This window comes from Paraburkholderia sp. RL17-373-BIF-A (genome assembly GCF_046030175.1).
Taxonomy (GTDB): domain Bacteria; phylum Pseudomonadota; class Gammaproteobacteria; order Burkholderiales; family Burkholderiaceae; genus Paraburkholderia.
In genome coordinates, this window is the sequence record NZ_JARESO010000020.1 from 112,979 (window position 1) to 166,120 (window position 53,142).

48 protein-coding genes, 2 pseudogenes and 1 riboswitch (1 of these 51 running past the window's edge) are annotated in these 53,142 nt (G+C 61.3%); of the genes and pseudogenes, 33 read left to right on the top strand and 17 right to left on the bottom strand.

Annotated elements, in window-relative coordinates:
* Together P0D80_RS24515 and P0D80_RS24520 are read left to right on the top strand one after the other, a co-directional pair.
* Positions 1-1,072: the 3' portion of an amino acid permease gene (locus tag P0D80_RS24515; RefSeq protein ID WP_408178554.1), read on the top strand. It extends 389 nt beyond the left edge of the window; 1,072 of the gene's 1,461 nt are visible here — the last part of the coding sequence; its start codon lies off the left edge, out of view; its stop codon occupies positions 1,070-1,072.
* A 163-nt stretch (positions 1,073-1,235) separates the two neighbouring features.
* On the top strand, positions 1,236-1,385 hold the full coding sequence (locus P0D80_RS24520) for a hypothetical protein (RefSeq protein WP_181309363.1): 150 nt from the start codon (positions 1,236-1,238) through the stop codon (positions 1,383-1,385).
* Here the strand turns inward: P0D80_RS24520 and P0D80_RS24525 are convergent.
* Positions 1,382-1,528, bottom strand: a complete 147-nt coding sequence (locus P0D80_RS24525) for a hypothetical protein (RefSeq protein WP_408178555.1) — start codon at positions 1,526-1,528, stop codon at positions 1,382-1,384. The genes P0D80_RS24520 and P0D80_RS24525 overlap by 4 nt on opposite strands.
* 281 nt (positions 1,529-1,809) lie before the next feature.
* Between P0D80_RS24525 and P0D80_RS24530 the strand changes: the two genes are divergently transcribed.
* From P0D80_RS24530 to P0D80_RS24570, 9 genes are all read left to right on the top strand, one after another.
* Complete coding sequence (locus tag P0D80_RS24530) at positions 1,810-2,931, top strand: DegT/DnrJ/EryC1/StrS family aminotransferase (RefSeq protein WP_408178556.1); 1,122 nt, start codon at positions 1,810-1,812, stop codon at positions 2,929-2,931.
* Entirely contained in the window at positions 2,928-3,680 is a 753-nt protein-coding gene (locus P0D80_RS24535) for a class I SAM-dependent methyltransferase (RefSeq protein WP_408178557.1), read from the top strand. The genes P0D80_RS24530 and P0D80_RS24535 overlap by 4 nt, the downstream gene beginning before the upstream one ends.
* An 11-nt stretch (positions 3,681-3,691) precedes the next feature.
* Positions 3,692-4,372 (top strand): acetyltransferase, encoded by a 681-nt coding sequence (locus P0D80_RS24540; protein WP_408178558.1) that lies wholly within the window; start codon positions 3,692-3,694, stop codon positions 4,370-4,372.
* Between the two features lie 2 nt (positions 4,373-4,374).
* Complete coding sequence (locus tag P0D80_RS24545) at positions 4,375-5,295, top strand: glycoside hydrolase family protein (protein ID WP_408287101.1); 921 nt, start codon at positions 4,375-4,377, stop codon at positions 5,293-5,295.
* 272 nt (positions 5,296-5,567) lie between these two features.
* Positions 5,568-6,242 (top strand): GNAT family N-acetyltransferase, encoded by a 675-nt coding sequence (locus P0D80_RS24550; RefSeq protein ID WP_408287102.1) that lies wholly within the window; start codon positions 5,568-5,570, stop codon positions 6,240-6,242.
* 25 nt (positions 6,243-6,267) lie between these two features.
* Positions 6,268-7,176, top strand: coding sequence for a glycosyltransferase family 2 protein (locus P0D80_RS24555; protein WP_408178561.1), 909 nt, complete (start codon positions 6,268-6,270; stop codon positions 7,174-7,176).
* A 2-nt stretch (positions 7,177-7,178) separates the two neighbouring features.
* Positions 7,179-7,532 (top strand): GtrA family protein, encoded by a 354-nt coding sequence (locus tag P0D80_RS24560; protein ID WP_132383866.1) that lies wholly within the window; start codon positions 7,179-7,181, stop codon positions 7,530-7,532.
* Positions 7,533-7,536: 4 nt separating this feature from the next.
* Positions 7,537-7,974 carry a sugar 3,4-ketoisomerase gene (locus P0D80_RS24565; RefSeq protein ID WP_408178562.1) on the top strand — a complete coding sequence of 146 codons (438 nt, stop codon included), beginning with the start codon at positions 7,537-7,539 and terminating at the stop codon, positions 7,972-7,974.
* A gap of 4 nt (positions 7,975-7,978) precedes the next feature.
* On the top strand, positions 7,979-9,553 hold the full coding sequence (locus P0D80_RS24570; protein ID WP_408287105.1) for a glycosyltransferase family protein: 1,575 nt from the start codon (positions 7,979-7,981) through the stop codon (positions 9,551-9,553).
* 130 nt (positions 9,554-9,683) lie between these two features.
* Here the strand turns inward: P0D80_RS24570 and P0D80_RS24575 are convergent, their stop codons facing one another.
* On the bottom strand, positions 9,684-10,787 hold the full coding sequence (locus tag P0D80_RS24575; RefSeq protein WP_408287107.1) for an acyltransferase family protein: 1,104 nt from the start codon (positions 10,785-10,787) through the stop codon (positions 9,684-9,686).
* A 237-nt stretch (positions 10,788-11,024) separates the two neighbouring features.
* Here P0D80_RS24575 and P0D80_RS24580 point away from each other — a divergent pair.
* The 3 genes and pseudogenes from P0D80_RS24580 to P0D80_RS24590 form a co-directional block, all read left to right on the top strand.
* Positions 11,025-11,301, top strand: a pseudogene (locus P0D80_RS24580) (transposase); the annotation flags it as partial.
* 97 nt (positions 11,302-11,398) lie between these two features.
* Positions 11,399-11,701, top strand: coding sequence for a tetratricopeptide repeat protein (locus tag P0D80_RS24585; protein ID WP_408287109.1), 303 nt, complete (start codon positions 11,399-11,401; stop codon positions 11,699-11,701).
* Complete coding sequence (locus tag P0D80_RS24590) at positions 11,698-12,471, top strand: hypothetical protein (RefSeq protein WP_408287111.1); 774 nt, start codon at positions 11,698-11,700, stop codon at positions 12,469-12,471. Before P0D80_RS24585 ends, P0D80_RS24590 begins: the two co-directional genes overlap by 4 nt.
* A 290-nt stretch (positions 12,472-12,761) precedes the next feature.
* On the opposite strand, the gene P0D80_RS24595 is transcribed toward P0D80_RS24590, so the two are convergent.
* Positions 12,762-14,441: an ABC-F family ATP-binding cassette domain-containing protein gene (locus P0D80_RS24595; protein WP_408287113.1), complete on the bottom strand. Its 1,680-nt coding sequence runs from the start codon at positions 14,439-14,441 to the stop codon at positions 12,762-12,764.
* 281 nt (positions 14,442-14,722) lie between these two features.
* Here P0D80_RS24595 and P0D80_RS24600 point away from each other — a divergent pair.
* Both P0D80_RS24600 and P0D80_RS24605 read left to right on the top strand, forming a co-directional pair.
* Positions 14,723-14,940: pseudogene (locus P0D80_RS24600) on the top strand (tyrosine-type recombinase/integrase); the annotation flags it as partial.
* Positions 14,941-15,302: 362 nt separating this feature from the next.
* Positions 15,303-16,082: a bestrophin-like domain gene (locus tag P0D80_RS24605; protein ID WP_408178567.1), complete on the top strand. Its 780-nt coding sequence runs from the start codon at positions 15,303-15,305 to the stop codon at positions 16,080-16,082.
* Between the two features lie 563 nt (positions 16,083-16,645).
* On the opposite strand, the gene P0D80_RS24610 is transcribed toward P0D80_RS24605, so the two are convergent.
* The 3 genes from P0D80_RS24610 to P0D80_RS24620 all read right to left on the bottom strand — a co-directional run bounded on the left by P0D80_RS24610 (position 16,646) and on the right by P0D80_RS24620 (position 19,455).
* Positions 16,646-16,948, bottom strand: coding sequence for a DUF4148 domain-containing protein (locus P0D80_RS24610; RefSeq protein ID WP_408287116.1), 303 nt, complete (start codon positions 16,946-16,948; stop codon positions 16,646-16,648).
* Positions 16,949-17,118: 170 nt separating this feature from the next.
* Positions 17,119-18,204, bottom strand: a complete 1,086-nt coding sequence (locus P0D80_RS24615; RefSeq protein WP_408287118.1) for an aldose epimerase family protein — start codon at positions 18,202-18,204, stop codon at positions 17,119-17,121.
* Positions 18,205-18,237: 33 nt separating this feature from the next.
* Positions 18,238-19,455, bottom strand: a complete 1,218-nt coding sequence (locus P0D80_RS24620; protein ID WP_408178621.1) for a XylR family transcriptional regulator — start codon at positions 19,453-19,455, stop codon at positions 18,238-18,240.
* Between the two features lie 271 nt (positions 19,456-19,726).
* Between P0D80_RS24620 and xylA the strand changes: the two genes are divergently transcribed.
* The 6 genes from xylA (at position 19,727) to P0D80_RS24650 (ending at position 28,117) form a co-directional block, all read left to right on the top strand.
* Positions 19,727-21,049, top strand: coding sequence for a xylose isomerase (gene xylA / locus P0D80_RS24625; protein ID WP_408287120.1), 1,323 nt, complete (start codon positions 19,727-19,729; stop codon positions 21,047-21,049).
* 170 nt (positions 21,050-21,219) lie between these two features.
* Positions 21,220-22,248, top strand: coding sequence for a D-xylose ABC transporter substrate-binding protein (gene xylF, locus P0D80_RS24630; protein WP_132383882.1), 1,029 nt, complete (start codon positions 21,220-21,222; stop codon positions 22,246-22,248).
* Between the two features lie 79 nt (positions 22,249-22,327).
* Positions 22,328-23,887: a D-xylose ABC transporter ATP-binding protein gene (gene xylG, locus P0D80_RS24635; RefSeq protein ID WP_408178573.1), complete on the top strand. Its 1,560-nt coding sequence runs from the start codon at positions 22,328-22,330 to the stop codon at positions 23,885-23,887.
* On the top strand, positions 23,884-25,083 hold the full coding sequence (locus tag P0D80_RS24640) for a sugar ABC transporter permease (RefSeq protein WP_132383886.1): 1,200 nt from the start codon (positions 23,884-23,886) through the stop codon (positions 25,081-25,083). Before xylG ends, P0D80_RS24640 begins: the two co-directional genes overlap by 4 nt.
* A gap of 253 nt (positions 25,084-25,336) precedes the next feature.
* Positions 25,337-27,607 (top strand): xanthine dehydrogenase family protein molybdopterin-binding subunit, encoded by a 2,271-nt coding sequence (locus P0D80_RS24645; RefSeq protein WP_408287122.1) that lies wholly within the window; start codon positions 25,337-25,339, stop codon positions 27,605-27,607.
* 48 nt (positions 27,608-27,655) lie between these two features.
* Positions 27,656-28,117 carry a (2Fe-2S)-binding protein gene (locus tag P0D80_RS24650; protein ID WP_132383888.1) on the top strand — a complete coding sequence of 154 codons (462 nt, stop codon included), beginning with the start codon at positions 27,656-27,658 and terminating at the stop codon, positions 28,115-28,117.
* 234 nt (positions 28,118-28,351) lie between these two features.
* On the opposite strand, the gene P0D80_RS24655 is transcribed toward P0D80_RS24650, so the two are convergent.
* Complete coding sequence (locus P0D80_RS24655) at positions 28,352-29,974, bottom strand: NAD(P)-binding protein (RefSeq protein WP_408287124.1); 1,623 nt, start codon at positions 29,972-29,974, stop codon at positions 28,352-28,354.
* On the bottom strand, positions 29,974-31,488 hold the full coding sequence (locus P0D80_RS24660) for a polyamine aminopropyltransferase (protein ID WP_408178622.1): 1,515 nt from the start codon (positions 31,486-31,488) through the stop codon (positions 29,974-29,976). The genes P0D80_RS24655 and P0D80_RS24660 overlap by 1 nt, the downstream gene beginning before the upstream one ends.
* A gap of 142 nt (positions 31,489-31,630) precedes the next feature.
* Here P0D80_RS24660 and P0D80_RS24665 point away from each other — a divergent pair, with 142 nt between their 5' ends.
* From P0D80_RS24665 to speD, 4 genes are all read left to right on the top strand, one after another.
* On the top strand, positions 31,631-32,017 hold the full coding sequence (locus P0D80_RS24665) for a DUF350 domain-containing protein (RefSeq protein WP_408178576.1): 387 nt from the start codon (positions 31,631-31,633) through the stop codon (positions 32,015-32,017).
* Between the two features lie 64 nt (positions 32,018-32,081).
* Positions 32,082-33,086: an SPFH domain-containing protein gene (locus P0D80_RS24670; RefSeq protein WP_408178577.1), complete on the top strand. Its 1,005-nt coding sequence runs from the start codon at positions 32,082-32,084 to the stop codon at positions 33,084-33,086.
* A gap of 9 nt (positions 33,087-33,095) precedes the next feature.
* On the top strand, positions 33,096-34,622 hold the full coding sequence (locus P0D80_RS24675; protein WP_408287126.1) for a DUF4178 domain-containing protein: 1,527 nt from the start codon (positions 33,096-33,098) through the stop codon (positions 34,620-34,622).
* A 148-nt stretch (positions 34,623-34,770) separates the two neighbouring features.
* Entirely contained in the window at positions 34,771-35,154 is a 384-nt protein-coding gene (gene speD / locus P0D80_RS24680; RefSeq protein WP_408287129.1) for an adenosylmethionine decarboxylase, read from the top strand.
* Between the two features lie 77 nt (positions 35,155-35,231).
* Here the strand turns inward: speD and P0D80_RS24685 are convergent, their stop codons facing one another.
* The 8 genes from P0D80_RS24685 to P0D80_RS24720 all read right to left on the bottom strand — a co-directional run bounded on the left by P0D80_RS24685 (position 35,232) and on the right by P0D80_RS24720 (position 45,022).
* Positions 35,232-36,758: an efflux transporter outer membrane subunit gene (locus P0D80_RS24685; RefSeq protein WP_408178580.1), complete on the bottom strand. Its 1,527-nt coding sequence runs from the start codon at positions 36,756-36,758 to the stop codon at positions 35,232-35,234.
* Positions 36,755-37,765: an efflux RND transporter periplasmic adaptor subunit gene (locus P0D80_RS24690; RefSeq protein ID WP_408178581.1), complete on the bottom strand. Its 1,011-nt coding sequence runs from the start codon at positions 37,763-37,765 to the stop codon at positions 36,755-36,757. Before P0D80_RS24690 ends, P0D80_RS24685 begins: the two co-directional genes overlap by 4 nt.
* Positions 37,762-37,971: a DUF1656 domain-containing protein gene (locus tag P0D80_RS24695; RefSeq protein WP_115778589.1), complete on the bottom strand. Its 210-nt coding sequence runs from the start codon at positions 37,969-37,971 to the stop codon at positions 37,762-37,764. The genes P0D80_RS24690 and P0D80_RS24695 overlap by 4 nt, the downstream gene beginning before the upstream one ends.
* 55 nt (positions 37,972-38,026) lie before the next feature.
* A complete protein-coding gene (locus P0D80_RS24700; protein ID WP_408287134.1) occupies positions 38,027-40,129 on the bottom strand; it encodes an FUSC family protein in 2,103 nt (700 codons plus the stop codon).
* Between the two features lie 6 nt (positions 40,130-40,135).
* Complete coding sequence (locus tag P0D80_RS24705; protein ID WP_408178583.1) at positions 40,136-40,738, bottom strand: MarR family winged helix-turn-helix transcriptional regulator; 603 nt, start codon at positions 40,736-40,738, stop codon at positions 40,136-40,138.
* Between the two features lie 117 nt (positions 40,739-40,855).
* A complete protein-coding gene (locus P0D80_RS24710; protein ID WP_408178584.1) occupies positions 40,856-42,514 on the bottom strand; it encodes a response regulator in 1,659 nt (552 codons plus the stop codon).
* 3 nt (positions 42,515-42,517) lie between these two features.
* On the bottom strand, positions 42,518-44,035 hold the full coding sequence (locus P0D80_RS24715; RefSeq protein ID WP_408287138.1) for an ATPase domain-containing protein: 1,518 nt from the start codon (positions 44,033-44,035) through the stop codon (positions 42,518-42,520).
* Positions 44,036-44,119: 84 nt separating this feature from the next.
* Positions 44,120-45,022, bottom strand: coding sequence for a LysR family transcriptional regulator (locus P0D80_RS24720; RefSeq protein WP_408178586.1), 903 nt, complete (start codon positions 45,020-45,022; stop codon positions 44,120-44,122).
* Positions 45,023-45,186: 164 nt separating this feature from the next.
* Here P0D80_RS24720 and P0D80_RS24725 point away from each other — a divergent pair, with 164 nt between their 5' ends.
* The 5 genes from P0D80_RS24725 to P0D80_RS24745 all read left to right on the top strand — a co-directional run bounded on the left by P0D80_RS24725 (position 45,187) and on the right by P0D80_RS24745 (position 50,277).
* Positions 45,187-46,239, top strand: coding sequence for a porin (locus P0D80_RS24725; protein WP_408178587.1), 1,053 nt, complete (start codon positions 45,187-45,189; stop codon positions 46,237-46,239).
* Positions 46,240-46,314: 75 nt separating this feature from the next.
* A complete protein-coding gene (locus P0D80_RS24730; protein ID WP_408287143.1) occupies positions 46,315-47,391 on the top strand; it encodes an alpha/beta hydrolase in 1,077 nt (358 codons plus the stop codon).
* On the top strand, positions 47,388-48,746 hold the full coding sequence (locus tag P0D80_RS24735) for an MFS transporter (protein WP_408287146.1): 1,359 nt from the start codon (positions 47,388-47,390) through the stop codon (positions 48,744-48,746). The genes P0D80_RS24730 and P0D80_RS24735 overlap by 4 nt, the downstream gene beginning before the upstream one ends.
* A gap of 19 nt (positions 48,747-48,765) precedes the next feature.
* A complete protein-coding gene (locus P0D80_RS24740; RefSeq protein ID WP_408287149.1) occupies positions 48,766-49,770 on the top strand; it encodes an alpha/beta hydrolase in 1,005 nt (334 codons plus the stop codon).
* A gap of 66 nt (positions 49,771-49,836) precedes the next feature.
* A complete protein-coding gene (locus P0D80_RS24745) occupies positions 49,837-50,277 on the top strand; it encodes a hypothetical protein (RefSeq protein WP_408178592.1) in 441 nt (146 codons plus the stop codon).
* Between the two features lie 18 nt (positions 50,278-50,295).
* Here P0D80_RS24745 and P0D80_RS24750 read toward each other — a convergent pair whose 3' ends face one another.
* Positions 50,296-50,883, bottom strand: coding sequence for a histidine phosphatase family protein (locus P0D80_RS24750; protein WP_408178593.1), 588 nt, complete (start codon positions 50,881-50,883; stop codon positions 50,296-50,298).
* 88 nt (positions 50,884-50,971) lie between these two features.
* A riboswitch (adenosylcobalamin (AdoCbl) riboswitch) is annotated at positions 50,972-51,125 on the top strand.
* A 2-nt stretch (positions 51,126-51,127) separates the two neighbouring features.
* Here P0D80_RS24750 and P0D80_RS24755 point away from each other — a divergent pair.
* Together P0D80_RS24755 and P0D80_RS24760 are read left to right on the top strand one after the other, a co-directional pair.
* The gene (locus tag P0D80_RS24755) at positions 51,128-51,349 is read left to right on the top strand and encodes a CbtB domain-containing protein (RefSeq protein ID WP_408178594.1); all 222 of its coding nucleotides are present in this window, start codon (positions 51,128-51,130) and stop codon (positions 51,347-51,349) included.
* An 11-nt stretch (positions 51,350-51,360) separates the two neighbouring features.
* Entirely contained in the window at positions 51,361-52,101 is a 741-nt protein-coding gene (locus P0D80_RS24760) for a CbtA family protein (RefSeq protein WP_408178595.1), read from the top strand.
* Positions 52,102-53,142: the final 1,041 nt, after the last annotated feature.

The following is a 53,142-nucleotide window of genomic DNA, read 5'->3' on the forward strand; positions in this document are numbered from 1 at the left end:
GTGGTCCGGTTATATCGTGAGCTTGCTGCATAACGTGGGGATCAATATCCCGCCCGATCTAGCCACCGCACCCGGCACCATCATCAAGCTACCCGATGGCACCACCGCGACAGGCATCATCAATTTGCCCGCGATCGTGATCATCGCCATTCTCACCACCATGCTCGTGCTCGGTACGAAGGAATCAGCACGGCTCAACAACGTCATGGTGGCGGTCAAGCTGACCGTGGTGGTGGCCTTTATCGCGCTCGGCGTGTTTTTCATCAAGCCGGCGAACTGGCATCCGTTTATTCCCGCGAATACTGGCGAGTTTGGTAACTTCGGCATGAGCGGGATTCTGCGTGGCTCGGCCGTGGTGTTCTTCGCGTTCATCGGATTCGATGCGGTCTCCACTGCAGCACAGGAAGCGAAAAAACCGCAACGGGACATGCCGATCGGCATTCTGGGGTCGCTGATCATCTGCACCATTTTGTACATCCTCGTCGCGGGTGTCCTCACTGGGCTCGTACCGTACGCTGAACTGAATGTTCCTGATCCGATCGCCAAGGGCGTGGATGCGATTGGCCTGAACTGGTTCTCGATTCTGATCAAGATCGGTGCGCTGACAGGACTGACCACTGTGATCCTCGTGCTGCTGTACGGGCAGAGCCGCATCTTCTTCACGATGTCGACGGACGGCTTGCTACCGCCTCTTTTTGCACGAGTTCATCCGCGTCTTCAGACGCCTCATTTGAGTCAGATTCTGATTGGCACGGTCGTCGCGATCGTGGCGGCGCTCACTCCGATCAGCGTGTTGGGGGAGATGGTTAGCATCGGCACTTTGTTCGCGTTCATTCTTGTGTGCGGCGCTGTGATCTATTTGCGGCGCAGTGACTCTGATGCTACACGCCCGTTCCGGGTTCCTGGTGTACCGATCGTGCCGGTTCTGGGGATCCTGTTTTGTCTGTTGCTGATGGCCGGGCTGCCGCTCGTCACGTGGGTGCGGCTTGTCGTGTGGCTTGTGATCGGGATGACCATTTATATTTCTTATGGTCGCAATCATTCGAAGTTGCGCTTTCCTGAGCGGCACTGAGAGGGCGGTGGCGCCGGGGCGGCGCTACTGCAAATATTTCTCACATATCGATGAAAAATGCTCGTTTGGTGGCTGAGGTCTGCCTTCGTAGACTGGGAGTGTGAGTGGTAGCCGCGACGATGCAGTACGGCGTGGCTACTCCTGGTTTATGAGGAGGTTTGTCGTGGATATGACCTTGTTCGAGATTCCGGCCGTGGTGGTTGTTTTGGGTATCGTTGGTGTCGTGGTGGTTAGGGCGTTTGCCTCGTCGCGCGTGGATGGCATCGACGTTTTTATGCGGCGGCATATGCCCGATGAGCGCGAGAGGAGTTAGAAGGAGTTTTTTTCCGCATCAAAGCTTGCCGCGTTCTGCCGGCACTTGATAAGTTGCTCGCGGTTGATTCGGGCGATCGTCCCCTTGTCAGTATCTGATATGCTGCGGCCTTGCTTGCCGTCGCGCTGAGTGCCGCGCAGCAATTTCCATCCGCCGTCCGACTCGGGGTTGGATCGTGATCGCGCGGCGCATCCTATCTCGCTGTCGCGTGACATCGAAATCTAAGCTCACGACCCGTCTCCCCAGCGTCTGCCCAATACCTTTCAAACGTGACATCGACATTCGCCATGAGTTATGATAGGCGTTTGCCGTCGTCACCTTCTCGGATCTGATTCGGGCACACTTCACACGGTAACAACTTAATCAAAGTCATCGCACCGCTCGCGTGTGATGGCGTAAATCACATTGCGGAGGTACGCGCGCTATGGCCGGCAAGGTCCCTCTGTTTTCCATTGAAGCCTCGAATCGCGGCATCGATTTGGCTGGTGCGTTCAACCGCGTGGCGAACAGTCACTGGTTCATCCTCGGCAATGAAGTGACAAACTTCGAGCGGGAGTTCGCCGCGTATATCGGCGTCGATACCTGCGTTGCACTTGCTAATGGAACCGACTCGCTGGAACTCGCGTTGCGGGCTCTAGATGTAACGTCCAACGATTCCGTGGCGCTCGTGGCAAACGCGGGTTTTTACGGCAGCACGGCGGTCAATGCGATTGGAGCGCGCGCCCTTTACGTCGACGTCGATGCTTCGTCGCTGAACATGTCGCCGGCCGCCCTTCGCGACCTGCTTTCGCGCGAGAAGCCCAAGGCGATTCTCGTTACGCATCTGTACGGACAACTCGCAGCTATCGAAGAACTCGTAGCGATTGCCGCACAAGCCGGCGTTCCTGTCATCGAAGATTGTGCGCAAGCTCATGGCGCAATGCGCGCGGGGCGTATTGCGGGAAGCTTTGGCGCAATTGGCTGTTTCAGTTTTTATCCGACCAAGAACCTGGGCGCACTAGGTGACGGCGGTGCAGCCGTATGTTCGGACCCGGCGATCGCAGAGAAGCTGAAGATGCTGCGTCAGTACGGCTGGAACGCCAAATACAGTGTAGAGCTGGCGGGCGGCCGAAATAGCCGTATGGACGAAGTGCAGGCGGCGATCCTGCGCGAGAAGTTGCCGCACCTGAACGACTGGAATTCGCAACGTAAAGCCGTGGCGCGGCGATACAACGCCGCCTTCAAAGATCTACCGGCCAGGATCGCTTCATCCGTGGATGCGGATTACGTTGCCCATCTCTACGTCATTCGCGTGCGCGACCGTGATTCGTTTCGCGCGTATCTTGGCGAACAGCAGATCGCAACGGAAGTGCATTATCCGATTCCCGATCATTGGCAGACCGCTTACACAAGCCGGTCCGCTTCACCCCGTCAACATTTGCCGGTGACGGAACAGAGCGCGGCCGAGATCGTCACGTTGCCGTGCTTCCCGGGAATGACCGAGGCGCAGGTGGATCGTGTCATCGAATCCGTTTGTGCTTATTTCGCACGTGAGTCCGCGCAATGAATCAACCAAAGAACCGCACATCGCAGATCGGCTTCGACGATTTCCGGCGGCTCGCGAGCGACGACTCGTTGTCGAAATACGAGCGGATCGGATTTCCGGACGACTATCGTCAAGGTTTCGAGAGTCACATTTTCGCGGACATCGTCGGCAAACTGGACAACCTGCAACTTCCGAAACAGAACGTGCTCGACATCGGCCCTGGATGCAGCGATCTTCCGGGCATGCTGATAGGTCTTTGCGAGAAGAACGGCCATTTGCTCACTTTGGTGGATAGCGAGGAAATGTTGCAGCAACTGGACGATCGGCCATTCATCACGAAGGTTGCAGCGCGCTACCCCGATTGCCCTGGCGTCATCGACGGACTCAGAGAGACGGCAAATGTCATTCTCTGCTATAGCGTTCTGCAATATATCGTGCTGGAGGCGCCGTTCTTTCGTTTCCTCGACGATTCGCTGTCCTTGTTGGCGCCGGGAGGTCAGATGTTGATTGGCGACATACCGAATGTATCCAAGCGCAAACGTTTCTTCTCCAGCGAAACGGGCGTCCGTTTCCACAAGGAGTTCATGCGCACCGCCGACGATCCGGTCGTGAGCTTCAATCAGATCGAGCATGACCAGATCGATGACTCCGTCGTCTTCTCGATTCTCGAGCGGGCGCGATCCGCTGGGTTCGATGCCTACGTGCTGCCGCAAGGGCGAGCGTTGCCCATGGCGAATCGCCGCGAAGACATCTTGATCCAACGACCGTAAAAGCGACGCAAATGGAAAAGACCCGAGACCTGGTTATCGTTGGCGACAGTGCATTCGCCGAAGTTGCGTACGAGTACTTCACGCACGACTCGGAGTACAACGTGGTCGCTTTCGCCGTCGAATCGGAATTCATGACGCGCGACCGCCTGTTCGATTTGCCGGTGGTGCCGCTGGAGCGGCTCGAAGAGCTTTATCCGCCCGAGCGGGTCGACTTCTATGCGGCAATTGTCTATTCGCAACTGAACCGGCTGCGTGCGCGCCTTTATGAAACGTGCAAGGCGAAAGGCTACAAGCCCGCAAGCTATATCAGTTCGAAAGCGTTCGTGTGGCCAAACGCGTCGATCGGCGAACATTGCTTTATCTTCGAGAACAATACCGTCCAGCCGTTTGTCCGTATTGAGGACAATGTCGTGCTCTGGAGCGGCAATCACATCGGGCATCATACGAAGGTGGACAGTCACTGCTTCATCTCATCGCAAGTCGTGATTTCCGGGTTTTGTACTATAGGGCGCCATACCTTCATGGGTGTCAACTCGACGGTCAGCAATAACGTCAACATTGGCGAAAGTAATTGGATTGGACCCGGCGTTTCGATCTCGAGTGACACGGAACCTGACAAGCTCTACGGCGGTGTCAAAAGCGAACCCGCAAGAGTAAGCGCTCGCCGCTTCTTCAAAGTACGCGCGGACTAAAAATGGAATGGAGAAAGCTGGGCGTCGTCTGGTGCCCGACCGGTGACCTTTGGTGGGCCCGATCCCATGCATCGTGTCCGACGCCGCTGTTTCTGGACGACGGCACATTGCGCATCTACGTGCAAGGGCGTGACGAAAAAGGTATTGGCCGCATTGGCTTCGTCGACGTTGACGCCGGCGATCCAACGCGCGTGCTCCGCGTATCGCCGGACCCTGTCCTCGACGTTGGCGTACCGGGTGCCTTTGACGACAATGGTGTATTCCAGACATGCGTGCTCGCGCTTCCAGACGGCACGTTGGCAATGTACTACGTCGGCTTTGAGATTTGCCATCAAATCCGCTACCGCTTGTTGACTGGACTTGCCATCAGTCACGATGGCGGCGAGACGTTCCAACGTCTTCGAGCTACGCCGGTTCTGGAAAGATCGCCGCATGAGCTGCATATTCGTGGCGGCCCATTTGTCATGGCCGAAGGCGGCGTTTACCGCATGTGGTACGTCGCAGGAAGCGAATGGGAGACGCTGGAAGGAAAAGCCATGCCGGTCTACGACCTCCATTACCTGGAGTCCCCGGATGGGGTCATATGGCCCGAGGCGGGCAGTCGCGTCTTCGAAATGAATCGCGATGTCGAACACGGGTTCGGCCGGCCTTACGTTGTCAAGAAGCATGATGGCTACCAGATGTTCTATAGCGTGAGGAAGAAGCAGCCGCTGGGTTATCGGATGGGCTACGCCGAATCGCCCGATGGCCGGCACTGGACGCGGCTGGACGAACAGATGGGACTGGACGTTTCCGCATCCGGCTGGGACAACGAGACGGTCGAATACGCCGCGGTGGTCAATGCCGGCGACAAGACTTTCTGCTTTTACAACGGCAACGACTTCGGCGTGACGGGCTTCGGTGTCGCGGAACTGATCAAGTGAACATCAATATCGTCGACTACAGCGCTGAACACGCTCAAGCATGGGATGACTGGTGTCGCGAATGCGACAATGCAACGCTGTTGCACACGCGACGCTTTCTGTCATATCACGGTGCACGCTTCGAAGACGCTTCCGTCCTGCTAATGAACGAGGGGCGTTTGGTGGGTCTGTTTCCAGCGGCGAAGGCGGCCGGCGATTCGGACATCGTCGTGAGTCATCCGGGCGCAACATACGGCGGCATTGCACACGCCGGATGGCTTCATGGTCAACGAATGATCGACGCGATCGGCGCGTTGAAGGATCACTATCGCAACCGTGGTATCCGCAAACTGGTCTACAAAGTGGTCCCGTTTATCTACGCGCGGGTTCCCTCGCAAGACGACGTGTATGCGCTTTTCCGGCATGATGCGCAGCGCGTTCGATGCGATCTGTCCTGCACGATCGATCTACAGCACCAGCGGCCCGTCAGCGAGCGTCGAAAGCGTGCGAGGCGTAAGGCGTGCAAGACCGTCTCGTTGCGCGCGGCTATCGATGACCTGCCCGCATTCTGGGCGGTTCTGACCGAAACGCTCGCGCGCCGCCACGAGGCTGTTCCGGTTCACACGGTCGACGAAATCGCTCTGCTGGCCTCGCGCTTTCCCGACGAGATTCAGCTTCGATGTGCCGTTATGGATGAAAAAGTGATCGCGGGCGTCCTTTTGTTCTGCTCGAGGAACGTGTGGCACGCTCAATACATCGCGTCCAATGAGAGCGGCAATCAGGTTAGCGCGCTCGACGCGGTGTTTGGCGCCGCCATAGAAGAAGCCCGCGCTAGTGGAGCACGGTATTTCGACTTTGGAACGAGTAATGAATCAGCAGGCCAGGTACTGAACGACGGACTGTTCCGATTCAAGTCCGAATTTGGCGGCGGCGGTGTAGCCCACGAATATTACGAATTGGCGATTTGAGATTGTGAGTCAGAAAAAAATATCCTTGATCGTTCCGGTGTACTTCAATGCCGGAAGCCTGCCGCACCTATTCCCGCAGCTTGTCGCGCTCGAACAGGGCCTGCTCGCCCGCGATATTCTGCTTGAGCTTATCTTCGTCGATGACGGCTCAAAAGATAATTCCCTGGAGCTGTTGCTGGAGTTCAAGAACACCCGGCCGGCCACCACCGTCGTCAAGCTGACTCGCAACTTCGGGGCGGTTCACTGTTCGAAGACGGGCTTCCGCTTCGTGACGGGTGACGCATTTATCGTCGTTGCTGCGGATCTGCAGGACCCGCCTGGGCTGATCAATGAGATGGTCGACCGGTGGCTGGCCGGATCCAAATTTGTTATTTGCGAGCGCGTAACCCGAGATGATCCGGTCGTGTCGAAGATCTTCTCGCGTATTCACTATAAATTGCTGCGGGCACTCGTCATTCGCGACTACCCCGACGGCGGTTACGACATGGCGCTGATGGACAAGGCGCTATTGCCCCATCTTCTGAACAGTTCGAAATCAGTTTTTACGCCGCTCCTCGCTTATTGGCTGGGCTACGAGCCGAGCGTGATCACCTATCACCGCCCGGCACGTCGCCACGGCAAGTCCGGTTGGACGTTTGCCAAGAAATTTTCAGCATTTCTCGACATCATGCTGGGTTTCTCAATCACGCCAATCCGGGTGATTTCGGGCGTCGGCGCAGTCATCTCGGTGTGCAGTTTCGTCTATGGGCTTGTCGTCGTGATCGGCGCATTCCTTCACAACATTTCCGTTCCTGGATTTGCGACGATCGTCTCTCTGATCTCTTTCATGCTGGGACTCGTGATTGTCATGCTCGGCTTGATCGGTGAGTACTTGTGGCGGATTTTCGAAGAAACGAACCGGCGCCCGGAGACGGTCATCGAGCAGGTCTGGTAAAGATGAGGTTCAAGCGATTCCTGGTTTCGGGCGTGATCAATACGCTTGCCACCTACATCCTCTACCTGCTTTTGCTGCAGTTTCTTCCTTACACGTGGGCCTACACAATCACGTACGCGGCTGGTATCGCGTTGGGTTACCTGCTAAGCGCAAAATGGGTATTCAAAAAGAATCTGAGCGTACGGACCGCAGCGTCATATCCGCTGGCTTATCTAATCAACTATGCGATCGGAATAGGTATATTGAGGTTCTGCGTACATGTGCTGCACGTTCCGACGCAGGTCGCGCCACTCATCGTCGTTTGTGTGACCGTTCCCGCGATGTTCATTCTCACCCGCGCAATCTTCCGTGAGTAGGTCCATGACTACTATGCCTGCCATTTCCGACTGCAAGCTCTACGAGCTGCCGAAGATCACTGATCCACGAGGCAACCTTACGTTTATCGAAAGCGATAAACATGTGCCATTCGCGATCCAACGTGTTTTCTACTTATACGACGTTCCCACTGAAGAAAGCCGGGGTGCGCATGCGCACCATACGCTGAATCAGTTAATCATCTGTCTCTCGGGCAGCTTCGACGTCGAGGTCGACGACGGCAAGAACCGCACGCGCATCCATTTGAATCGGCCGTGGAAGGGCCTGCACGTGCCCCCGTTGATTTGGGCGGCAGAGGTCAATTTCGATCCCGGCTCGGTCGCGCTGATTCTTGCGTCCGATATGTACAATGAAGCCGACTATATCCGAGACTACGATGACTATCTCGCCCTGATGAAAGATCTAGCGTCAAAGCAGGATTGACTGAATGTACCGCAGCGTAACATTGAGATCAGAACCAACGTCAGGCGCACACAGCCAACGCATAGGGCTAATCGCCGCCGCTTTGTTCGTCGTGCTCGTCGTTGTAGTGCTGCGACTGGCGGTAGTCGGTGGCTATCCGTCCACGGACGAAGGCATCTACGGGTACTACGCGCTGATTATTCATGACCGATTATCGCAAGACCTGCGTCTTCCGAATGACGGCATGTTGATGCTCTACCCGTTAATGACGTCTTTCGTCTACTCGCTGAACGTCAATCCCATTTTTGCCTTTCGACTGATCGACATCGTTCCGGACGCGCTGGCCGCCGTCTTGATGCTGCGAATATCAGCACGTTTGAGTGGAAGCCTGACCGCGAGCGCGCTCATCACCGCGCTGTTTTTTGCGCTGCTGAACCACCCGGCATTCATTCAATATGGGTTCAAGAACAGCTTCTTCATAGCGCTGTGTCCGTTGCTCTATGCGGTGATCCTGTTCTTGTCCGAGCAGCAAGCCAGTTCGTCCAGGTACTTAGCCATGGGCGTACTCGTCGCGCTCGGCGTACTTTTGCGGGAAACGCTACTTCTCTTCGCCGTGTTGGGGGCAGTTACCATCTTCGTGGAGCGGGGCACCCGCGGGCTGAAGCACTACGTTGCAGGCGGGCTGGCGGCTGGATCACTCATACTTATCCTGGCAATCGCCCTTCGAGGCTCCGGCGGCGTATCCAGCCTTATAGCCGGCTATGTTGACACTGGCGCTGGTTATGGAGCGTTCGGCGATTTGCGATTGAAGCTCTTCAAGTCGAGCGGGCAACTCGCTGCGCAGGCTGCTGCCGCAGGGCTGGTCATGAGTTTGGTGGCAACGGCATGCATCGTCATCGCGTCGATTCGCGGAAGAACAACGGAATATCTGAAGCCTTTCGCTTTTTGGGCCGCTGTCACCTTGATCCCCTTCGTTGAACCGCTCGCTAAGCTGGGTTTTCCTTATCATTTCTCGTGGTCGCTGATCGGCCTGTGCGGCATTACGAGCTTGGGTTGGAGCACTTGCCAGTTTGCTGGCCGGGCGCAAAAGCTCATTTGTAGCTGTTTGTGCATTGGCGTCTCTTTACTGCTCGTATGGCCTCAACTCAACTTTCAACGCAGCATCTTTTGGGGACTTACCTACCCCGCGCTCAAGGAGACGCACGGGAAATATTGGGCCGACGAGTCGATTCCGAATAGCAACTATCTGCTCTTGGCCGATGAGATCAAACGCGTTGCTCCTGCCAACGCCACGCTGAGTTCGAGCGCTGCGATGCTGATACTGTATCCCCTCACCGGTCTCCGCCCACCGTGTTACGGCGTCAGTAATCTGACCGTTACGGCTGTCACGCTGCACTTCGACGAAAAGGCCGTAAAACGAGCCATCGAGAGTTGCCCGGCCGATGTGGTCGTCGCGACCGAGAGAGACTTGCCTGGTAGTTCGGCCGTCACGCAAGCGATCCGGGAGCTCCCGCAATATCGGCCCGCTGGCAGGGTTGACGCATCGACTGCCCGAGATTACGGAAACTCCAGCGCAGAGTTGTTTTTGCGCCAGCGTTGACACGAATGAATGGGCTAGGGGAGCACGCAAGAGAACCCTGGCGTTGCAGCTTAAGCTCCCACAATGCCACCATGACGCCCGTTCGCCTGAGTCAGCACAGCATATGCAAGCGGGCGTCTATCCTGCGACTTCAGGCGGGGCGGCTCTGTACCGATGTGAAACGGTTCTTCAAAAGCAGGAAAGGACGCTCGAGAAGCCTATACGAAGCGTCCGCTAGCAAGACCGTGACCACGACGGCGACAGCGAATCTCGAGAACCGGTTATGCACTTCAAGCTGATCCAGGACTTTGGCGGTCTCTGTCAGCGCAAAAATGTGGAACACATAGATCCCGTACGAGATCTTTCCCAGATGGCGCATAGGACGGCAACCGAACGCTGCCCGCAGCTTCGATGACATCGAGACCGCGTAGACAATCAGACAGCACGCGAACGCCATGACGGGATAACCAATCACCTCGCAGACTCGCGAGATACCGGGCGGCCCCATCCATACGAGCGCCGAGAGTATCAGCAAAGCGGCAGTAGCAGAAAGCAATGACTTGTGCGTCCGCAAATCCGTCGATGCGCCGACTGAAGTGCCGAGACCCATGAATATGCCGAACAGAAACGTGTCGGCTCTCAGCGGTGAGACCCATACGAATGGATGACTACGGCCGATCAGCACGACGCCGAGACGCATCAACATAAAGCCTACCGCCGCCGCAGCGAGCGCCATTTTCAAGCCTCGCACGTGACCACGCGAAAAGTACGTTGCAGTTGCGATGGGGATCAGCAAATAAGCCTGCTCTTCGAGCGCGATCGTCCACAAATGCGACGAGAACGGAAACGGCGTATATCCGTGATACGCCGCCTCGATGTTCTGGGTAAAGGTCAGATGGGACACGTACCAGCCGAACAGCTGCACAGTGCCTTGATCGCCCCAAATCAGCCCCCAAAGCAGTGCGAGTGTGACGAATGACAGATAGAGCGGCCAGATGCGCAAGGCCCGACGAATATAGAAGTTGAGGATGCTGACGTCGCCCGTCGTTTCTCGTTCGATAAGCAGAAGGCGTGACAGAAGAAACGCACTTAGCACAAGGAACAGATCAACCCCGAACCACCCGAGGAAATTCCTGAACGCAGCTATCGACGGCTCCGCCAGAAGATCGCTGTGATGCACGACGACTGACAAAGCAGCGACTGCCCTGAGGCCGTCGATCCAGGGGAGATAGAAAGTCTTGTTGCCGTTTGCCATGGTGCTCGTTCGGATTGAGCGGCAATGGTAACAAAAATGATGGCGGACGCACTTTTCCGTGAAACGATTCGCCCGGAGACAGAACAACAATTGCCTGGCAAGCCTTATTTCCCAGATCCGAAAACTAGAGTTAGAGTTGGTTTGCTGGGCGATACGACTGCGTCGGCGGGGCCATCAGATTTTATTGTGGGCAAGCCCACGTCTTAGCGATCATCAACCAAGGACAGTTTTGCGGTGGGCGCGAAGTTCTGGCTCAAGGTGTTCAACGAACTGAAGACGCGCGGATGCCAGGACATCCTGATTGCCGTGGTCGACGGCTTGAAGGGACTGGCCGAGGCGATCGGCGCAGCTAATCCCCGCACAACCGTGCAGACCTGCATCGTGCACCTGATCGCAACAGTCTGGAGCACGCCAGCTACAAGGATCGCAAGGCTGTCGCCACGGCGTTGCGCCAGATCACGATACCCCGAGCGAGCAGGCCGCACAGCAGGCCCTGCAGGCCTTCGCTCAGGGGCTCGCTGACGTGGGCGACTATCACTGCCCAACGCAAAGATAGTGATGCAAAGCTCTCGAACGGAGACGCGTCGGGCGCCGAGTCGGCCAGCAACCAGGTGGCTGCCAAGGAGATGGTCAAGGTCGCCATTGCACAGATGTCTCAGGGAAAGCTCGATGATGCCGAGAAAGAACTGAGCGATGCCGCGGCTCGCGATCCGAAGCAGTCGCTGGTCTACTACAACATGGCGGTGCTGAGGCTGAAGCAGGGTCGTACAGACGACGCGTTCAAGGAACTGGAAGCCAGTTTTCTGAACGGGTTCTCGTACTTCGACGAAATGCAGAAGGACCCCGATCTCGACGCTATCCGGAACGACCCGCGCTTCACGGCGTTGATCAAAAAGTATCGTACGACGACGTGAACATCTCTAGTTGTCGGCGAGCCGCCGCGCTGTGCGCGGCGTTAGCGATTGTCTGCGGATGTTCGAAATCCGTTGGGCCGTCGATCATCGGCCACTGGCATGCTGAACGCGTTGCTTTCGATAGCGTGCAGTTGCCGGTTGGCCTTGATATCGTAGTGTCGAACACGCAGATCGTCAGTCCCGACACGGGGGCAAGCCTTCCGATCAAAGGTATTGAGGGAAAGAAGGATGCTGTGACGATCGATTTGTCGTACGGGGTCGGATTTACGTTTTACTTCGATGGCCCTGACCGGATGTATCTGAAGATACCTCTCGTTGGGCTCGTATACTATCGTCGCGTCGTCGAGGACGTTCACGCATCGGCGTTACCGACTAACGCTACAGAGACTTCGGCAAATGGGCTCGGCTCCGCGACGCAAGCTCCGGTGTTGAGTAAGCAGTCGGCGGACGTGGAAGTAAGGAAGAGTGAACCGAAGAACGTGAACGCCGAACCTCCTGAAGTTATACCTGCTGCTCAGCGTTATCGCGTTGGTGAGCCGACTGTTTCGCCTTCTGTGGGCATGGACAAAGTCGTGACTGGAGGCGGGGTCGCGCTGGCCAAGCTCGCGTTCGCCGCAGCACACGACGGGGACTACGATGCCGCCATTAGTCGGCTTAGCGATGCGTTCAAGTCAGGTTATCGAGGGTTTGCTTTTCTCGACAGCGCCCCGGAGTTGAGCGGCTTGAGGGATGATGTACGTTACCGTGCTTTGGTTGCTCGGTATCGCTGAAATAGGAGTAGCACGTTTCGACAATGAAGGTGGTGACTCAGGGGCTGGAGTCGCACAGATCATGACCTGTTGTCGACGCTTGATTCGAGGAACAAGTTATCGGCCTAGGCCGTCATTGGGACGGGCTCGGTTCTACGTCAGCAATGTGGCTGATTGCCGACGATGGCGGCATCGAGCAACCCGGTGGCATCATCCTGCATCAGTGAACTCACACTCCCGACCTTAAGCGGCCCTTCGACTCGATGCGAGGGCTATGGCAGCTTCCAAACTGGAACTGCCACGGGGTTAACTCAGGCGATGATCTTCTGCTCCCCGGCAGCCTGCTCGCGCATGCGACGGGCTTCGTCGCGCAGGAACTGCTGGTAATCGTCCAGATCGCCGTCGAAGGGCTCGACGCCACCCTCGGTAACGAGCCAGAACTCGTCGCATACCGCGCGCAGCAGGGACCGGTCGTGACTGACCAGCATCACCGTGCCTTCGAATTCGTTGAGTGCCATGCCTAGCGCTTCGCGTGTGGCCAGGTCGAGGTGGTTGGTAGGCTCGTCGAGCAGCAGCAGGTTGGGGCGCTGCCACACGATCATGCACAGCACGAGCCGCGCCTTTTCGCCGCCGCTCATCGTGCTCACCGCCTGATGGACCATGTCCCCACTGAAGTTGAAGGTGCCGAGGAAAGTGCGAAGCGATTGTTCGGTGCCACTCTGGCCGGGCGCACGCATGTGCGCCGGCGTGTCCTTGGCAAGGCGGATCATGTGTTCCATCGGCGTGTCGAGGGGACGCAGCACGTCGAGTTCCTGCTGTGCGAAGTAGCCGATGTTCAGGCCTTTGCCCTCGCTGATTTCGCCGGCAATCGGCGCCAGTTCGTGCGCCACCGTCTTCACCAGAGTGGACTTGCCCTGGCCGTTGGCACCGAGAATGCCGATGCGCTGCCCGGCCAGCACGGATCGGTTGATGCCCCGCACGATGACCGTCGGCGGCGTGCCCGGCGGTGCGCCGGTCGGCGCCGCGTAGCCGAAGCTCGCGTCCAGCATCGACAGCAGCGGGTTCGGGACGTTGAGCGGCTCCTTGAACTCGAAGTTGAACTCTGCGTCGGCAAGCACCGGTGCGATCTTCTCCATGCGTTCGAGCGCCTTGACCCGGCTCTGCGCCTGCTTCGCCTTCGAGGCCTTGGCCTTGAAACGGTCGATGAATTTCTGCAGGTGAGCGATCTTATCGATCTGCCTCGCCATCGCGGCCTGCTGCAACACCAGTTGCTCAGCGCGCATGTCTTCGAACTTGCTGTAGTTGCCGCCATAACGCACCAACTTGGCGTTGTCGACGTGCACCGTCACCTGCGTCACCGCGTCGAGGAATTCGCGATCGTGGCTAATCACTACCAAGGTTCCTGGATAGCGCTTGAGCCACGCTTCCAGCCAGACCAGCGCGTCGAGGTCCAGGTGATTGGTCGGCTCGTCGAGCAACAGCAAGTCGGACGGGCACATGAGCGCGCGCGCCAGCTGCAGTCGCATGCGCCAGCCGCCGGAGAAACTGTTGACCGGCTGGCTAAGCTGCGCGGCACTGAAGCCAAGGCCCAGGATCAGCGCTTGGGCACGTGCGGGGGCATCATGTGCACCGGCGTCGTGCAGGGCCATGTAGGCGTGCGCCATGCGCATGCCGTCGTCGCTGGCCTCAGCGGCGGCTACTTCGGCCTGCGCGGCCAGTAGTACGGTGTCACCCTCGATTACGAAGTCGGTCGCGCTCTGCTCGGTCTCCGGCATCTCCTGCGCGACCTGGCCCATCTTCCATGCAGCGGGAATCGAGAACTCGCCGCCGTCTTCGTGCAGCGTGCCGTTGAGAAGGCCGAAGAAGGATGACTTGCCGGCGCCATTGCGGCCGACAAGGCCAATCTTTTCGCCAGGGGTGAAGGTGACGGACGCGCGGTCGAGTACGACATTGACGCCACGGCGCAGCGTGACATTACGGACGGAAATCATAAGGAGCTACTTCGGAGAGGATAGGCATGATAGCCCACCGGACGCACAGGGCTGTCTCTTTTCTGGCCGCACGAGTGAAGAGCCGCTTGCTCTTTGCGGCGCCCACCGGCCGCAAAGCGAGGCGGGCACTGGCGCGCCGGGCGTTCCGGCTGCTGGGCCAGCGAACAAACGGTGAGTGACGGCTCCTGGCTTGTAGCAAGCATCCGACGTGCGCACAAGGCGGAGGTGATCCTCCGCGGCCAGAACAAAATCAGACTCCGGTCAATCAATTGGAGTCCGCCATGGCAACCAGGCAAACTCGGGAGCCTTGGAACAAAGGCAAGTTAATCGGCCAAAAGCCACCGCTGAAGCCGAAAGAAATCTGGACAATACGGATTCATCTCCAGAATGCCCATTCGGTTCGCGATCTGGCGCTGTTCAACGTCGCAATGATAGCAAGCTGCGCGGCTGTGATCTCGTCAATCTCCGTGTGCGCGATGTCATGCACGGTAGTCAGGTGTTGGTCATTCCAAGCTGGAAAGTACCGTGCGATACCTTGGCATAGAGGTCGACGATGCACTCGAGATCTCAGAGCAGACCGAGATCTAGCGCGCCGTAACCGGCCGCTATCTCGCCTGATGTCGTGCGAGTACTATCGGCCAGAAGCTGCCCTTCGACGGCCATAAGCAAATCGGTGACAATCTGCCAGCGGCAGAATTAAAGACAACCCAGAGCGTGACCGGAGCGGCAATTCGGCCATCACGACGCAACGTGGTCGAGCGCACAGACTACCGATGGAGCTTCGTGGTCTGGTTGAGGGGTTTGGACTCCCCGACCCACCAGGAATATCCCGTTCAGACTGCGCATTGCGCAACCACAATCATGAGTACATGGGTACACGAGCTGCCGTTATGGTTGATGGCACTGGTCACTTTCGGTGCGATATTTCTCGCGGGCGCGACCATCCATGTCGTCACCGGATGGCTTGCTGCCGGTCGATATGGGCGATCATTCAAGGCAATTTCTCCCGGTCTGCTTTCTCCACTCGGTATCATATTCGGCTTATTTATCGTCTTCACGGCCTCGCAGGTCTGGAACGATACGGCGCGCGCCAATATCGCGGTCGCCACTGAAGCGAGTGCGTTGCGATCGGTTGTTGTCATGTCTGCCGTTTTGCCAAATGAAGCCCAGACCGAACTGCGAAGGATGGTCCGAGACTACATCCAGTACACCGCGACGACTGAATGGCCGCTGGTGGCGAAGGGAGCCGTCACACTTAACGTTAGTCCTCCCACGCTGAACAACGCACTGAAGTTCACGCTATCCCTACCAGTCGTTACGCCCGGACAGCAGACGGCGCAGCGCGAGGTCGCGGCGTCCCTGCAGCATGCTCTCGAAGTGCGTCGCGAGCGTATCCTGATCAGTCGCAGCGAAGTGAATGGCATCAAATGGTTATGCTTGGCCTTTCTGGCGGTGTGCCTGCTGTTCGCCATCGCGTTCGTTCATTGCGACAACCGGCTGACGTCCGCCGTGGCAATCGGTCTGTTTTCGGCGGCACTCGCTACAACCGTTTTGCTCATCCTCTCCCACGATCGGCCCTTTACAGGAGAAATCGCGCTGACGCCCGAGCCGCTGTTGCAGGTGATACCTGAGGATCGCTGAGCGTTGTCGGCCAGGAAGGGTCACTCGTGTTTTGTGCCACTCTGACATTCAGACGGCGGCGCAGTCCGGCAAAGCGGCCATTCGATCTCGAGGCGAGCATGGTTGACGACGGCTCTTACCGCACAACATGCAGGGGCAACGAGCGCGAGCCCATTACCTGGACGGCGTATCGGATGATGCTTTGGTCTTGAACGTTTGCGACCAACTCGTCGGCACGAGATAAAAGCCGAAGGAGCAATGGATTTGTATTCGCATTGTTGTATCCCAGGGCGAGATCAATCGTCGGGGGCACGCCGTCAAGCGCCCGGGCAACAACGTTCGGTGTCAGCATATTTTGCGCATGCAGCGGGATAAGAACCCGAAGCGACGTTGAGTAGAAGTTCTCGCGATGCACATGAACGCATGCTGAGAACCATCGAACTGCCGCCCGAGGACAGCCGAGCCATTATTTTCGTCAAAGGACTTTCTGACATTGCGCTGTCATGGCCAGGCATTCGAAGCACGAATACGAGCGCATGCCTGAACCATGCGCTCGCATCGAATTGCCCAAAACAGAGTGCGTACTACTGACCTTGCAGATTCGGATTGCCGGCAGGAACGTCAGAGCCGGTTTCCGACGAGCCAGCGGTGGATGGACCATATCCCGTCGCTGCATTGTTCTGTGCGGCGACGCGAGCTTCGGCCGCCTGAATGTCAGCGGGGTAGGTGGAGTCGGTTGCGACCGCGGGGTTATAGCCGGCCTGTTCGATCTGCTTCAATTGCGCCTTGACCTCGGCGCGCGTGACCGGTTGCTCGGATTGCGCGAACGATGCCACCGGCGCTGCGAACACTACAACTAGCGCCACGGCTTTGACGAGCGATTTCATGATGCTTCCCTCCGAGAATATTTTATGGGGCGCCGCAGCAATCTTTGGCACCATCCACGGATTCTAGGAAGGTAGTCGTCTAGGGGAAACCACTGATACGGTAATTCAGTGTTGCTACAAACAATAAGTCGGCCTGATGTAATGTGGTCCGTAATATATGAAGAATCGCGCTACACGCCTTGGCGAACATCGACTCGATACGCGGTCACCTGCCGATACGTGCTGCCGGCCCGCACGATCACCTCGTCCTGCTCAGCCATATTGACCTGGTTTGGAAAGCCCCCCGCTTCGAGGCACAAACCGGCGTGCGCTTGATACGCAATGCCGCCGCGTCCTGAGTCGCCCTTTAACCAGTTGCCGCTGTAAAACTGTAAGCCGCGTTGATCGGTCGAGACGGTCAATTCGCGTCCACTGCCGGGATCGTAGGCGCAGGCAACCTGGCGCATCGGCGGGGTGGCATCGTTCGTGCCGGCGTCGGGGGCATCGCGCAGCACGTAGCAGTGGTCGAAGCCACCGGCCGTCGCCAACTGCGCGTGTGGCCAGTCGAGCCGCGCGCCGATCGGCGCGCTCCGCCGAAAATCGAAGGCATTGCCTGCCACTTCCGCCAGCTTGGACGGAATCATAGCGGCGTCGACCTCAAAGAAGCGGTCCGCATCGATCGACAACACGTGGCCGCGAATGTCGGCACCCGGCCGGCCCGTGAGATTGAAGTACGGATGGCTCGTCAGATTGAGCGGCGTCGCGGCGTCGGTGATCGCTTCATAGGCGATGGTCAGCGTGCCGTCGTCGTCGAGCGAGTAGCGCACTTGCGTGGTCACGTTGCCCGGAAAACCGGCATCGCCTTCGGGCGACTCCAGTCGCATGAGCAACGCACCGTTGTCCTCGCTCACGTCCCACAGCGCGCGATGAAACCCCACCGTGCCGCCATGCAGCAGGTTCGCGCCTTCGTTGCGGTCGAGCGTGTACTCGATGCCGTCGAGCGTGAAACGCGCATCGGCAATCCGGTTCGCCCAGCGGCCTATCAGGCCGCCCATGTAAGTGGTGGCCGCCACATATTCGGCGGGCGTGTCGTGGCCGAGCAGGATATCGCCGAGCACGCCGGCGCGATCCGGTGCATGCCACGAGACCAGCGTCGCGCCCAGATCGCTGATGGCGACTTTCATACCGTGCGCGTTGCGCAGCGTGAAGAGTCGGACGGAATCGCCGCCGCGCAATGTGCCCCACGGCTCGGAAGAAAGTTGTGCGATGCTGATCATGTCGTCAGTGAGAAGAAAAGAGAATAGGCATGCTCAGCCCGGCGCGGACGTCGAATTCGCCTGCTCCTGGTATTCGCGCGGCGTACAGCCGAGTTCACGGCGAAACACCGCGTACATGTATTGCGGCGACGTGAAGCCGCAACGGATCGCCACTTCCGCACTCGACGCATCGCGCTTCGCCAGCAGTGCTTTTGCGACATCGAGTTTATGGCGCAGGATTTCCTGATGCACGGTGCACTGCCGTTCGCGCCGAAAGTACTCTTCGAGCGATGAGCGCGACACGCCCACATAGTCGGCAACCTGTTCGGTGCGAATGCCTTGACACGCGTACTGTCGAATGAAGTGCCGCGCCCGCATCACATACGGACTCGCCAGCGGTTGGTGCTTCGTCGATTCGAGCACGTTGATACCGACCGGCGGCACCAGAATGCGCCGCCCCGGAAACCGCGCGCCATGCAGCATCTGATGCAAAAGGTGAGCAGCGGTGCGGCCCATTTCCTCAGTACCCTGAATCACCGATGAAAGCGGAATACGCGTCAACGTGCGGGTCAGCGGATCATTGTCGATGCCAATGATCGCGACTTCTTCGGGCACAGGAATGCCGGCGATCAAACACGCCTGAAGCAGATGCCGCGCACGCGCATCGGTCACTGCGATTACACCAACCGGCTTCGGCAAATCCCGCAGCCACGCAGTGAGCTGTTCGGTCGCCTGGTTCCATGACGGCGCGCTGGTCGAGAGGCCGCGATACATCTCGCTGTCGATCTGCTCCGCGCTATGTCCGTCCGCGCGGCGCAAATGAGCGAACGCGAGTTCGCGCTGTTGGGCCCAGCGGTTCTCCTGCGCTTGCGGCAGGCTGTACAACGCGAAGTGCTCGAGACCCGCGCCGATCAGATGCGTATAAGCGAGCGAAACAAGCTTGCTGTTGTCGGTGGCGATATAGGGTAAATCCGGAGGATAATGCGCCGGATCTTCGAACGACGATCCCACGGCGACCACCGGCAAAGGACAATCGCGCAGCGCTTCGCCTACAGCCGGATCGTCGAAATCCGCGATGATGCCGTCGCCGTCGAAGCGTTCTATACCCGTCAGCCGGCAGCGAAAGTCTTCTTCGAGAAACAGATCCCACGCCACGCGCGTGGACAGCAGGTAGTTGCCGATGCCGGTGATGATCTCGCGGTCGTAGACCTTGTTCGCGTTGAACAGCAGCGCGATCCGATGGGTCGTCTGTGGTGTTTGCGGACGGGTCATGGCGGTGAGCGGTGTGCGGGTCAATGACCCGTCACGCCTTTGTCTCCTGTTGGATGCTTAATTTGAACGGCAGCGGTTTTAAGCGTCTGGTTATTCTAGGCCTCGAATCGCGCGCCGGTGCGAAACAAAATCGAGGGCGGTAAGAAACATCAAGCACGCTGCGCAATTTCGCAATTGCCGATGCATCGTGCAAGCGGCAGCATGGCGTCACCTTGTCAACCGGCGCGGCGACGTCGCACGGGTTGCGGTGCACCATAAACTGGAGACGCTGATGTCTTACTTCGAACACATTCCCGAGATCCGCTACGAAGGCCCTCAATCGGATAACCCGCTTGCGTACCGCCACTACGATAAAAGCAAGAAGGTGCTCGGCAAGACACTCGAAGAACATCTGCGCATTGCCGTGTGCTACTGGCACACGTTCGTCTGGCCGGGCGTGGATATTTTCGGGCAGGGAACGTTCCGGCGTCCTTGGCAGCAAGCCGGCGACGCGATGGAGCGAGCGCAGCAAAAGGCGGATTCCGCATTCGAGTTCTTCTCGAAGCTCGGCACGCCGTACTACACGTTCCACGATACCGACGTCTCGCCCGAAGGGTCGAGCCTGAAAGAGTACAGCGAAAACTTCTTGCGCATCACCGACTATCTGGCGCGCAAGCAGGAGAGCACGGGCATCAAGCTGCTGTGGGGCACGGCCAATCTGTTCTCGCATCCCCGTTATGCGGCCGGTGCCGCGACCAGTCCCGATCCGGAAGTGTTCGCGTTTGCGGCAACCCAGGTGCGCCACGCGCTCGATGCGACGCAACGGCTCGGCGGCGATAACTATGTACTGTGGGGCGGACGCGAAGGTTACGACACCTTGCTCAATACCGACCTCGCGCGTGAACGCGATCAACTCGCCCGCTTTCTACATATGGTCGTCGACCATGCGCATAAGATCGGCTTCAAAGGCTCGCTGCTGATCGAACCCAAGCCACAGGAGCCGACCAAGCATCAATACGATTACGACGTCGCGACCGTGCATGGCTTTTTACTGCAACACGGGCTCGACAAAGAGATTCGCGTGAACATCGAGGCCAATCATGCGACGCTCGCGGGCCACTCGTTTCATCACGAGATCGCCACGGCTTACGCGCTGGGTATTTTCGGCAGCGTCGATGCGAATCGCGGCGATCCGCAAAACGGCTGGGATACGGATCAATTCCCAAATAGTGTGGAAGAACTGACGCTCGCCTTCTACGAAATCCTCAAACACGGCGGCTTTACAACCGGCGGCATGAACTTCGATTCGAAAGTGCGGCGCCAAAGTGTCGATCCGGAAGATCTGTTCTACGGCCACATCGGTGCGATCGACAACCTCGCGCTCGCCGTCGAGCGCGCGGCGGTGCTGATCGAAAACGATCGTCTCGATCAATTCAAACGTCAACGTTACGCGGGCTGGGAAGCGGAGTTCGGCCGCAAGATTCTTTCCGGCGACTATTCGCTCTCCACACTGGCGGCGGATGCACTGGCGCGCGGTCTGAACCCGCAGCACGCGAGCGGCCATCAGGAGTTGATGGAAAACATCGTGAATCAGGCGATTTACAGCGGACGTTGATCCGCGTCTCAAGAAGCAACGCATCAGAAAGTAGCCACACCACTAAAAAAATCGCGCGGCCACGCCGACCGCGCGAAATAGGAAGCTTTGGGTTGTCGCTTGTCCGGTCTGCGGCTCGCAGCGCAAACCGTCCAATCCGGTATTCCGGCTATCAGAAGAAGGAGACAGAGATGAAATTCGCAACGCGTCGTACCGTATTGAGTTCGCTCGTGTGTGGAGCGGTGCTCGCCAGCCTGTCGCTTGCCGCGCCGCTCGCGCATGCGAGCAAGGATCATCCGGAAATTGGCTTCTGTATCGACGATCTGCGCGTCGAGCGGTGGTCGCGCGATCGCGACTATTTCGTCGCCGCAGCGGAAAAACTCGGCGCGAAAGTGTCGGTGCAATCCGCCGATGCGAGCGAAGAGCGGCAGATCTCGCAGATCGAAAACCTGATCTCGCGCGGCGTGGATGTCATCGTGATCGTGCCGTTCAATTCGAAGACGCTCGGGAATGTGGTCGCCGAAGCGAAGAAAGCGGGCATCAAGGTCGTTTCATATGACCGCCTGATTCTCGATGCCGATGTAGACGCGTACATCTCGTTCGATAACGAAAAGGTCGGCGAATTGCAGGCGCAAGGCGTCTACAACGCGCAGCCGAAGGGCAACTACTTCCTGCTCGGCGGCGCACCGACCGACAACAACGCCAAGATGCTCCGCGAAGGCCAGCTCAAGATACTGAAGCCCGCCATGGATAAGGGCGACATCAAAGTGGTCGGTCAGCAGTGGGTGCCGGAATGGAGCGCTTCCACGGCGCTGCGCATTGTCGAAGATGCGCTGACGGCGAATAACAACAAGATCGACGCGATCGTCGCATCGAACGACGGCACCGCGGGTGGCGCGATCCAGGCGCTCGCCGCGCAACACATGGCGGGCAAGGTGCCAGTGTCGGGCCAGGACGCGGACCTCGCGGCCGTGAAGCGTGTGATTGCCGGCACGCAGACCATGACGGTATACAAGCCGCTGAAACTGATTGCCGGCGAAGCGGCCAAGCTCTCCGTGGCGTTGGCGAAGGGCGAGAAGCCCGCGTATAACTCGCAATACGACAACGGCAAGAAGAAAGTCGACACGGTGCTCCTGCAACCCACGTTGCTCACCAAGAGCAATGTCGATGTAGTCGTCAAGGACGGCTTCTATACTCAGGCCCAGCTCGCGAGCCAATGAGCGTAACGTGTGCGCGGCGGACCTCGATGCGTGTCATGCGTATCGGCGCCGTCGCGCGCCTTGCAGCGAGGCATAGCGAATGACGCAAGCTCTTATGACGATGCGCGGCATCGTCAAGGCGTTTTCCGGCGTGAAGGCGCTCGACGGCATCGACCTCACGGTCGCGCCCGGCGAGTGCGTGGGCCTGTGCGGCGAGAACGGCGCGGGTAAGTCGACGCTGATGAAAGTGCTCTCCGGCGTGTATCCGTGGGGCACGTGGGACGGCGAAATCATCTGGGAAGGTGAGCCGCTGAAAGCCGCCAGTGTGCGCGACACTGAACGCGCCGGCATCATCATCATTCACCAGGAGTTGATGCTGGTGCCGGAGTTGTCGGTGGCGGAGAACATCTTTCTCGGCAATGAAATCACGCTGCCCGGCGGCCGCATGAACTACGCCGCGATGTACCAGCGCGCCGACGAACTGCTGCGCGAACTCGGCATTAGCGGGATCAATGCCGCACAGCCGGTGATGAACTATGGCGGCGGCCATCAGCAGTTGATCGAGATCGCGAAGGCGCTGAACAAGCGCGCCAAGCTGCTGATTCTCGATGAACCGTCGTCTTCGCTGACTTCCTCCGAGATCCGCATTCTGCTCGACATCGTGCGCGATCTGAAGCGGCGCGGCGTGGCCTGCGTGTACATCTCGCACAAGCTCGATGAAGTGGCGGCCGTGTGCGACACGATCAGCGTGATTCGCGACGGCCGTCATGTCGCAACGGAGCCGATGCGCGCGCTCACCACCGACCGCATCATTTCGCTGATGGTGGGCCGCGAAATCAAGAACCTGTTTCCACGCGAGCCGCATCCGATCGGCGACGTGATCTTCGAAGCGCGCCACGTTACCTGTTTCGACGTGACCAATCCGCGTCGCAAGCGTGTGAACGATGTTTCGTTCGCGCTGCGGCATGGCGAGATTCTCGGCGTGGCCGGTCTGGTCGGCGCGGGGCGCACGGAGTTGATGCAGGCGATCTTCGGCGCGTATCCCGGCGTGAGCGAGGCGACCGTGGTGATGGATGGCAAGCCGCTCAAGATTCGCGCACCCGTCGATGCGATTCGCGCGGGCATCGGCATGGTGCCGGAAGATCGCAAACGGCACGGCATCGTGCCGGGGCTGAGCGTCGGCCATAACATCACGCTGGCTGTGCTGGAGCGCTTTGCATCGGGTGGGCGAATCGACTCCGCTGCCGAACTCGATACGATTCATACGGAGATGAAGCGGCTTTCGGTGCGTGCCGCGCATCCCATGTTGTCGATCGCGAGTCTGTCCGGCGGCAATCAGCAAAAGGCCGTGCTGACCCGCATGTTGCTGACCAATCCGAAGGTGCTGATTCTCGACGAACCCACCCGCGGCGTCGACGTCGGCGCGAAATACGAAATCTACAAGCTGATTTTTCAACTGGCGCAGCGCGGCATGTCGATCGTGATGGTGTCCTCCGAATTACCCGAAGTGCTCGGCATCAGCGATCGTGTGCTGGTGATCGGTGAAGGCGAGTTGCGAGGCGATTTCATCAACGACGGCCTCACGCAGGAGGACATTCTCAGCGCCGCGATCCGTCCCGTGCAGCGATCCCCGAACCCAACCGCAGCGAGTGCCGCATGACGCCCGACGTTACTTCCCAACGCGCCGACGAAGCCGTGCCGCGAGGCGCATTCGGCGGTCCGCAGCGCATTCAGCAACTGTTCGCGCGCTACAAGATTCTCGCGCTGCTGATCGCCGTGGCCGCGATCTGGATTTTCTTTTCGGTGCTCACGCACGGCGCGTTCGTCACGCCGCGCAATCTGTCGAACCTGCTGCGGCAGATGTCGATTACCGGCATGCTCGCGTGCGGCATGGTGTTCGTGATCATCGCCGGCGAGATCGACCTGTCGGTTGGGTCGTTGCTCGGTTTGCTCGGCGGCGTGGCGGCGATACTCGACGTCAACCGCCATTGGCCAATCGGCGTCACGTTGCCGGTCGTCATGCTGCTCGGCGTGCTGGTCGGCATGTTCAACGGATGGTGGTCGACCTATCGGCGCGTGCCCTCGTTCATTGTCGGGCTCGGCGGCATGCTCGCCTATCGGGGCATTCTGCTCGGCGTGACAGGCGGTTCGACGATCGCGCCGGTGTCGGACAGTTTCGTGTTCGTCGGCCAAGGTTATTTGCCGCGGCTCGCGGGCGATACGCTTGCGGTAGTGCTGTTTCTGCTGCTGGCGTTTCTGACGATACGGCAGCGCCGCAACCGCGAGCGCTATCAGTTGCGCGTGGTGCCGTTCTGGCAAGACGTGGTGAAGGTGGTCGGCGCGGGTGTGATTCTCGCCGGCTTCGTTGCGACGCTTGATCGTTACGGCGGCATTCCGGTGCCGGTCCTATTGCTGCTCGCGCTGCTGGGTATTTTCACGTGGATCGCCACGCAGACCGTGTTCGGGCGACGCATCTATGCGGTCGGCTCGAACCTCGAAGCGACTCGGCTTTCGGGCGTCAACACCAATCGAGTGAAGCTGGCGATCTTCGCGTTGATGGGGCTGATGTGCGCGTTCGGCGGCATCGTCAATACGGCGCGGCTGGCCGCGGGTTCGCCTTCGGCGGGATCGATGGGCGAGCTCGATGCGATTGCCGCGTGCTTCATCGGCGGGACGTCGATGCGCGGCGGTTCCGGCACGGTCTACGGCGCGCTGATCGGCGCACTGGTGATGGCCAGCCTCGACAACGGCATGTCGATGCTCGACGTCGACGCCTATTGGCAGATGATCGTGAAGGGCAGCATTCTCGTGCTGGCCGTGTGGATCGATGTGGTGTCGGGGTCGAACCGGCGGTGAGGTTGAAGAAGGGGAGGTGCGGCGGCGCGAGCCGGCGCATCCCATTCCCCACCCCATTTAATGAAACACCCCACGACTTCCCTCAATCTCCGCCATCCTCCTCACCCCCCGCCCCGCGCCTCTTGACCTGAACCCACGCATTTAAGTCCCACATCCACTCTCCCGTCTTATTACTATTCCGAGGAACAACGCCAGGCGCCGACCCGCGCTTTCACAGCTTCCCAGCCATCGTGCAAGCTGATCGAACCATGCCATGTTGAAACGCAGAACCTTTCTGCTCGGCGGCGCCGGCGCTGTCGGCGCGTTGCTGGTCGGCTGGTCGGTGCTGCCGCCGGGGCAGCGTTTGACCGCCTCCATGCCGCTGCCGGCACAAGGCACGCAGGTGCCGCTGAACGGCTGGGTCAAGATCGCCGCCGACAACAGCGTAACGATCATGATGTGCAAGGCGGAAATGGGGCAGGGCATCCACACCGGCCTCGCGATGTTGCTTGCCGAAGAACTGGACGCCGACTGGTCGCAGGTGCGCGTCGAAGACTCGCCCATCGACAAGATCTACAACAGCGTCCAAGCCATCATCGACGACCTGCCGTTTCGCCCCGACGACGACAGCACCGTCAAGCGCACCACCGTCTGGATGACCCGCAAGCTGGTGCGCGAAGCTGGCACGATGATGACGGGCGGTTCATCGAGCATCAACGACCTATGGACGCCGATGCGCGAAGCTGGCGCCTCGGCGCGCGCCATGCTGATCAGCGCAGCGGCCGCGCAATGGAAAGTGCCGGCCGGCGAATGCCGCGCTGAAGGCGGCCAGGTGCTGCACCCGTCGGGCCACAAGGCGAGCTTCGGCGAATTGTCGTCGATGGCCGCGCAGCAGGCGCTGCCGCGCAAGGTGGCGCTGAAAGATCCCGCCGACTTCAAGCTGATCGGCAAACCGCTACGCCGTATCGAAGCGGCATCGAAGATCAACGGCACGGCGCGCTTCGGCATCGACGTGCTGCCGGACGGCCTGCTCTACGCGAGCGTCGAGATGTGTCCAACACTGGGCGGCTCGGTGGCAAAGTTCGACGCAACGGCCGCCGGCAAAATGCCGGGCTTCATCAAGGCGTTCGCCGTCGCGCCGTACAGCGGTGGATCTGGCGGCGTCGCAGTGATCGCCGACAACCCGTTTCGCGCGACAAACGCGGTCGCCGCCATCGACGTGAGCTGGCATGATGGACCGGCAGCGAAGCTCTCGAACGCGGACGTGGACCGCCGGCTCGCGCAAGCACTCGACGACAGCGACGGCCACGCTTACTACCACCTGGGCGACGTCGATGCCGCGTTGAGTCGCGCGGCGCGCACCGTCAGCGCCGAATATCGCGCGCCGTATCTCGCGCATGGCGCGGTCGAACCGCTCAACTGCACCGTGCAGGTCGCGGACGGCGCGGCCACGGTTTGGGTCTCCACGCAAATGCCCGGCCTTGCGCGGCATCATGTGGCGAAAGTGCTGGACCTCGATGTCGACAAGGTCGACGTGCAAACGCTTCTGATCGGCGGCGCGTTCGGGCGGCGTCTGGAGCTGGATTTCATCGCTCAGGCCGCGGCGATTGCGCGCGAGGGCGGTGGCCGTCCGGTGCAGACCCTCTGGTCGCGGGCCCAGGATTTCACGCACGACTTCTATCGTCCGGCATGCCTGTCGCGGCTGAAGGCCGGTTTCGACAACGACGGCAAGCTGGTGGCGTGGCAGGCCACGTCGGCGAGTCAGGCGATCGTGCCGGAAGCGCTCGCGCGCTACTACGGCGCCCCGCGCCTCCCCATCGACAAGACCACCTGCGAAGGCGCGTTCGATCAGCCCTACGAATGGCCCGCCGCGCGTGTCGCGCACAAGATCGTCGAATTGCCGGTGCCGGTCGGGTTCTGGCGCTCGGTCGGCCACTCGCATCAGGCGTTCTTCACCGAGGGCTTCACCGACGAACTCGCCGTGGCGACCGGCAAAGACCCGATTGCGTTTCGCGCCGCGCTGCTCGAGCAGCATCCGCGGCATCTGGCGGTGTTAAAGCGCGTCGCGGCGTTGTCGGACTGGGAACGTCCGTTGACGCGTGCCGCCGACGGCGCGCCGCGCGCGCGTGGCGTCGCGTTGCACGAGGCGTTCGGTAGCGTGGTCGCGCAGGTCGCGGAAGTGTCGGTCGGTCCTGGTAAGAAGATTCGCGTGCACCGGGTGGTCTGCGTGATCGATTGCGGCATGCCGGTGAATCCGAATCTGATTCGTCAGCAGATGGAGAGCGCGATCGTCTTCGGTCTCTCCACCGCCTTGCAGGACGAGATCACGCTCGTCAACGGCCAGGTCCAGCAGAAAAACTTTACGGATTTTCCGGTGGTGCGGATCGACGATTGCCCAGTAATCGACACGGACATCATGCCCAGCCAGATGCATCCGCAAGGCGTGGGCGAAGCGGGTGTGCCGCCGGTCGCGCCGGCGGTGGCCAATGCGGTGTTCAAGCTAACCGGCCAGCGTTTGCGCTCGCTGCCGTTGAAGCTCGCGTGAAGCACCCCGGATTCAAAAACTTAGGGACTAGGACGAAGGAGACAGCCGATGGGATCGCTGAACATCAACGGCCGGGCGGTGGCGGTACAAGCCGAGCCGGACATGCCGCTTCTATGGGTGCTGCGTTGCGAACTCGGCATGACCGGCACCAAGTTCGGCTGTGGCCTGGGAATTTGCGGCGCGTGCACGATCCATGTGGATGGCGAGCCGAGCTTCGCGTGTCAGACGCTCATGTCGAGCCTGCACACGCAGAAGATCACGACCATCGAAGGCTTGCAGGGTCCTGAAGCACAGGCATTGAAGACCGCGTGGATCGATCTCGACGTGGTGCAGTGCGGCTACTGCCAGAGCGCGCAACTCATGGCGGCCTGCGCGTTGCTCAAGCACAATCCCAAACCGACCGACGCCGACATCGACACGGCGATGTCGCACATCGTATGCCGTTGCGGCACCTATCCACGGGTACGTGCGGCAATCCACCAGGCGGCGGCAAAGCGCCGCCCCGCGTAATGCCGCCGACGTGTTTCGTGTTATCGAAAGAGCCCGCCGCGCGTGCTCAACCTGCCAGCAATTCCACCACGGCGACGACCGCCGCAAAAATGCCGATGCAGCCGCCCAGCGTGGCTGCGCTTTTCATGAATTGCGACATACATGTCCCCGTATTGAGTAGTTGGTGATATGTATTTAACCCGAAATGAAAGCTAAAAGAAAGCTAATAAAAATAATTCGTAAGCTCGGTGGGCGTCATCGCAAAACACGGTTTGCCGCCAGCACGCCCCAATAAGACGCCTCCTCGAATAGCGACATGCCGGACAAATCGGCATGCGCGAACAGGATCGGGCCGTCCAGGTCGCGCAAGGCGAGCAACCCCGGACGGCTCAGGAAGCCGACATCCGGCGTAGCCATGGCGTGGCCGCGAACGGTGATTTCCAGGGCCGCGGCATGACGCCACAGATCGCGGCCGTAGGCGGGCACCAGGTCGATCGCGGCCTGCGTGCGCAGGTCGTCGGGATGCGCGGCGGCCAGCCAGCGGCGCGTGTCGTCGGGCGTCTTGAGGTCGAGCGCCTGATACGCCGAGAACACCGAGCGCTGCGGCGGCGACAGACGAATCAGTTGATGCGTCGAGACCACGTAGCCGAGACCTTCGCCGCGATACACGACGTTGTCCCACGCGAGCGGCACACCCTGCGCTTCGCGCGGCATGCCGTCCATCAGGAAGTTGGAGACGAGCCACGGCGCGCGCGGTGGCAGATCGCGCGACGCTTCGAAACCGCTAGCGGCCAGATTCGGTATCACGTGTTGCGCGACGAAAAGCGGCATCGCGCACACCACGCGGCGCGCTTTCAGTACGAACGTGCTGGGTACGTTCTGCTTGTCGATGCGCACGCACAGCACTTCAATGCCGCTGGTTTTTTCATCGACGCGTGCGGCGAAGCCCGGCAGGGACCACGTATGTTCTTTGCCCACGCGACTCGTAATCGACGCGCTCAGTTTGGTCACCATGCCGTGCAGCCCGTCGGGCCAGGTCAGCACCGCGCCATCTTCGGCATTGCGCGCATGGCCGCCACGCGACGAGAAATAATGCAAACCGGCCCACGCGGAGACGCGTTCATAGCCCGCGCCGAAATCGTCGCGGCAGGCGTAGTTCAGATACCAGTGCAACGAAGGCGCGCTGTAGCCCTCGTCGACGAGCCACTGTTTGAACGAGCGCTTGTCCAGCGCACGCCAACTCGGATCCTGCGACGACTGCGCCAGCGGAATGCAGAACACCTTGCGGCCGTCATTGCCGAGGGCGGTGCGCAACGCATCGGTATAGGCGAAAAAACGCTGCTGCTGCGCGAGTTCCGCGTGACTCACGCCGAGCGTCGGCACGAGTCCGTCCTGCCATTGGCCGTCGATCAGCAGGCGTTCGTCCGGCGCGTGGACCAGCACGCGCTCATCGAACACGGGCCGCGCGGTGAACGGATCGGCCTCGATCACGCCGAGGTCGGCGAGCATGTCGCGCAAGTGCGTCGATTCCATCGACGGCAAGGGCAGATAGTGCGCGCCCTTCGGATAACCGAGATCGCCATACTGACCACCCGCCGCATTGCCGCCGAATTCGGGCCCGGCAAGTAGGACGAAATTCTTGTGTCCCGCGCGCGCGAGTTGCCACGCGCACGACAAACCCGCCGCGCCCGCGCCGAGAATCGCGATGCCGGTTTCGATCGTGCCGGACGGCGGCGGCAAGCTGCGATGGTCGCGCAACGCGTGGCCCTCGCGCATGCCGGGGCTGTCCACCACCGGCGTCGTCTCGATCCAGCCGGTGCGGCCGCAACCGGTGAGCGTTGCCGCCGCGCCGGCCAGCAGAAAAGTGCGGCGGTCCATCAGCGGAGCACGTGCTTCCAGTCCTCGTCGAAAAGACGGACGAGCGGCTGGTCGTTCAACTGGTTCGGCGCCATCGGTAACGCGGGCATGTCGGCGGGGAAGTGAAACATTTCGACGGCGGTTTGCGCGTCGAGCCAGCGCATGGGCTCCGAGTAATGCGTCGGGATCGTATAGTCGCGGCGTTTGCCGGCGATCACGAAACCCCAGTCGCCAAACGAGGGCACATAGCAGTGATAGGGCCACGTGTTGAAGCCCGCTTCGCGCAGCGTATCGACAATGGTCCAGTACGCGTGCGGCGCGAAATACGGCGAGGTCGATTGAATCACCGCATAGCCGTTCTCCGACAGATGCCGTGCGAGCATGCGATACACCGGCACCGAGTACAGGCGCCCCAAACCGAAGTTGGTGGGATCGGGAAAGTCCACCACGATCGCGTCGAACACGTCGGCGTTGGATTCGAGCCAGCGCACGGCGTCGTCGTTGATCACATGCACGCGCGGGTTTTTCAGCGAGCCTTGATTGAGTTTGACGAGCGGCGCGGAATTCGAAAAGAGCCGCGTCATGGCCGGATCGAGATCGACCAGCGTGACGGTTTCGATGTTGCGATGCTTGAGGATTTCACGCACCGCGAGGCCATCGCCGCCGCCGAGCACCAGCACGTGCCTGGCCCACGGCAACGCTTCGAGCGTGGGATGAATCAGCGCTTCGTGATAACGATGCTCGTCGCGCGAAGAGAATTGCAGATTACCGTTCAGGTACAGACGCATGTCGTCGTGCCATTGCGTGAGCACGATGCGCTGATAAGGCGTGGTTTCGGAAAAGATCGTCTCGTCGCCGTAGAGGCCGTGTTCGGCCCAATGCGTGAGGCGTTCGGACAGCGCGAAACCGGCGCCGAGCAGACTGATCACCAGCGCGGCGCGCGCCAGCTTGGCCGGCACGTTGCTGATTTCCGCGCGAAACGTGTGCGTGGTCCACAACGCGACCAAGGCATTGAGAATGCCGAACAGAAAGCCGGTACGCAGCAGGCCGAGGCGCGGCGCGAGTACGAGCGGAAACAACAGTGAGACCGCGAGAGAACCGAGATAGTCGAAACTCAACACGTCGCTGACGGTATGGCGAAACGCCTGGCGGCGTTGCTGGAAGGCGCGCATCACCAACGGAATCTCCATGCCGATCAATGCGCCGAGCACCAGCACCACCGCGTAGAGCGCGGCGCGAAACGGCGTGGACAGCCACGCGAATACGCCGAACAGCATGGCCGCCGACAAACCGCCAATCAGCCCAACCAGCAATTCGATATCGACGAAGCGATCGAGCACGTCATCGTCGTCGATGAACTTGGCGAGCCACGAGCCGACACCCATCGCAAACAGATAACAGCCGATCACCGACGAGAATTGCAATACCGAGTCGCCGAGCAAATAGCTCGACAGCGTACTGCTGATCAGTTCATAACCCAATCCGCATGAAGCCAGAACCAGTACGGAGAGAATCAGCATGCGATTATGTTTAATCATCGCGCTGGGCACTCCGGTCCGATGTGGATATACTGGCGGCGATTTCGGCGAGCCTTCGAACGGCGCTGCCCGCATAATCATGGCCGGCAGAATCGGCATGCATGTTGGCATGCTCGGCATACACAATCCGGGGGAATAAATGGGTGATGCCTTTTCTTATGGGATTCATTTACTGTCGGCGTTTGTGCTGATCCTCGGATTCGCGGCAGTTTACCTCAAGGTCACACCGTTCGACGAACTGGCCCTGATCCGCGAAGGCAACGTTGCCGCGCTCCTTTCCTTTGCCGGCGCGCTGATCGGCTTCTGCCTGACGCTCGCCTCGAGCATTGCGCATAACTCCACGCTGATGTTGGTGCTGATCTGGGCCATCGGCGCCATGGTCGTGCAGGTCGCGACTTACGCATTGCTCACACGCCTTTTGCCCGGCATGAATGACGGCATTGAAACGCGTAATACGGCAATGGGCGGTTTGATGGGCGCGGCTTCGCTGGTGGTCGGCATTATTAACGCAGCCTGTCTGACCTGATTTGCGTTTAACACATTTCCACGTTAATGCCTGATAAGCGGGCGCCTCGCGCGAGGAGTACATGATGAGTTTCGGTTCGTTTATTCGCAAGCAATTTGTCGACGTCCTGCAATGGACGGAAGATAGCGACGGCGTATTGGCCTGGCGTTATCCAATGGAAGACCAGGAAATCCAGTACGGCGCGCAATTGACGGTGCGCGAATCGCAAATGGCGCTGTTCGTCAACGAAGGGCGCATTGCCGATGTGTTCGGCCCCGGCCTCTACACGTTGACCACGCGCACGCTGCCGGTGCTGACCAGTCTGCGCAATTGGGACAAGCTGTTCCAATCGCCCTTCAAGTCCGACGTGTACTTCTTCAGCACGCGTCTGCAACTCGGGCGGCGCTGGGGTACGCCGCAACCGGTCACGATTCGCGATAGCGAATTCGGCCTCGTGCAGGTGCGGGCGTTCGGGATCTATTCGTACCGCGTGGTGGATGTGCCGTCGCTTCATCGCGAGATCAGCGGAACGCGCGCGGTCTATACCGTCGACGATCTCGAGCAGCAGTTGCGCAACCTCGTCGTCACGGCTATGAGCGTGGCGTTCGGTTCGGCGGACGTCGCGTTCGTGGATATGGCGGCAAATCAGGAAGTGCTCTCGCAGCGGATCGGCCAGGCGCTCGCGCCGGTGTTCGCGCGTTACGGCGTGGCGCTCGATTCGTTCACGGTGCAGAGCGTGTCGTTGCCGGAGGCGCTGCAAAAGGCACTGGACGCGCGTATCAGCGTGGGCGTGAGCGGCGATCTGAACAAGTTCGCGCAGTACCAGGCCGCGCAATCGATCCCGCTCGCCGCGCAGAATCCCGGCGGCGTGGCCGGTGTGGGCGCGGGTATCGCAGCGGGCGCGGCGATCGCGCAAACCATGACGGGCGCGCTGAATCAACCTGCTCAAACGCCACCTGCGCAAGCCCCGGCCTCGAACGATTACGTCGAGCGTCTGCAGCAACTCAAGACCCTGCTGGACAAGGGCCTCGTCACCGAAGACGACTATGCGAAGGCGAAAGCCGAGATCCTCGCGAAGCTGACAAAATAAACGCACTCGATGTTCAGTACTTCGTGTCCTCAATGCGGCGCGCCGCTCGAATTCCGCTCCGCCGCGGCCGTCATGGCCGTGTGCGGATCGTGCCGCAGCACCTTGCTCAAACGCGGCGAGGCGGTCGAACGGATCGGCGAAATGGCCTCGGTATTCGAGGACTATTCGCCATTGCAACTCGGTGTGACGGGCCGCCATGAGTCACGTGTGTTCACGCTGCTCGGCCGCATTCAATTGCGTTACGACGCGGGCTACTGGACCGAGTGGTACGCCGCTTTCGACGACGGCAGGTTCGGCTGGCTTTCCGATGCCTCAGGGCAATACGCGGTCACCACGCAACAGAATCTCGACGGCAGCGCCGACGAGCCACCGCAGTTCGATTCGCTGCGCCCGGGCGTCGGCTTTCACTTCGGCGGCAGGCGTTATCTCGCGTCGGATATCCGCACGGCGCAATGCGTCGGCGGCGAGGGCGAGTTGCCGTTTCGCGTGGGCGACGGCTGGCAGGCGCGCGTCGCCGACTTCCGCTACGAAGACAAATTCATCACACTGGATTACTCCGACGCCGAACAGCAGTCGGGCACGCCGGTGGTCTATGCGGGTGCGTCGGTGGAACTGGACACGCTCGCCTGTCAGGGCTTGCGTGACGAAGCCGAGATTCGCGAGTCGGAGGGCCGTTATCGTGGCGAACTGGGTGTGTTCACGTGCCCGAGTTGCGGCGCGTCGCTCGAATGTCCGGTCGGTGTGGCGAACTATGTGATCTGCGGCTCGTGTCATGCGGGCGTCGATTGCAGCGCCGAACAGGTCACGCTGTTTTCGAAGAAGCGTGAGGTCGAGTCGATCGAAACGGCGCTGCAACTCGGCGCGAGCGCGACCTTCGACGGCGCGAAATATACGGCACTCGGCCTCATGCGCTGCCGCACGCCGGACGGCGAATCGAGTTGGGAAGAATATCTGCTGCACAACCTCGAACGCGGCTTTCTGTGGCTCGTGCATGGCGAAGGCCGATGGGAACGTGTGGACGTGCTGAACAACTGGCCGATGATTAGCAAAGACGGCCAGGTGCTCGAAGGCGGCAAGACCTATCGCGAACGCGAGCGCTACGACGCGGTGGTCGCTTACGTGGCCGGCGCATTCAACTGGCGGGTGCAAGTGGGCGATAAGACGTCGATCACCGATTTCACGTGGCGCGACTTCAAGATGACGCGCGAGACGACGGCCGATGAAATCGTCTGGTCGCGCGCCAAGCCGTTGAGCAATAGTAAGGTTGCGGAACGATTCGGTGTGCCGGCGCTGGCGGCGGAAACAGCGAGCCGGCGTGCGGCCAAATCCGCCAGCAGCGAAGCAAAACCGGCGCGAGAAGGAATCACGACGGCCGGCTTCGGTCCCTGGCCGTGGATCGCTACCTTCGCGATGGTCTTCATCAACTTCGGCAAGCTATTCGAATTCGACGGTTCGACGGTGCTGGTGATCGTCGGCATGGTGGCTTTGTGGGCGCCGGAGTGGATCTGGCGCGCCTTCCACGAAGAGTCGAGGTGAGCGTGAGGCAAATCTTATATGTGCTTTACGCGCTCGTTGTGATTGTCATGTTCAGTTGCACGTCGATGACCGGAAGCGGCGGTGGTGGTTATGGCGGGACGTCCGCGCGCAGCGGTTATTCGTCGTATGGGTCGCACAAGTGAGGGCGGTGACGGCCATGTCCGCGCCTGCGCCGCGTGATGCCTATGGCACGCATGTGTTGGCCGATCTCGGCGGTATCGCGGCGGACATGTTGCGGGATGCGGCAGCGCTCGAGACGATTCTCGTGAACGCGGCTAAGGCTGCGGGCGCTACGGTACTCTCCGCGCATTTTCATCACTTTGGCGGCGAGCATGGTGTGACGGGTGTCGTGCTGCTCGCGGAATCGCACGTCACGATTCATACGTGGCCGGAGCATCGCTTCGCCGCGCTCGATATTTTCATGTGCGGCAAGGCGCGTGCTGAAGATGCGGTCGCGCAGATCGCTCGGGAGTTAAAGGCGGAAGCGCGGAATGTGCGCACGTGTGAGCGCGGAGTGGTGCCGCCGCGGTAGATCGGTCGGCAAGCGGATTGTCTAAAGCGAACCTTGATAGGCTGGCCGCGTTAGACAATCACAAATGAAAAGCCGCTTTAAGGCGCTTTCGCTGCAGCCGTCGGCACCGGCGTTGCCTTAACCGGCACCGCAGCCGCTGGCGTCGAACTGCCGGACGCGTTCTGCGGATCAACTTCCCACCCTCCGCCAAGCGCGAGGAACAGATTGACCTGATCGATCGCCACCTGGCCATCCGCAGCCGCCGCCTGTGACTTCGTCGACGTCAGCGTGCGCGTCGCATCCAGATCCGAAATAAACGACTCACGTCCCGCGCGATACAGCCGGTGCGTTTCATCCGCCGACTCGGTGGCCGACCTCACCGCGGCACGCAGCGCGTCGGCGCGGGCGTAGTCCGACGCGTAGGTCGCGAGACTGGTTTCGGTCTCGCGCAGCGCGGTCAGGACCACGCCGTCGAACTTCGCCAACGCCACCTGGCTCGACGCCTGTGCTTCACGCACGCGGCCACGCGCGCCGTTCGCCGGGAACGTCCAGCTGATCAGCGGACCGAAGCCCCAGCGCGCCGTGGGCGACGTGCCAAGGTCTTCCAGAATGCCTGTCAAACCCGCCGACGCACCGATGCTCACCGTCGGATACAGCGCCCCGGTAGCGACGCCGATACGCGCGGTGGACGCCGCCAGTTGACGCTCTGCCTCGCGCACATCCGGTCGGCGCTTGAGCAGCGCGGCGCCGTCGCCGACTGGAATCGGCTGACGGATTTGCGGCAGCCTGTCGCAAGCGAGCACGGCCGGCGGCAGGTCGGACGGCGCGCGGGCAAGCAGCGCCGCGAGGCGGTACTGCGCGATCTTGCGGCGCGCTGTATACCGCGGAATATCGGCCGACAACGTATCGACCTGGGTCTGCCCGCGCGTCACGTCGGGCTGATTGCCGCGGCCCGCGTCGCGCAGGCGGCGCGAAACGTCCACGCGCTGTTTCTGCAAGGCCAGCGACTGTTGCGCGATCCTGAGTTCCTCGGCGGCCGAACACTGCTCGACGTAAGAGCGCACCACGTCCGCCACCACGGTGATCCGCGCGAGTTCGCCCGCGGCCTGCACGGATTCGGTGTCCGCTTGCGCCGCTTCCACGCCGCGCCGCAGCTTGCCGAACAGATCGATTTCATACGAGACGCTGATGCCGATGTCGCCTTCATTCACGACCGGCAGTTTCTCGGTGAGCAGGTATTGTTCGGCGGACTCCTGCGCGCGTTCGATCAGCGCCGACGTCTTGCCGGAAAATCCGCCTTGTGCTTGCGCGACGCCTAGCGCTTCACGCGAGCGCGCCAGATTCGCGGCAGCGACGCGCAAGTCGGTGTTCGATTGCAGCGCCTGGTCGACGAGTCCGTTCAGCACTGGATCGTCGTATAGCTTCCACCACACGGGCGGCACGTTCTGACGCGTCGTCAGGGACGTATCGGCGCCTTCGATCGGCGCATTGGCGAGCGGCGCGTTGACGAGCGCCTGTTGCGGCAACGAGTAGTTGGGACCGACGTTGATGCAGCCGTTCAGCGCGACTGCCAACGGCAATAGCGGCAGCAACGGCAATAAGGGCAGGGCGCGCGACAGCTTCATTGCGAGGCGCCCGATGATGAGACCGCCGCCGACGCCGGCTGTGCAGCCGAGCCAGCCGGAACAGCAGACGTAGCCGACGCCGACGCCGAAGCCGCTACCGCACCCGACGCCCCCGCATCCGGATGCTTCTTACCGCCAGGCGACAGATCACGCACCGACACAGTCGCCGTGCGCCCGGCAATCATGCGGAAATCCGCAGGCACTTCATCGAGCGCCACACGCACCGGAATCCGTTGCGCGAGCCGCACCCAACTGAACGCCGGGTTCACATTCGGCAGCAGATTCGAGCCTTGCGTGCGGTCGCGATCCTCGATCGCGGCGACGATGCTCTGCACGTGTCCACGCAACACGGCCGGCTCGCCCATCACCGTGATATCGACTGGCTGACCGATGTCGATGCCACCCAGCTTGGTTTCCTCGAAATAGCCATCGACACGGAACGAATGCATGTCCACCACCGAAACCACCGCCCGCCCCGCCGCGACATATTCGCCAACGCGCGGCGCGCGGTCGTTCAGATAACCGTCGACCGGACTCGCGATCGTGGCGCGCTGCAAATTCAGCTTCGCCGTATCGATAGCCACATTCGCATCAGCGAGCGCGGCCTCGCCCTGTTCGACGCGCGAACGGCTTTCTTCCGACACCTCCGCCGCGACCAGGTTGCCGAGCTTGCGGTTACGCGCGTCTTCGCGGCGCGCCTGATCGAGCGTGGCGCGGCGTTGTTGCGCGGTGGCCTGCGCCTGGCGCAGCGCGAGCGTATAGCGGGCCTGATCGATCACGAACAGCACCTGGCCTTGCTTGACCTGCTGGTTGTCCACTACCTCGACCGACGAGATCAGCCCCGAGATGTCCGGTGCGACCTGGATCACATCGGCGCGCACGTGTCCGTCGCGGGTCCAGGGCGCGAACATGTAGTAGCCGACCAGTTTCCACAGCACGAAGGCGGCGACGACGACGACGATCAAGGTCAGCAGAATTTGACCGACGGAGAACCAGGTTTTTTTCACGTTATTAGTCTGTGCGAAACGACAACGACAAGGCCCAGCACCAGCACATAGATGCCGAGATCGAAGATGGAGCGATGCCAGACGAAACGGTAAAAGCCGACGCGCGCGAGCACCGTGCGAATGGCCAGGTTGATCAGATACGCGACCAACATCAGCACGAGCACGGCCGGCACGAACACGCCGAAGATATCGATTTCACCGATCATCGCGGGAAGTGGAAAAGGGTGGAGAGGGCTGGAAAGTCGCGACGAGTTGGGCGCATCAGGCAGCGGCCTCCGGTTCGGGCGGCGTCGGTGTCGTCAGCGTGGCCGGAAACAGCGAAAGACGCAAGCCGACCAGCGCGTGCAGCGCTTCACGCAACCGGCGTGCCGAGGTTTGCGAGGTCGCGCTCGGCGCATCGGCGTTGGCGAGCCCTTGTGCCGTCACGCGCGCCACGGCGGCGTCGATCGACGACATCAGGCTGTCGGGCACCGGCTCGCGCTTGCGGCGATTGACGCAGCTTTCATAGTACTGACGCACGTCGTCGAGCACGTGATCGATCGCGGCGGGCGCTTCGCCGCCCAGCTTGTGGGTCAGGCGGCGCAGATCGAGTGCGTTGAAGGCGATGCGCAGATCCCGAAAGCTTTCGATCGACGGATGGCGATGGTCGTCGGTCGCGGCAAGGCGCGGGATCAACTGCATCAGGCGGTCGAGCATGCGCGCGGCGAGATTGCGCGGATCGTGGATCGGCCGCGTCGATGCCGTGAGCGCCACGTCGGCCCAGCTCGAACGCAGCAGACGGGCCGCCGCGAGTTCGGCGCCGAACGGCCGCGTCACGCGCGTCCACAGATACGCGTAAAGCAAGCCGGCGAGGCCCGCGAGATTGCTGTTCATGAACACCAGGAAGTTGGCGTCGTACGCGTCCTGAATGCTGATGAAGGTGGCCGTGTTCACCGCGACCAGCACCGTGGCCAGGTTGAACTGCGGGCGCGGGATCAGCGTGCCGACGAAGATGAACGGCGCGGCGAACATGATCACCAGCATGGGAAAGTCATGCACGTGCGGCAGCACGACGAACAGATAGACGCCCGCCGCCACCACGCTGATCGCGGTCGCCACGAAGAAGCGGAACACGAACGGCGCGGGTTCGTCGAGCGCGGCGAAGAAGCAGCACGCCACGGCCGCGAGCGTGACCGCGCTCGCGCCGTCGTTCCAGCCTGAGCTGATCCACAAACTGCACGCGAGAATCACGGCCGCCGCCGCCGAGCCGGTGGAGAACAGCATGATGCCGTGATCGTAGAAGCGCTCGGTGCCGCCCAGCCGCCAATGACGGAAGCGCGGGCGCCACGAGCCTTCTTCCCGCGTGATGATGATGCGCAGCGAGCGGCAGTCCTGCCAGACGTCGATCACCTGTTTCATGCGCCACAGTGCGTTCGAGAGCAGCGCGGCGTCCCAGCCCGCGAGTGCGGACGGCGGCGGCTGCATCGCCGCGATGCGCTCGCGCAGCGCGTCGGCGGTCGGGTCGGGGTGATCGCCTTCGCTCACGGTGGGCATCGGCTCATTGAACCATTTGATGACGTCGGCGAGCAGGCTTTCCAGACCCTCGGGCCACGTCTGCCGGCCGCTGTTGTAGAGCGCGATCAGCGGATCGGCGAGCGACGACATGATCGGCAGCAGCAACTGCATGCGTCCGCGCAGTTCATGCGTGCGCGCCAGCACGTCGGGCCGGGTGTGATCGTAGGCAAGCTGGCTCAGCAGCAATTCCAGACCATTGATGGTGGCCGCGATGCGCTGCCGGGCACCCGAAATCGCCGAGCCGGCAATCCGCCCGGAGAGCGTTTCGGTCGCATAGAAGGCGGCGTCGCGAAACCATGCGTCGGTTCGCTCGATGATGGTCGGCGCAAGCCGGCTCGGAAACAGCGCGCCGCCGACAATGCTCGCGCAAACGATGCCAAGCGTGATCTCTTCGGTACGGCTGACCGCGAGATCGAACACGCCGCCCGGATTGGTCACCGAGGGCAGCGCGATGATCGGCATCGTATAGCCGGCCAGCAGGAACACGTAGCTGCGCGCGGTGCGGTCGAACACCGCCAGATACAGGAGCGTGCCGGTCCAGAGCGCCACGATCACGCTGAATAGATACGGCGATTCGACGAAGGGCGGCACCAGCAGCACCGCGGCCGAGGCGCCGAGCATGGTGCCGAGCGCGCGATAAAGCGCCTTGGAACGCGTCGCGCCGACAAACGGGTTCGACACGATGTAGACGGTCGCCATCGCCCAATACGGCCGCGGTAGTTCGAGCGCGAGGCCGATGTAGAGCGCGATCATCGCCGCGGCAAACGTCTTGACGGAGAACAGCCAGTCGCGAAGGGAAGGGTAGACCATAAACCGTTACGCCGGATCGTTGGCGCTGTGTGGCGCGGCGGTGTCTGCTTTGCCTTTGTTCGCTTTGGTAGCTTTGCGGGGTTGGCTGGCGTGCTGCGTTGGTTTGACCGAGGCGCGTTGAACGCCTTCATCGCGGTCCGGATCGCCGCTGGGATCGCTGTTCTGATCGGCGCGTTCGCCGGCGTCGGCGGTGAACGCGGCCAGCACGCGCAAGGTCGCTTCGAGATCGCTGCGCGAGACGTCTTTCAACGCCAGCGCCCGCAACGTGACTAGTTCTTCTTCCATTTTCGCGGTGACGGCGCGGCCTTCTTCGGTGAGCACCACGGTTTTCGCGCGGCGGTCTTCGGGGTCTTCGTCGCGACGCATCAGACCTGCGGCGCACAGTTGATCGAGCAACCGCACCAGCGAGGGCCCTTCGATGCCGATGTGATCGGCGAGCGTGACCTGGCGCACCGCCGCGCCGAGGCGGCTGGCGGTCAGGAGCGGCGTGGCGCACGCCTCGGAGACATTGAAGGCCGCCAGCACGCCGTGACTCGTGCGCCGCCATTTTCGGGCGGCGACGACCAGCGTGCTGCTGACTGTCCGGCGCAAGGTATCGAGATTCGACATGGCCGGTATTGTATTTCCAAAAAATTCGTTAGCAAACTATTGAATTGGAATTTTTTGTGACGGCGCGATGTGGCCGCGTGCGTTGACAGGCGCCGGGGTTCGCCATGCAAACGTCGCTCAAGCCGCGAGTCCGAGCCTTACCGTACGCGCCAGATCATCGAGTTGAAAAGGCTTGCGCAAAATCGTGCAGCGCTTCACGGCCAGCCCGGAAATGTCCACGTCCGCATAACCCGTTGCGAGGATCACCGGCAAATCCTCGCGCATCTTGCGCGCCTCGGCGATCACGTCGATCCCGTTCATGCCGGGCATCGCGAAGTCCACCATCAGCAAGTCCGGGTTGTCGTCCTGCAAACGATTCAGGCCCGCGCGTCCGTCGGCGGCTTCGGTCACGGTGTAGCCGAGCATTCTCAGCGACTCGACCAGCATGGCGCGCACCTCGCCGTCGTCTTCGACCACCAGGACGCGCTTTTCGCCGACCACGTTCGCTTCCGCATCGGACGCCGCTTCGGCCTGCGGCGCCACGCGCTCGCGCAACGGCAGCCAGATCTCGACCGTGGTGCCCACGCCTTCCTCGCTGAACAGACGCGCCGTGCCGCCAGCTTGCCTCGCAATGCCGTAGACCTGACTCAAGCCGAGCCCGGTTCCCTTGCCGATTGGCTTGGTGGTGAAGAACGGATCGAAGACGCGCGACACCACATCGGCCGGCACACCCGAGCCGGAATCGGCGACTTCGACCACTACGTAGCGGCCTTCATCGAGTGTCTGATCGGGCGCCTCGCGCACCTTCACGCAAATGCCGAGTTGGCCGCCGCCCGGCATGGCATCGCGCGCGTTGATGGCGAGATTGAGAACGGCCAGTTCGAGCTGATTGGCATCGGCCTGTGTCCACATCTCTTCGCCATCGAACTCGTTGGTATAGCGGATGCTTGAACCGAGCGACACCGTGATGATGTCGCGCATGCCTTGCAGCAACGCCACCACGTCCACCGCCTTCAGATCGAGGTTGCTGTTACGCGAGAAAGTGAGCAACTGTCCCGTCAGTTTCGCGCCGCGTTCGGTCGCGCGTTTGACGGTGGCGGCCATGCCGCGAAGGCGCTCGTCACTGCTCACGCGCGCAATCAACTCCGCGTTGACCATGATGACGTTCAGCAGATTGTTGAAGTCGTGCGCGATGCCGCCGGTGAGTTGCCCGAGTGCTTCCATCTTCTGTGATTGCACCAGCACGGCCTGCACTTTGGCGCGCTCGTGAATTTCCATCATCAGCCTGTTGTTGGCGGAGGCGAGTTCGTGAGTGCGTTCGGCGATGCGGCTTTCCAGCGAGTCGTTCAATTGCACCAACGCCTCTTGCGCTTCGATCCGCTCGGCCAGATGGCGGCGCGATTCGTATTGCCGCGCGCGTGCCCGCAATGACGACGCTACCGCGCGCCGCAACGTTTCCGAATTCAGCGGGCGCTCGAGCACGACCACGTTGCCGAGCCGTTCGAGCACTTCCAGGCCACGTTCGGAACGGTGTCCGAGGCGTGAGGCGGCGAGCAGAATGAACGGGAAATCGGACCATGCTGGCTGTTGTTCGAGCCAGGTGAAAAGCCGGATCGCATGGTTGCCCGCGAGCGCTTCTTCAGCGATCAACGCGGCGCCCGCACCGGCGTCCAGCGCCGCGGTGAGCGTGTCGGCATCGCGGCAGGCCACGCACAGGCGCTTATCTTTGTGCAGCACTTCGGCAATCACATCGGCGTCGCGGCCAAACGGCGCCAGGATGAGGACGCGTTGCTCCATGACTTACTGCCCAGACGTGTCGATGACGCGGTTCGTCGCACCGAGCAGCGCGGTGCTGCCGCGATAAGCCGGCAGTCCGGAGAGCACACCTTCGAAGTCACGCAGCGCCTCGCCCACTTCCACGCCGTTGCCGCCGAGCCGGAACTGGCGGATCGAACGCTCGTGGGCATTGGCGCGGCTCTTCACGGCCGTCACGGCGGTGAGCACTTCGCCGTGGTGTTCGAAATAGCGGAACAGCACGACCACGTCGCTCAGATAGCTGATGTCGATATCGTTCTGCACCTCGCCGATAATGCCGTGCTGCCCCAGCACGAGCATCGTGATGATGCCTTGCTGGTTCAGATAGCCGAGCAGTTCATGCATTTGCAGCAGCAGATAGCGCTCGCCGGGCATGGCCTGGAGATAGGCGTTCAGGCTGTCGATCGCGACGTACTTGACGTCTCTCTTCTCGACCGACTGGCGCACGTCGCTGGCGAATTCGCCGGGCGAAATTTCCGCCGGATCGATCTGGCGCAGCGTCAGCAGGCCGCTCTCCACGTGCGGCGCCAGATGCATGCCGAGCGTCGCGCAGCGGATCATCAGCGTGACGAGGGTCTCGTCGAACACGTAGTAGACGCAGCGCTCGCCGCGTTCGAGCGCCGCGACCAGGCACGACACCACCGTGGTGGTTTTGCCGACGCCCGAAGGGCCGATCATCAGCGCATTGGTGCCCGGGATCAGACCGCCGCCGAGCAACGCGTCGAGGCCCGGTGTGCCGGTGCTGACCGGCTCGGTGTCGAACGTCGCGTGGTGTTCCGCCGCGACGAGGCGCGGATACACGTGGATGCCGCCGGTGTCGAGCGTGAAGTCGTGGTACCCCTCGCGGAATTTGATGCCGCGCATTTTGGCGATGCGCGCGCGCCGCCGGTTGCCGCCGTAGTCGTGCACGAGATTGTCGAGGCTGATCACGCCGTGCGCGATGCTGTGCAGCTGCACGTCGCCGGGATCGGCCGAATTGTCGTCGAGCAGCAGCACCGTGCATTCACGGGTGGCGAAATAGCGCTTGAGCGCGAGAATCTGCCGCCGGTAACGCAACGGGTTCTGCGACAGCAGACGCAACTCGGAAAGGCTGTCGAGCACGATGCGTGCGGGTTTGAGTTCGTCGACCTGCTGGATGACGTTGCGCACCGTCTCGCCGAGTTCGACCTCGGCCGGGTGCAGCACGGTCTGCTCGTACTGCGGGTCGAGACCCTCGTCAGACACCAGCTCGAGAATGCTGAAGCCGCCGATGTCCCAGCCGTGGCTTTCAGCTACCGAGATCAGTTCGGAGCGGGTTTCGGACAAGGTGATGTACAAGCCTCCCTGTCCTTCTTCGACACCCTTGAGTAAGAATTGCAAGGCCAGGGTAGTTTTACCTGTGCCGGGCGCACCTTCCACGAGGTACATGCGGTGCGGCGTGAGACCGCCTCCCAGGATGTCGTCGATTCCTTCGATTCCCGAGGAAAGGCGGGCCGGCTTGGCGGCGGCTTGTCTGTTTGACATGGCGTAGCGTTTTGGCGTCGATGAATGGCTGGTGGTTGTTCAGCCGGTACGGCGAGAACGCAATATCTGTGCCCATCGACGCGGTCATCCAGCAGCGCGCTCCTTCACCAGTTGAATGAAGCGCGTGGCCGCGCTGTTATGCAACGCCGTCGGATAGGCGAGGTGCAGCGGCGCGCTGAGTTTCGAGGGGTTCGCGAGCGTGCAATACACCGTGCCCACCTGGTCGTAACGCTGCATGGAAGCGGGCACCAGCGTCACGCCCAGACCCGCCGCCACGAGGTTGATGCCCGACACCATGCGCGGCACTTCACGGGCAATGCGCGGGACGAAGCCGGCCTGCCGGCACGCGGCGAGGATATCGGCGTACATGCCGGGTGCGCCTGGGCGGCGGACCAGAATGAAGTCTTCGTGCGCCAGCGCTTTCAGCGACACTTGCGGCCGCTTCTTGCCCTTGAGCAACGGATGACCGACCGGCAACACCACGACCATCGGCTCGTCGAGCAGCAACTCGAACGCCACGCCTTCGCGCGCGTCGACCGGCTTGCGTAGAAACGCCGCCTGTATCTGGCCCGCGGCCAGACGCTCGATGATCTCCGCCGCGTTGAGTTCGGCAAGCTCGACGGCGACCTCGGGGCACACCGCGCGAAACGCGCGGATCGCCTCGGTCGTGAACGGATGAAAGGCCGCGGAACTCGTCAGCCCGATCGAAATCGTGCCGAGCTCGCCGCGTGCAATCCGGCTCGCCTTTTCGACCGACTGCTGCAGATTCTGCAGCAAGCGTTGCGTGTCTTCCGCAAAGGCCTGGCCGGCCGGCGTCAAGGTGACGCCACGCGGCATGCGCACGAACAGTTCGAAGCCGATCTCTTCTTCCAGCGTTCGAATCTGCTGCGAGAGCGGCGGCTGTTGCATGGCCAGCCGCTCTGCCGCGCGCGTGAATTGTCCTTCTTCGGCGACCGCCAGAAAGTAACGCAGATGCCGCAGCTCCATGGTGTTTCGTCTCCCGGACAGCGCTCGAAGGTCGGCTCGCTGCCATATCGAATAAATATGGGTTGTGCTTAAAACAGGTATTTTACATTTGCCACGGCCGATCCTACGATCTCGTCCATCGCATAGGAAATGAACGCGAAATAAAACAAAACGTGGAGACGTCAATGAAAAAACAATGTGCGGTGGCCACCCTGGCCGTCATGAGTTGCGCCGGCGCGCATGCGCAAGCATCGGTCACGTTATACGGTGTGATCGACACCAACCTCGAATTTCTCAACCATGCCGGCGCCGGCGGCGGCTCGCTGGTCCGCGAGAATTCCGGCGGCTTGAGTAATTCGCGCTTCGGCTTTCGCGGTGCCGAAGATCTCGGCGGCGGCAACAAAGCGTTCTTCATTCTCGAAGCGGGCTTCAACGGCAACGACGGCACCAACGCGAGCGCCGGCGTGCTGTTCAACCGCACGGCCGCAGTGGGACTTTCGAATGCCTACGGCGCACTGTCGGCGGGCTTGCAGTACACGGCGATGTACGACACGCTCATCAAATACGACCCGATGGTGTTCGGCCAGCAATACACGTGGATGCCGACCACCGGATCCGTCGACGGCTTTTCGTTCAAGGCGCGCGTGAACAACTCGGTCAAATATGTGGGCCGCTTCGGCGGTTTGACGGCGACGGCGGATTACAGCTTCGGCGGCTCGGCGGATTCGTTTCAGAGCAGCGCGGCCTACGGCGGCGCGCTCGATTACGACATGGGCAGCTTTGCCGCCGCGGTGGCCTACGACTACCGCAACGGCGCGATCAACTCGACCGGCATGTGGACCAAGTCGCGCAACTGGAGCGCCTCGGCGCGCGAGCAGCTCGGCGACGTCACGCTGATGGGCGGCTATGAGCACTATTTGTTTAACCCGACCAAGGGCAAGTCGGTGTCGTCGGCATTGTGGTTCGGCGGCGTGCGTTATCTGATCGCGCCGGCTTTCCGCCTGACGGCCGCCGCGTACTACCAGAGCAACAAGGCGGACAACGTGTCGAACTCGTTGATGGGCGTGCTGGGGGCGGACTATATTCTTTCGAAGCGAACCGATGTGTACGCAACGGTCGCGTATGCCGCGTCCACGCACTACGCTAACGACCAGTACACGCCCGTCGGCCTGACGAGCGACACCGCATTCGGTCCGAACCAGACCGGTGTGACGCTCGGTATTCGCCACCGGTTCTAAGTATTCGGTTTTTCAACGACGGATTCGACGATGCGCCGCGTTCAAGACAGTACACGGCGATCAGGAGCAAGCTGCATGACTTTCAATCTTTCACGACGTATTGGGGTGCTGTGTGCGTCAACCGCCGCTGCCCTGCTAGCGACGCTCGCGCAACCCGCGCTCGCGGTCCATGCTTACGAGCCGCATCTGAAGCCGGTGGCGACGATCTCGGATACGCGCTTCACGATCGACACGCCGCAAGGGCACGCGGAATTTCCGCTGTATCTGTCGAAGGATTGGAACGTCGCGCAGCCGCAAGTGACGCGCGCGGTGATCGTGATTCACGGCAAGCTGCGCAACGCGGACGTGTACTTTCGCACCGCGCAGAGTGCTCGCGATACCGCACACGCGGACCCCGACGCCACGCTGTTGATCGCGCCGCAATTCCTCGCCACGCTCGACACGCGCGTGCATGACGAGCCCGCCGATCTGCTGCGCTGGACCGGCGACGCCTGGATGGGCGGCGAAGCGGCGCGCGCGCCGCTGCCGATCAGTTCCTACGAGGTGCTCGACGCGATCGTCGCGCGTCTCGCCGATCGCAAGCTGTTTCCCAATCTGCGGCACGTGGTGTTTGCCGGGCATTCGGGCGGCGGGCAAGTCGTGCAACGCTACGCCGTCGCGGCGCGCAACATCGCCGCGCTGACCGGCGAGGGCATCGACGTGCGTTACGTCGTGGCGAGTCCGTCCACGTATGCCTATTTCGATGCGCAACGGCCCAACGCGCAAGGCATTGCCGCGCCGTTCGATGCCGCGCAATGTCCCGACTTCAATCAATGGAAATACGGCATGGACAACCGGCCGCCCTATCTCGACGACCGAACGCCCGCGCAACTCGAAGCGACCTATGCGGCGCGCCGGATCGACTACCTCGTCGGCGGCGCGGATGACGATCCGCAGCAAAGCGCGCTCGACAGAACCTGCGCCGCCGAAGCGCAAGGGCCGCAACGCGTCGCGCGTGCCGAGGCGTACTACCGGTATATCCAGTCGCGTCATCCGGACGGTTTGAAGCAGCGCTTTCATATCGTGCCGGGCGTGGGGCACAACGGCGCGCGCATGCTGACGTCGGTGTGCGCGCTGGCGGCGATGTTCGACACTCCGGGATGCGAGCAATGAGCGAAGCGACCTTCAATCAGCGCGACGGTACCGCGTCCGAAGCCGACGCGTCGAACGCCTTGAGTCCGTCGATGGTGCGGCGCGCGATCTTCGCCTCCGTCCTCGGTAACGGCTTAGAGTGGTTCGACTTTCTGATCTACGGCTACTTCGCGAAGATCATCGCGCAAGTGTTCTTTCCCGGCGGCAGTGGCTTCGTGTCGATCATGCTGACGCTCGCCACGTTCGCCGTCGGTTTCATCGTGCGGCCGATCGGCGGCATTCTGCTCGGCATCTACGCGGACCGCGCGGGGCGCCGCAAAGCGCTTTCGCTGCTGATCATTTCGATGGCGGCCAGCACGCTGCTGATGGGTCTCACGCCGGGCTATGCGCGCATTGGCATCGCGGCGCCGCTGCTGGTGGTGCTCGCGCGCCTGTTGCAAGGGCTCTCCGTGGGCGGACAGTTCGCGACGGCATCGGCGATGCTGGTCGAGTATGCGCCGCCGCACAAGAAGATGTTTTACGGCAGCTTCAATATGTCGGCGCAGGCGTTCGCGTTGCTGCTGTCGTCCGGGGTCGGCTATCTGCTGACCACGCAACTCACGCATGAGCAACTGGTGGCGTGGGGCTGGCGACTGCCGTTTCTGTTCGGCGCGTTGGCCGGGCCGTTTGGCTTCTACATCCGGCATCGCGTGGCCGAATCGCCGGAGTTCGAGCGGCTGCTCGATCACAAGGACAAACCGCCCCGCGTCACGATCCGTCAGTTCTTCCGCGACAACGGCGATGCGGCGATCTGCGCGATGGGCGTGATCATCATCGGGGCGGCGACCAATTATGTGTGGCACTCGTATCTGTCGGTGTATGTCGAACGGCAATTGCATTTGCCGCTCTCCACCGCGTTGCTCGGCGCGTTCGTGTCCGGCGTGCTGAATCTGTTTCTGTTTCCGCTGTCGGGCAAGCTCGCCGATCGTTATGGCGCGTACAGGCTGTTCTATCCGATCGTGATCGCGTGGATGCTCTGCGTGTATCCGCTGTATCACTTCGTCGTGACGAACCCGACGCCGGGGCATCTGTTCATCGCGCAGATGATCGCCACGGTGTTCCTCGCCGCAATGTCCGGTGCGCATCCCGGCATGCTCGCGACATTGTTCCCGGTGCGCAGCCGTTCGGCGGGCGTGGCGCTCTCGTACAACATCGCGGTGACGCTGTTCGGCGGCATGGCGCCGCTCACCATCACCGCCTTGACGCGCGTGACCGGCAGCAGTCTCACGCCCGCGTTCTACCTGATTTTTGCCGGCTTCGTGTCGCTCGCGATGGTGTACTTCACGCGCGCCGGACGCATGTCGGGCGGCGCGGCGGCGAGGCCCGCCACCCATTGATCAACCACGAGCCTATTGCATGACCCAGCCTTTCATCACAGACGACGAACGCGCGCCGAATGAACATCCGGTCGCTGTTGTCGCAAGCCGGCATCTGAGCGTCACGACGCAAGCCGGCAGCGGCACCGTGCCCGTGTTTTCGAACGGCGACTGGCTAGCGCCGACGCGCGAAGTCCAACGCGCCGTGATTCTGATTCATGGCCGCCTGCGCAACGGCGACACGTATTTCGAACTCGCGCAGCGTTCGTGCGCGCTCGCCGGCGGCAGTGCGGCCGATACGCTGCTGATCGTGCCGCAGTTTCTCGCGACGGCGGATGTCGAGGCGCACGAGGTGCCGCCGTCCACGTTGCATTGGGACTGGACGAGCTGGATGGGCGGGGAGAACGCGGAAGGTCCCGCGCCGATCAGTTCGTTCGATGTGCTCGACGCCATTCTGCATACGCTTGCTTCGCGCGAGCAGTTCGCGTCGCTTGCCGAAGTGGTGATCGCGGGGCACTCAGGCGGCGCACAAGTCGTGCAGCGCTATGCGGTGGTGGCGCGCGACGAGGCGCCGCTCGCGGCGGGCGGCATCGCGCTGCGCTACGTGGTCGCGAATCCTTCGTCGTATGTGTACTTCGATGCGATGCGGCCGGTTGCGTCCGGCGAATTCGCGGCGTTCGATCGGGCGATGTGTCCGTCGTTCAATCGCTGGAAATATGGGCTCGAGGATTTGCCGGGCTATGCGGGCGACGCGGCTTCTGCCGCAGCGCTCGAAGCGCGTTACGCGCAGCGTGACGTCACCGTGCTGCTCGGCGGCGCGGATTGCGATCCGCAGCATCCGGCGCTCGACCGTTCATGCGCCGCGCTGACGCAAGGGGAACACCGGCTCGGGCGCGGGCTGGCTTATGCGCGCTATATGGCGTTGCGGCATCCGGAAGGATTGGCGAAGCACCGGACGTATGTGATCGATGGTGTCGGGCACGATGCCAAGGGGATTTTTGCTTCGGCGCAGGGGCTGGCGGCTTTGTTTGGTACTGGGCTGTGAGTGCGCATGGGCACGAAGCGTGCTACCGCGCTAATACCTGTGAGTGACTTCAAGGACCGCGCCGACATGAATAGAATCCGAATACTTGCCACCGCGCTTGCCGCTGCATCGCTAGGCGCGTTGCTGACCGGCAGCGCATATGGCGACGATGCGCCTAGCCCGTGTACCTCACTGAAACGGATCGTCGCGGCCGCCCCTGGCGGGCTCGCTTCATTGACGCCGGACGATGGCAAGGGCGTCGCGCAACCTTACGGCGACGACGCGCAATGTTCGGCGAGCCGCGGTGCGTATCAATGCAGCTGGACGCCGCATCACGACGCCGGTTCGAATGCCGACGCGCTGCAAGCAGTCGCAGCGGACATCGCGTCGTGTCTGCCGGACGCCACGCACGATCAGAATTCGCCGGGACGTCAGCACTTTTATCTGGGTGCGAAGGGCAAGCGGACCGACATCACGCTGACGCCGACCGGTTCGAACAAGCTGCGTCTGGTGGTGTCGGGTAAGTAAGCCGCCGCACGAAGGTGGCTAGTGTGACGCCGGCCACCATGTCCAGCCGCGCGACGAGCGCCGTAACTCGATCATCGAAAGCGGCGCGATTTCAATGCGCGGAAACACGGCGGGCGATGCCCCTAGCGCATGCACGATCGCTGCCCGGAGCACCGGCGCATGGGTGACGGCGATCACGTCGAGCGCATGATTCGGTGCACGATCCTTCGCGCCGTTTAGCGCGTCGAGCCATTCTCCTACCCGTTTCACGAGTTGACTGAACGACTCGCCGCCGTGCGGCGCGGCGTCGGGATCGCGCGCCCATGCGGCGAGGTCTTGCGGCGCTTTGGCAGCGAGGTCGGCCAACCGCCGCCCCTGCCATGCGCCGTAGTTCATATCCGCCAGACCGGCGTCGACCGATGCCGCGAGGCCCAGGGCGGCTGCCGTCTCGCGCGTGCAGGCGGCCGGGCTGACGAAAGCGTCCGCGTCGTCCGCGATCTCCAGACGCGTACGCGCCGCTTGGGCTTCGGCGAGGCCGCGGGCGTCGAGCGGGTCGTCGGCGGGAAAACGGCCTGCGCGCTGGGCGGCGGTCGATGCGTGGCTGATCAGTAACAGCCGAGTGTCCATTCTGTTCATGTCCTGTGAAGCCGCGCCCCGAAGGCGAACGCGAGCGGGATGAAGCGTACGTTTTGCGTTGCCGGGTGCCGAAGTTTAGCGCGTAGAATAGCGGGACTGCGAAGCGCGGAAGCCGGTGAGAGCCCGGCGCGGTCGCGCCACTGTAATCGGCAGCACAAGCCGAAAGCCAGACCTGAGCTTCGCACCAATCCTCTGCAATGACTATCGGGGCGCGTTACCCCAGGAGATGTCCATCATGAACGACGCTGTTTTCGATCCCGCCAACCAGCCTGTTGCTCAACCCACGCCGATTCCGCTGCGCGAGTTGTTGCCCTGGGTCGTGTTCGGCGGTTTGCTGTTGTTGCTCGCGCTTTACTTCGTGGGTGCGGAACAGGGCGCCACCTCGCTGGTGCCGGGCATGTACGTGCATGAGTTCGTGCACGACGGCCGCCATCTGCTCGGCTTTCCCTGCCACTAACGGAGTCGACCATGGTTGGTAAATTGTTGGTACGCGGGATGCTTGCAGGCATCGCCGCGGGACTGCTCACGTTCGGCTTTGCCCGGGTGGTGGGCGAGCCGCAGGTGAATCAGGCGATTTCGTTTGAAGAAAAAGCCGACGCCGCGAAGGGCGAGGCCGCTGAACCCGAGATTGTGAGCCGCGATACGCAGCGGGGTATCGGCCTGTTGACTGGCGTGGTGACTTACGGCGCGGCATTCGGCGGGCTGTTCTCGCTGGTGTTCGCGTACGCCTATGGACGAGTGGGCGCATTGAGCCCGCGCGCGTTGTCCGCGTGGCTTGCGCTTGGCGCGTTCATTGCGCTGGCGGTCGTGCCGAATCTGAAGTATCCGGCGAACCCGCCTTCGGTCGGCGACCCTGAAACGATTGGGACGCGGACGGGTTTGTTCTTCCTGATGATTGCGATATCGCTGGCCGCGATGGTGTTTTCGCTCAAGGTGCGGCGCCGTGCGGCTATGAAGCTTGGCGCGTGGAACGGCTCGATTGTGGGGGCGGCGGTGTTCATCGTGATCATCGCCGCGGTGCAGTTGTCGATGCCCACGATCAACGAAGTGCCGGAGGCTTTCCCGGCGGTGCTGCTGTGGAAATTCCGCGTCGCGGCGCTGGGCATGCAGGCGATTATGTGGGCGACGATCGGGCTGCTGTTTGGGGCGCTGGTTGAGCGGAGTGCGTTTATGCGGGTGGGGGGAAGGTCGGCGGTGAAGTCGGTTTGATGCTTTGGATTTGGTGAGCGCAACAGGTTTGGTGGTTGCGCTCCGCGTCTTGCTCTCGCACTTCGCTCTCCGTGCTTTGCGCGCAGTGGTCAAGAAGGGTTCTGCGTCAAGGAGTTGGGGCGGTTGTGGGGTGGTTATCCACAGGCTTGCGAACAATTTCTGTTGATAACTTTGCGCGCGCGACACTGCGCCCAAATGAATACTTTCAACCAGATGGCGAGAGGATGCTGAACCGGCAGTTTGTCGTGGAGAGTACTTGACCACATTGCCGCCTAGCCGTGGCTCAACTGGACTTTCTTTCATCACGTCAGCAAGGGACGCGTTACACCCGGCACGCACTTGGATTGAAGTCCTTGAGCAGCGACCCACAGAAATGTCCGCGCGACAGCGCTAGTACCCGCAACCATATCGCGTGAACCTTCCGGGCGAATCCGGTTCCCCCTTTCTGTCTGCAAAGTCACTTGTCCCTGAGGACTATCCAGCTCCCTCAGCAACCCCCGTCGTATCTGCGCGTTCCAAGCATGGCTGCCTTGGCCCGCCTCGTGCGAGTTTTTTTCTGCGCTGACTGGACAGAATATCGCTGGGTGTGATTTCCGGGGCACTGCATGAACCTTTGGGACAACCTGGATTGCCCTTTCCGTAGTTGAAAAATTCGGCGTGGCGCACTCCACTCACCTAGCACAGAATCGTCCTCGCATACCTCAAAAAAAGTTACCCAAATTTCTGCTTTCCATTAAGCATTTTCCTGGTTATGCGAAGTACCTATCTATTTAATCGGTTTGACCAGATTTTACAGTCGTCTTATATACGCATCATAAAAGTCACTTTGATAATGGAGAACGTGAATTTTTGAACGGGGGCGGCGTATGAAGTCATGCGGAAGCCGGTTGTATCAGGTCAGTCCAGGGAGGGGCCATGTATAGCCCCAACCAGTCACGCACCCTGAGCGTGTCGTGCAATGCGTTCCCGATTGATCGCGGTGTGCCGGTCCTGTCTCCCGTGCGGCTACGGGGTACGGAGGCGCTCGGCAAGCTGTACAGA

Excerpts from the sequence above, each read along its gene's own strand:
- P0D80_RS24530 (WP_408178556.1), top strand. The coding sequence starts at position 1,810 with ATGGCCGGCAAGGTCCCTCTGTTTTCCATTGAAGCCTCGAATCGCGGC.
- P0D80_RS24535 (WP_408178557.1), top strand. The coding sequence starts at position 2,928 with ATGAATCAACCAAAGAACCGCACATCGCAGATCGGCTTCGACGATTTC.
- P0D80_RS24540 (WP_408178558.1), top strand. The coding sequence starts at position 3,692 with ATGGAAAAGACCCGAGACCTGGTTATCGTTGGCGACAGTGCATTCGCC.
- P0D80_RS24545 (WP_408287101.1), top strand. The coding sequence starts at position 4,375 with ATGGAATGGAGAAAGCTGGGCGTCGTCTGGTGCCCGACCGGTGACCTT.
- P0D80_RS24550 (WP_408287102.1), top strand. The coding sequence starts at position 5,568 with ATGATCGACGCGATCGGCGCGTTGAAGGATCACTATCGCAACCGTGGT.
- P0D80_RS24560 (WP_132383866.1), top strand. The coding sequence starts at position 7,179 with ATGAGGTTCAAGCGATTCCTGGTTTCGGGCGTGATCAATACGCTTGCC.
- P0D80_RS24565 (WP_408178562.1), top strand. The coding sequence starts at position 7,537 with ATGACTACTATGCCTGCCATTTCCGACTGCAAGCTCTACGAGCTGCCG.
- P0D80_RS24570 (WP_408287105.1), top strand. The coding sequence starts at position 7,979 with ATGTACCGCAGCGTAACATTGAGATCAGAACCAACGTCAGGCGCACAC.
- P0D80_RS24575 (WP_408287107.1), bottom strand. The coding sequence starts at position 10,787 with ATGGCAAACGGCAACAAGACTTTCTATCTCCCCTGGATCGACGGCCTC.
- P0D80_RS24595 (WP_408287113.1), bottom strand. The coding sequence starts at position 14,441 with ATGATTTCCGTCCGTAATGTCACGCTGCGCCGTGGCGTCAATGTCGTA.
- P0D80_RS24605 (WP_408178567.1), top strand. The coding sequence starts at position 15,303 with ATGAGTACATGGGTACACGAGCTGCCGTTATGGTTGATGGCACTGGTC.
- P0D80_RS24610 (WP_408287116.1), bottom strand. The coding sequence starts at position 16,948 with ATGAAATCGCTCGTCAAAGCCGTGGCGCTAGTTGTAGTGTTCGCAGCG.
- P0D80_RS24615 (WP_408287118.1), bottom strand. The coding sequence starts at position 18,204 with ATGATCAGCATCGCACAACTTTCTTCCGAGCCGTGGGGCACATTGCGC.
- P0D80_RS24620 (WP_408178621.1), bottom strand. The coding sequence starts at position 19,455 with ATGACCCGTCCGCAAACACCACAGACGACCCATCGGATCGCGCTGCTG.
- xylA (WP_408287120.1), top strand. The coding sequence starts at position 19,727 with ATGTCTTACTTCGAACACATTCCCGAGATCCGCTACGAAGGCCCTCAA.
- xylF (WP_132383882.1), top strand. The coding sequence starts at position 21,220 with ATGAAATTCGCAACGCGTCGTACCGTATTGAGTTCGCTCGTGTGTGGA.
- xylG (WP_408178573.1), top strand. The coding sequence starts at position 22,328 with ATGACGCAAGCTCTTATGACGATGCGCGGCATCGTCAAGGCGTTTTCC.
- P0D80_RS24640 (WP_132383886.1), top strand. The coding sequence starts at position 23,884 with ATGACGCCCGACGTTACTTCCCAACGCGCCGACGAAGCCGTGCCGCGA.
- P0D80_RS24645 (WP_408287122.1), top strand. The coding sequence starts at position 25,337 with ATGTTGAAACGCAGAACCTTTCTGCTCGGCGGCGCCGGCGCTGTCGGC.
- P0D80_RS24650 (WP_132383888.1), top strand. The coding sequence starts at position 27,656 with ATGGGATCGCTGAACATCAACGGCCGGGCGGTGGCGGTACAAGCCGAG.
- P0D80_RS24655 (WP_408287124.1), bottom strand. The coding sequence starts at position 29,974 with ATGGACCGCCGCACTTTTCTGCTGGCCGGCGCGGCGGCAACGCTCACC.
- P0D80_RS24665 (WP_408178576.1), top strand. The coding sequence starts at position 31,631 with ATGGGTGATGCCTTTTCTTATGGGATTCATTTACTGTCGGCGTTTGTG.
- P0D80_RS24670 (WP_408178577.1), top strand. The coding sequence starts at position 32,082 with ATGAGTTTCGGTTCGTTTATTCGCAAGCAATTTGTCGACGTCCTGCAA.
- P0D80_RS24675 (WP_408287126.1), top strand. The coding sequence starts at position 33,096 with ATGTTCAGTACTTCGTGTCCTCAATGCGGCGCGCCGCTCGAATTCCGC.
- P0D80_RS24685 (WP_408178580.1), bottom strand. The coding sequence starts at position 36,758 with ATGAAGCTGTCGCGCGCCCTGCCCTTATTGCCGTTGCTGCCGCTATTG.
- P0D80_RS24695 (WP_115778589.1), bottom strand. The coding sequence starts at position 37,971 with ATGATCGGTGAAATCGATATCTTCGGCGTGTTCGTGCCGGCCGTGCTC.
- P0D80_RS24700 (WP_408287134.1), bottom strand. The coding sequence starts at position 40,129 with ATGGTCTACCCTTCCCTTCGCGACTGGCTGTTCTCCGTCAAGACGTTT.
- P0D80_RS24705 (WP_408178583.1), bottom strand. The coding sequence starts at position 40,738 with ATGTCGAATCTCGATACCTTGCGCCGGACAGTCAGCAGCACGCTGGTC.
- P0D80_RS24710 (WP_408178584.1), bottom strand. The coding sequence starts at position 42,514 with ATGGAGCAACGCGTCCTCATCCTGGCGCCGTTTGGCCGCGACGCCGAT.
- P0D80_RS24715 (WP_408287138.1), bottom strand. The coding sequence starts at position 44,035 with ATGTCAAACAGACAAGCCGCCGCCAAGCCGGCCCGCCTTTCCTCGGGA.
- P0D80_RS24720 (WP_408178586.1), bottom strand. The coding sequence starts at position 45,022 with ATGGAGCTGCGGCATCTGCGTTACTTTCTGGCGGTCGCCGAAGAAGGA.
- P0D80_RS24725 (WP_408178587.1), top strand. The coding sequence starts at position 45,187 with ATGAAAAAACAATGTGCGGTGGCCACCCTGGCCGTCATGAGTTGCGCC.
- P0D80_RS24730 (WP_408287143.1), top strand. The coding sequence starts at position 46,315 with ATGACTTTCAATCTTTCACGACGTATTGGGGTGCTGTGTGCGTCAACC.
- P0D80_RS24735 (WP_408287146.1), top strand. The coding sequence starts at position 47,388 with ATGAGCGAAGCGACCTTCAATCAGCGCGACGGTACCGCGTCCGAAGCC.
- P0D80_RS24740 (WP_408287149.1), top strand. The coding sequence starts at position 48,766 with ATGACCCAGCCTTTCATCACAGACGACGAACGCGCGCCGAATGAACAT.
- P0D80_RS24745 (WP_408178592.1), top strand. The coding sequence starts at position 49,837 with ATGAATAGAATCCGAATACTTGCCACCGCGCTTGCCGCTGCATCGCTA.
- P0D80_RS24750 (WP_408178593.1), bottom strand. The coding sequence starts at position 50,883 with ATGGACACTCGGCTGTTACTGATCAGCCACGCATCGACCGCCGCCCAG.
- P0D80_RS24755 (WP_408178594.1), top strand. The coding sequence starts at position 51,128 with ATGAACGACGCTGTTTTCGATCCCGCCAACCAGCCTGTTGCTCAACCC.
- P0D80_RS24760 (WP_408178595.1), top strand. The coding sequence starts at position 51,361 with ATGGTTGGTAAATTGTTGGTACGCGGGATGCTTGCAGGCATCGCCGCG.